This window comes from Achromobacter sp. MYb9, assembly GCF_002975275.1.
GTDB lineage: Bacteria > Pseudomonadota > Gammaproteobacteria > Burkholderiales > Burkholderiaceae_B > Achromobacter.
In genome coordinates, this window is sequence record NZ_PCOQ01000001.1 from 680,771 (window position 1) to 738,063 (window position 57,293).

Annotated in this window: 52 protein-coding genes and 1 riboswitch (2 of these 53 running past the window's edge); of the genes, 28 read left to right on the top strand and 24 right to left on the bottom strand. The window is 65.8% G+C overall.

All coding sequences use genetic code 11. The annotated features are described in order from the left end of the window. From CQ050_RS03115 to CQ050_RS03130, 4 genes are all read left to right on the top strand, one after another. Positions 1-360, top strand: partial view of a branched-chain amino acid transaminase gene (locus CQ050_RS03115; RefSeq protein WP_105555340.1) — the 3' end only. It extends 561 nt beyond the left edge of the window; 360 of the gene's 921 nt are visible here — the last part of the coding sequence; its start codon lies off the left edge, out of view; the stop codon is at positions 358-360. A 77-nt stretch (positions 361-437) separates the two neighbouring features. Beyond that, a complete protein-coding gene (locus tag CQ050_RS03120) occupies positions 438-656 on the top strand; it encodes a zinc-finger domain-containing protein (protein WP_105555341.1) in 219 nt (72 codons plus the stop codon). A 34-nt stretch (positions 657-690) separates the two neighbouring features. Next, positions 691-1,113, top strand: coding sequence for a nuclear transport factor 2 family protein (locus CQ050_RS03125; RefSeq protein ID WP_105555342.1), 423 nt, complete (start codon positions 691-693; stop codon positions 1,111-1,113). A gap of 17 nt (positions 1,114-1,130) precedes the next feature. After that, entirely contained in the window at positions 1,131-2,231 is a 1,101-nt protein-coding gene (locus tag CQ050_RS03130) for a YheT family hydrolase (RefSeq protein WP_105555343.1), read from the top strand. A gap of 43 nt (positions 2,232-2,274) precedes the next feature. Here CQ050_RS03130 and CQ050_RS03135 read toward each other — a convergent pair whose 3' ends face one another. Further along, entirely contained in the window at positions 2,275-3,798 is a 1,524-nt protein-coding gene (locus CQ050_RS03135) for a M48 family metalloprotease (protein WP_199196718.1), read from the bottom strand. A gap of 57 nt (positions 3,799-3,855) precedes the next feature. On the opposite strand from CQ050_RS03135, the gene galU reads away from it, so the two are divergent. Further along, positions 3,856-4,707, top strand: a complete 852-nt coding sequence (gene galU / locus CQ050_RS03140) for a UTP--glucose-1-phosphate uridylyltransferase GalU (RefSeq protein ID WP_105555344.1) — start codon at positions 3,856-3,858, stop codon at positions 4,705-4,707. 18 nt (positions 4,708-4,725) lie between these two features. Here galU and CQ050_RS03145 read toward each other — a convergent pair whose 3' ends face one another. From CQ050_RS03145 to CQ050_RS03165, 5 genes are all read right to left on the bottom strand, one after another. Beyond that, positions 4,726-5,598: a cytochrome c oxidase assembly protein gene (locus tag CQ050_RS03145; protein ID WP_105555345.1), complete on the bottom strand. Its 873-nt coding sequence runs from the start codon at positions 5,596-5,598 to the stop codon at positions 4,726-4,728. Positions 5,599-5,691: 93 nt separating this feature from the next. Continuing rightward, on the bottom strand, positions 5,692-6,795 hold the full coding sequence (locus CQ050_RS03150; RefSeq protein WP_105555346.1) for a porin: 1,104 nt from the start codon (positions 6,793-6,795) through the stop codon (positions 5,692-5,694). 48 nt (positions 6,796-6,843) lie between these two features. Further along, the gene (gene mgtA, locus CQ050_RS03155; protein ID WP_105555347.1) at positions 6,844-9,651 is read right to left on the bottom strand and encodes a magnesium-translocating P-type ATPase; all 2,808 of its coding nucleotides are present in this window, start codon (positions 9,649-9,651) and stop codon (positions 6,844-6,846) included. 414 nt (positions 9,652-10,065) lie between these two features. Continuing rightward, positions 10,066-10,401, bottom strand: a complete 336-nt coding sequence (locus CQ050_RS03160) for a hypothetical protein (protein WP_105555348.1) — start codon at positions 10,399-10,401, stop codon at positions 10,066-10,068. A gap of 461 nt (positions 10,402-10,862) precedes the next feature. Next, positions 10,863-11,867 (bottom strand): sodium:calcium antiporter, encoded by a 1,005-nt coding sequence (locus CQ050_RS03165; protein ID WP_105555349.1) that lies wholly within the window; start codon positions 11,865-11,867, stop codon positions 10,863-10,865. 79 nt (positions 11,868-11,946) lie between these two features. Beyond that, positions 11,947-12,103: riboswitch (yybP-ykoY riboswitch) on the bottom strand. Between the two features lie 142 nt (positions 12,104-12,245). Here CQ050_RS03165 and CQ050_RS03170 point away from each other — a divergent pair. After that, positions 12,246-13,589, top strand: coding sequence for an aminopeptidase P N-terminal domain-containing protein (locus tag CQ050_RS03170; RefSeq protein ID WP_105555350.1), 1,344 nt, complete (start codon positions 12,246-12,248; stop codon positions 13,587-13,589). Between the two features lie 6 nt (positions 13,590-13,595). Here CQ050_RS03170 and CQ050_RS03175 read toward each other — a convergent pair whose 3' ends face one another. After that, complete coding sequence (locus CQ050_RS03175) at positions 13,596-14,060, bottom strand: hypothetical protein (RefSeq protein WP_105555580.1); 465 nt, start codon at positions 14,058-14,060, stop codon at positions 13,596-13,598. Between the two features lie 79 nt (positions 14,061-14,139). On the opposite strand from CQ050_RS03175, the gene CQ050_RS03180 reads away from it, so the two are divergent. The 6 genes from CQ050_RS03180 (at position 14,140) to ruvA (ending at position 19,627) form a co-directional block, all read left to right on the top strand. Continuing rightward, a complete protein-coding gene (locus CQ050_RS03180) occupies positions 14,140-15,309 on the top strand; it encodes a UbiH/UbiF/VisC/COQ6 family ubiquinone biosynthesis hydroxylase (RefSeq protein WP_105555351.1) in 1,170 nt (389 codons plus the stop codon). Positions 15,310-15,425: 116 nt separating this feature from the next. Then, positions 15,426-16,451, top strand: a complete 1,026-nt coding sequence (gene dusB, locus CQ050_RS03185; protein WP_199196730.1) for a tRNA dihydrouridine synthase DusB — start codon at positions 15,426-15,428, stop codon at positions 16,449-16,451. Between the two features lie 36 nt (positions 16,452-16,487). Further along, positions 16,488-16,727 carry a helix-turn-helix domain-containing protein gene (locus tag CQ050_RS03190; RefSeq protein WP_006217670.1) on the top strand — a complete coding sequence of 80 codons (240 nt, stop codon included), beginning with the start codon at positions 16,488-16,490 and terminating at the stop codon, positions 16,725-16,727. Positions 16,728-16,830: 103 nt separating this feature from the next. Continuing rightward, on the top strand, positions 16,831-18,420 hold the full coding sequence (gene purH / locus CQ050_RS03195) for a bifunctional phosphoribosylaminoimidazolecarboxamide formyltransferase/IMP cyclohydrolase (RefSeq protein WP_105555353.1): 1,590 nt from the start codon (positions 16,831-16,833) through the stop codon (positions 18,418-18,420). Then, complete coding sequence (gene ruvC, locus CQ050_RS03200) at positions 18,420-18,968, top strand: crossover junction endodeoxyribonuclease RuvC (RefSeq protein WP_105555354.1); 549 nt, start codon at positions 18,420-18,422, stop codon at positions 18,966-18,968. The genes purH and ruvC overlap by 1 nt, the downstream gene beginning before the upstream one ends. A gap of 86 nt (positions 18,969-19,054) precedes the next feature. Further along, a complete protein-coding gene (ruvA, locus tag CQ050_RS03205) occupies positions 19,055-19,627 on the top strand; it encodes a Holliday junction branch migration protein RuvA (protein ID WP_105555355.1) in 573 nt (190 codons plus the stop codon). On the opposite strand, the gene CQ050_RS03210 is transcribed toward ruvA, so the two are convergent. The 5 genes from CQ050_RS03210 to CQ050_RS03230 all read right to left on the bottom strand — a co-directional run bounded on the left by CQ050_RS03210 (position 19,628) and on the right by CQ050_RS03230 (position 25,107). Then, complete coding sequence (locus tag CQ050_RS03210; RefSeq protein ID WP_105555356.1) at positions 19,628-20,536, bottom strand: complex I NDUFA9 subunit family protein; 909 nt, start codon at positions 20,534-20,536, stop codon at positions 19,628-19,630. A 103-nt stretch (positions 20,537-20,639) separates the two neighbouring features. Next, a complete protein-coding gene (locus CQ050_RS03215) occupies positions 20,640-21,605 on the bottom strand; it encodes a threo-3-hydroxy-L-aspartate ammonia-lyase (protein WP_105555357.1) in 966 nt (321 codons plus the stop codon). Between the two features lie 78 nt (positions 21,606-21,683). Beyond that, positions 21,684-22,754: a Holliday junction branch migration DNA helicase RuvB gene (gene ruvB, locus CQ050_RS03220; protein ID WP_105555358.1), complete on the bottom strand. Its 1,071-nt coding sequence runs from the start codon at positions 22,752-22,754 to the stop codon at positions 21,684-21,686. 71 nt (positions 22,755-22,825) lie between these two features. Further along, entirely contained in the window at positions 22,826-24,406 is a 1,581-nt protein-coding gene (locus CQ050_RS03225; protein WP_105555359.1) for an ATP-binding protein, read from the bottom strand. Then, entirely contained in the window at positions 24,406-25,107 is a 702-nt protein-coding gene (locus CQ050_RS03230) for a response regulator (protein WP_006226445.1), read from the bottom strand. Before CQ050_RS03230 ends, CQ050_RS03225 begins: the two co-directional genes overlap by 1 nt. A gap of 252 nt (positions 25,108-25,359) precedes the next feature. Between CQ050_RS03230 and CQ050_RS03235 the strand changes: the two genes are divergently transcribed. Beyond that, complete coding sequence (locus tag CQ050_RS03235) at positions 25,360-26,652, top strand: fimbrial protein (RefSeq protein WP_105555360.1); 1,293 nt, start codon at positions 25,360-25,362, stop codon at positions 26,650-26,652. Between the two features lie 93 nt (positions 26,653-26,745). After that, complete coding sequence (gene recQ / locus CQ050_RS03240) at positions 26,746-28,575, top strand: DNA helicase RecQ (RefSeq protein ID WP_105555361.1); 1,830 nt, start codon at positions 26,746-26,748, stop codon at positions 28,573-28,575. Positions 28,576-28,596: 21 nt separating this feature from the next. On the opposite strand, the gene CQ050_RS03245 is transcribed toward recQ, so the two are convergent. Both CQ050_RS03245 and CQ050_RS03250 read right to left on the bottom strand, forming a co-directional pair. Then, positions 28,597-29,652: a cytochrome d ubiquinol oxidase subunit II gene (locus tag CQ050_RS03245; RefSeq protein WP_105555362.1), complete on the bottom strand. Its 1,056-nt coding sequence runs from the start codon at positions 29,650-29,652 to the stop codon at positions 28,597-28,599. After that, on the bottom strand, positions 29,649-30,992 hold the full coding sequence (locus CQ050_RS03250) for a cytochrome ubiquinol oxidase subunit I (RefSeq protein ID WP_105555363.1): 1,344 nt from the start codon (positions 30,990-30,992) through the stop codon (positions 29,649-29,651). Before CQ050_RS03250 ends, CQ050_RS03245 begins: the two co-directional genes overlap by 4 nt. Positions 30,993-31,128: 136 nt before the next feature. On the opposite strand from CQ050_RS03250, the gene CQ050_RS03255 reads away from it, so the two are divergent. From CQ050_RS03255 to minE, 4 genes are all read left to right on the top strand, one after another. After that, positions 31,129-32,898 carry a glutamine--tRNA ligase/YqeY domain fusion protein gene (locus CQ050_RS03255; protein ID WP_105555364.1) on the top strand — a complete coding sequence of 590 codons (1,770 nt, stop codon included), beginning with the start codon at positions 31,129-31,131 and terminating at the stop codon, positions 32,896-32,898. Positions 32,899-33,058: 160 nt separating this feature from the next. After that, complete coding sequence (gene minC / locus CQ050_RS03260; protein WP_105555365.1) at positions 33,059-33,955, top strand: septum site-determining protein MinC; 897 nt, start codon at positions 33,059-33,061, stop codon at positions 33,953-33,955. Positions 33,956-34,065: 110 nt separating this feature from the next. Beyond that, positions 34,066-34,881, top strand: coding sequence for a septum site-determining protein MinD (gene minD / locus CQ050_RS03265; RefSeq protein ID WP_105555581.1), 816 nt, complete (start codon positions 34,066-34,068; stop codon positions 34,879-34,881). Between the two features lie 3 nt (positions 34,882-34,884). Then, complete coding sequence (gene minE / locus CQ050_RS03270; protein WP_006226437.1) at positions 34,885-35,145, top strand: cell division topological specificity factor MinE; 261 nt, start codon at positions 34,885-34,887, stop codon at positions 35,143-35,145. A gap of 92 nt (positions 35,146-35,237) precedes the next feature. Here minE and CQ050_RS03275 read toward each other — a convergent pair whose 3' ends face one another. The 4 genes from CQ050_RS03275 to CQ050_RS03290 form a co-directional block, all read right to left on the bottom strand. Next, positions 35,238-35,462: a glycine zipper 2TM domain-containing protein gene (locus tag CQ050_RS03275; RefSeq protein ID WP_006226436.1), complete on the bottom strand. Its 225-nt coding sequence runs from the start codon at positions 35,460-35,462 to the stop codon at positions 35,238-35,240. 190 nt (positions 35,463-35,652) lie between these two features. Further along, entirely contained in the window at positions 35,653-36,186 is a 534-nt protein-coding gene (locus CQ050_RS03280; protein WP_105555366.1) for an isochorismatase family protein, read from the bottom strand. Positions 36,187-36,502: 316 nt separating this feature from the next. Next, positions 36,503-38,176, bottom strand: coding sequence for an energy-dependent translational throttle protein EttA (gene ettA, locus CQ050_RS03285; protein ID WP_105555367.1), 1,674 nt, complete (start codon positions 38,174-38,176; stop codon positions 36,503-36,505). Between the two features lie 85 nt (positions 38,177-38,261). Further along, positions 38,262-39,185 carry a DMT family transporter gene (locus CQ050_RS03290; RefSeq protein WP_105555368.1) on the bottom strand — a complete coding sequence of 308 codons (924 nt, stop codon included), beginning with the start codon at positions 39,183-39,185 and terminating at the stop codon, positions 38,262-38,264. A gap of 98 nt (positions 39,186-39,283) precedes the next feature. On the opposite strand from CQ050_RS03290, the gene CQ050_RS03295 reads away from it, so the two are divergent. Next, positions 39,284-40,075 carry a helix-turn-helix transcriptional regulator gene (locus tag CQ050_RS03295; RefSeq protein ID WP_105555369.1) on the top strand — a complete coding sequence of 264 codons (792 nt, stop codon included), beginning with the start codon at positions 39,284-39,286 and terminating at the stop codon, positions 40,073-40,075. 124 nt (positions 40,076-40,199) lie between these two features. Then, positions 40,200-40,712: a hypothetical protein gene (locus tag CQ050_RS30645; protein ID WP_146120996.1), complete on the top strand. Its 513-nt coding sequence runs from the start codon at positions 40,200-40,202 to the stop codon at positions 40,710-40,712. Between the two features lie 37 nt (positions 40,713-40,749). Here CQ050_RS30645 and CQ050_RS03310 read toward each other — a convergent pair whose 3' ends face one another. The 6 genes from CQ050_RS03310 to CQ050_RS03335 all read right to left on the bottom strand — a co-directional run bounded on the left by CQ050_RS03310 (position 40,750) and on the right by CQ050_RS03335 (position 46,964). Beyond that, entirely contained in the window at positions 40,750-41,745 is a 996-nt protein-coding gene (locus CQ050_RS03310) for an ABC transporter ATP-binding protein (RefSeq protein WP_105555372.1), read from the bottom strand. Then, positions 41,742-42,722 (bottom strand): ABC transporter ATP-binding protein, encoded by a 981-nt coding sequence (locus CQ050_RS03315; protein WP_105555373.1) that lies wholly within the window; start codon positions 42,720-42,722, stop codon positions 41,742-41,744. Before CQ050_RS03315 ends, CQ050_RS03310 begins: the two co-directional genes overlap by 4 nt. Positions 42,723-42,729: 7 nt before the next feature. Next, positions 42,730-43,644 (bottom strand): ABC transporter permease, encoded by a 915-nt coding sequence (locus CQ050_RS03320; protein ID WP_105555374.1) that lies wholly within the window; start codon positions 43,642-43,644, stop codon positions 42,730-42,732. Continuing rightward, positions 43,644-44,633 (bottom strand): ABC transporter permease, encoded by a 990-nt coding sequence (locus tag CQ050_RS03325; RefSeq protein ID WP_105555375.1) that lies wholly within the window; start codon positions 44,631-44,633, stop codon positions 43,644-43,646. Before CQ050_RS03325 ends, CQ050_RS03320 begins: the two co-directional genes overlap by 1 nt. Positions 44,634-44,701: 68 nt before the next feature. Beyond that, positions 44,702-46,273 carry an ABC transporter substrate-binding protein gene (locus CQ050_RS03330; RefSeq protein ID WP_105555376.1) on the bottom strand — a complete coding sequence of 524 codons (1,572 nt, stop codon included), beginning with the start codon at positions 46,271-46,273 and terminating at the stop codon, positions 44,702-44,704. 184 nt (positions 46,274-46,457) lie between these two features. Then, positions 46,458-46,964 carry a MarR family winged helix-turn-helix transcriptional regulator gene (locus CQ050_RS03335; RefSeq protein ID WP_105555377.1) on the bottom strand — a complete coding sequence of 169 codons (507 nt, stop codon included), beginning with the start codon at positions 46,962-46,964 and terminating at the stop codon, positions 46,458-46,460. 368 nt (positions 46,965-47,332) lie between these two features. On the opposite strand from CQ050_RS03335, the gene CQ050_RS03340 reads away from it, so the two are divergent. The 8 genes in view from CQ050_RS03340 to CQ050_RS03375 are tightly spaced (at most 34 nt apart) and all read left to right on the top strand, a layout consistent with a single transcriptional unit that may run on beyond the window. Then, positions 47,333-49,555 carry an indolepyruvate ferredoxin oxidoreductase subunit alpha gene (locus CQ050_RS03340; protein ID WP_105555378.1) on the top strand — a complete coding sequence of 741 codons (2,223 nt, stop codon included), beginning with the start codon at positions 47,333-47,335 and terminating at the stop codon, positions 49,553-49,555. A 13-nt stretch (positions 49,556-49,568) separates the two neighbouring features. Further along, on the top strand, positions 49,569-51,113 hold the full coding sequence (locus CQ050_RS03345) for an indolepyruvate oxidoreductase subunit beta family protein (protein ID WP_105555379.1): 1,545 nt from the start codon (positions 49,569-49,571) through the stop codon (positions 51,111-51,113). Between the two features lie 34 nt (positions 51,114-51,147). After that, positions 51,148-52,125, top strand: coding sequence for a PDR/VanB family oxidoreductase (locus CQ050_RS03350; RefSeq protein WP_105555380.1), 978 nt, complete (start codon positions 51,148-51,150; stop codon positions 52,123-52,125). Positions 52,126-52,155: 30 nt separating this feature from the next. Next, on the top strand, positions 52,156-53,475 hold the full coding sequence (locus tag CQ050_RS03355; protein ID WP_105555381.1) for an aromatic ring-hydroxylating dioxygenase subunit alpha: 1,320 nt from the start codon (positions 52,156-52,158) through the stop codon (positions 53,473-53,475). After that, positions 53,472-53,963: an aromatic-ring-hydroxylating dioxygenase subunit beta gene (locus CQ050_RS03360; RefSeq protein ID WP_105555382.1), complete on the top strand. Its 492-nt coding sequence runs from the start codon at positions 53,472-53,474 to the stop codon at positions 53,961-53,963. Before CQ050_RS03355 ends, CQ050_RS03360 begins: the two co-directional genes overlap by 4 nt. A gap of 9 nt (positions 53,964-53,972) precedes the next feature. After that, positions 53,973-55,607 carry an AMP-binding protein gene (locus tag CQ050_RS03365; protein WP_105555383.1) on the top strand — a complete coding sequence of 545 codons (1,635 nt, stop codon included), beginning with the start codon at positions 53,973-53,975 and terminating at the stop codon, positions 55,605-55,607. Further along, the gene (locus tag CQ050_RS03370) at positions 55,604-56,773 is read left to right on the top strand and encodes a thiolase family protein (protein WP_105555384.1); all 1,170 of its coding nucleotides are present in this window, start codon (positions 55,604-55,606) and stop codon (positions 56,771-56,773) included. Before CQ050_RS03365 ends, CQ050_RS03370 begins: the two co-directional genes overlap by 4 nt. After that, positions 56,770-57,293, top strand: partial view of an SDR family NAD(P)-dependent oxidoreductase gene (locus CQ050_RS03375; protein WP_105555385.1) — the beginning only. The gene runs 718 nt beyond the window's last position; the window shows 524 of its 1,242 coding nt (coding positions 1-524); it begins with the start codon at positions 56,770-56,772; the stop codon falls past the right edge of the window. Before CQ050_RS03370 ends, CQ050_RS03375 begins: the two co-directional genes overlap by 4 nt.

Sequence of the window (57,293 nt, forward strand, 5' to 3'; positions counted from 1 at the left end):
ACCGAGGGTTTCGTGGCCGAGGGTTCCGGCGAGAACCTGTTCATCGTCAAGGACGGCGTGCTTTGCGAACCGGAAATCGCGTCCGCCCTGACCGGCATCACGCGGTCGACGATCCATGCGCTGGCCGCCGACTTCGGCTTGCGCGTGGTCACCAAGCGCCTGACGCGGGACGACGTCTACATCGCCGACGAGGCTTTCTTCACCGGCACCGCGGCGGAAGTCACCCCGATCCGCGAGGTCGACAACCGCCAGATCGGCGGCGGCAGCCGCGGCCCGGTTACCGAGAAGTTGCAGAAAGCATTTTTTGACATGGTGAATGGCCGCATCCCGAAGTACCATCACTGGCTGAGTAAAGTCTGATTCACGCGGCCGAGTCTCCGACTTGGCCGCATCATTGCCCCAACCTGCCGTTTATCGGTTTTTTTTCAGGAAGATCCATGACCGCTGCTGCCCCGGCCGCCGTCCCCCACGCTCACGAAGTCATTGAGGTCGGCGCCGAAGACCTGCCCGTGTTCTGTCCCGGCCCGAAAGCGCCGCTCTGGAGCATGCACCCCCGCGTGTTCCTGGACGTGGGCCGTTCCGGCTCCGCCAAGTGCGCCTACTGCGGCGCCGAGTACCGTCTGAAAGCCGGTACCGTGCTGCACGGCCACCACTAAGCCCGTCGCACAACGCCACCCGTCACACGCAGCCATGTTTGCCACACCTGAAGAAGCCGAACACGCGTTCTACGAAGCCCTGGAACAGGGGGACGCCGTCCGCCTGATGCAGGTGTGGGCCGACGACGAGGAAGTCGTCTGCATCCACCCGGGCGGGCTGCGCATCGTCGGCCACTCGGCGGTGCACGAGTCCTGGCAGCAGGTGCTGGCCAACGGCCCCCTCCACGTCCGCCCGCTGCGCCCGCTGGTCATGCTGAGCATGATGTGCGCGGTGCACGTGCTGGTGGAACAGGTGGCGGTGCGCACGCGGGAAGGCACGCAGTTCGCAAACTGCTACGCCACGAACATCTACCACAAGGGTCCCACCGGCTGGCGCATGGTCATGCACCATTCGTCGTCGGCGCCCACGGAAGCCGGGGTGCTCGATTTGCACGACGTACCCGACATGCTGCATTGAATCGGGTGGATTTTTAGTTGGCCGCTGCTCGTCTAGATACGTCCCCCTGCCCCGTTCCCTCCTGGTTGCCCGGAGGCGATGCCCAGACGGTTTACGCGTCGGTATTCGCGCAATACCACCGGATCGCGTTCGTGCGCGACCGGGTGGAGACGCCGGACACCGATTTCGTGGACTTCGACTGGACCGGCCCGGGCCTGTTCCCGCACAAGGCCGCCGACGGCGCGCCCGTCAGCGGACAAGGCCCGGTTGCCAATGGCAAGACCGCCGCGGCGCGGTGGATGACGGACGCCGATTGGAAATCGCTGCCGCAAACGCCCGACACGCCGGCGCTGATCCTCTTCCACGGGCTGGAAGGCGGCAGCAACAGCCGCTACGCCCAATCCGTCGCGCACTATTTCCGCGCGCGTGGCTGGATCGTCGTGATTGCGCACTTCCGCGGTTGCTCGGGCGTACCGAACCGCCTGGCGCGCGCCTATTATTCGGGCGATTCCGCTGAAGTGGGCTTCCTGCTGGAAACGGTGCGCAGCCGCATCCCGCATGCGCGCTGGCATGCCGTGGGCGTATCGCTGGGCGGCAACGCCCTGCTCAAGTATCTGGGCGAACACCAGGAAGACACCGGCTGGCTGACGGCCGCAGCGGGCGTTTCCGTGCCGTTGGATCTGGTCGCCTGCGGCAAGACGCTATCCACCGGCGTGTTCAACCGACGCGTCTACTCGGCCCATTTCCTGAAAACGCTCAAGCATAAAGTGCTGGAGAAGGCGCACCGCTTTCCCGGCGCCATCGACGTGATGCGCATTGCGCACGCGCACGACCTGCGAGAGTTCGACGACACCTATACCGCGCCGATGCATGGCTTTCGCAATGCCCTGGATTATTGGACGCGCGCGTCCAGCAAGCCCTGGCTGCCGAAGATCTCGGTACCGACGCTGGTGCTCAACGCGCGCAACGACCCGTTCATCCCGGCGTCGTCGCTGCCCAAGCCGGAAGATTGCGCGCCCGTCATCTTGCTGCACCAGCCCAGCGACGGCGGGCATGCCGGCTTTCCCACCGGCACTTTCCCGGCGCACCTGAACTGGCTGCCGCAGCGCCTGGGCCGGTTTTTCGAAACCGGTCTGTAGGACGTCCCCGGGGAACCCGCCCCGAGGCGCCGCGTCTGCCGCGTCAGCCCGACTTGAAGCGTTCCAGCAACTGCCGCTCTTCGGCAAGCTTGTCCTTCACCTCCTTGATTTGCACGTCGATCTGCGACTGCTCGTAGAAGTCGGTGGACAGGCCTCGCGCCTGCTGCAACTGCGATTCCGCCGCCGCGAAGGCGCCGGTCATGAGGTAGAAGCGCGCCAGGTCGCGCCGCGCCTGCACCGGTTTGCCGTTGCGTTCCTCGCTTTGCGCCAGCATCTGATAGAGGCCGGGCTCGTCGCTACCCCACTGCTTGATCTTGGCGCGCAGATAATCCTGCGCGTCGGCATGGCGGCCGTTACTTTGCAGCGCCTGCGCATAGGCGATGCCCAGCGCCCGCTGGTCAGGCCAGCGTTTGGTGCCCGCCTGCGCCAGTTCAAGCGCGCGCGGATATTCCTTGCGGGCCAGGGCGATATCCACGCTTAGCTTGGCCAGCTGCGCGGAATTGCGCCCCCCCGCCGTGGCCAGATTCCACAAGCGGTCGGCTTCGGTCAGGTTATTGCGCTGAAAAGCCTGCAAGGCCAGCCCGTAATACGCGGCGGACTGGCGCACACCGGACAGGGCCTGGGCCTCGTCCTGCAATTGCTGGCCAGCCGAGCGCAGGCTGACGGCGTCGCGCCCCTGCACCACGCGCATCTTGGCGCGCACGTACCAGAAGTCATCAGAGTCCACATGACGCGACGGTGGCGTCGAGCGCACGCGGTTCTGCACATCGGACATGCGCTCGATGGACAACGGGTGGGTGCTGGCCCATGACCCGCCGCCCGCCCCTTCGTTCAGGCGCGAGGCGTTCATCAGGCGCGAGAACATTTGCGACATGCCTTCGGCGTCGTAGCCGGCCTTGGTCAGCATCTGGAAGCCGGCACGGTCGGCTTCGCGTTCCGCGTCGCGGGAAAAACCCAGCTGGCGATTGATCGCCGCGGCCTGGCCGAAAGCCGCCACGCCCATCGCCAGGTTGCCGCCGCCGCCCGCCAGGGCCGCCAACAGCGCGCCGGCCAGGCTGGCCAGCATCAGCATGCCGTTCTGGCTTTGTTGCGTCATGCCGCGCGCGATGTGGCGCTGCACGACGTGGCCGATTTCGTGCGCCACCACCGCGGCCAGTTCGGACTCGCTGCCCGACGAGACGATCAGGCCGGTATTGATGCCAATAAAGCCGCCGGGCATGGCGAACGCATTGATTTCAGGGTCGCGCACGCCGAACATTTCCACTTCCGGCACCGCGCCGGGCGCAAAGGCCGCCAGCTTGCGGCCCATGGTGGTCAGGTACTGGCTGAGTTCAGGGTCGTCGACATACGTCGGATCGCGCCGGCCTTGCGACATGATGGCTTCGCCCAGGCTGCGTTCCAGCATGGGCGAAAGATCGGCCGCCGACGCGGCGCCCATCGTGGGCAGGCCTACCGGCTGCGCCCAGGCGGCGACGGGGATGGAGGGGGCGAGCAAGGCGGCGCATAGTCCGGCAATCGCGCCCCGTTTCGCAATAGAGCAAATGGATGGCATTTTCCTGCGGTTCATAAGCCTATGATAGCGATGAGCTTAAAATGTTTCACCGATACCCCAAACGAGGTCTCAATGCGTCCCGTCCGTAAAGCCGTTTTCCCTGTCGCCGGCATGGGCACCCGCTTCCTGCCCGCCACCAAGGCGATGCCCAAGGAAATGCTGCCCGTGGTCGATAAGCCGTTGATTCAATATGCCGTTGAAGAGGCCGTGGCCGCCGGCATCACCGACCTTATTTTTGTGACCGGCCGCAACAAGCGCGCCATCGAAGACCACTTCGACTCCGCGCCGGAGCTTGAATCCGACCTTGAAAGCAAAGGCAAGCACGAGCTGCTGGCAATGGTGCGGGGCATTCTACCCGCGCACGTGAATTGCCTCTACATCCGGCAATCGGCTCCGCTGGGCCTGGGCCACGCCGTGCTGTCGGCCGCGCCAGCCGTGGGCGACGAGCCCTTCGCCGTGCTGCTGGCCGATGATCTGATCGACGCCGACACGCCCGCCATGAAGCAGTTGGTGGACATCGCCATCGCGCAGAACGCCAGCGTGCTGGGCGTGCAAGATGTGCCGCGCGCCGACACCCGCAAGTACGGCATCGTGGCCACGCGCGAGGGCGACACGCGGCTGGACGCCCGCACCGAGCGCGTCACGCATATTGTTGAAAAGCCCGAACCCGACGCCGCGCCGTCCACCCTGGCCGTGGTGGGCCGTTACGTGCTGGAAGCCGCCATCTTCGATCACCTGCGTTCCACCAAGATGGGCGCCGGCAACGAAATCCAGCTGACCGACGGCATTGCCTCGATGATGCGCGAGCGCGCCGTGTTCGCGCACCGCTTCGACGGCGTGCGCTACGACTGCGGCAACAAGGCAGGCATGTTCCAGGCCACCGTGGCGCTGGGCAAGAAGTACCACGGTTTGCTGCCGGAATAACCCTGCGGCGGGTCCGCGCTAGGCGGACGCCGCCTCGCGGGCCTTGGCACGTGCGCGGGCGTCTCGGTCGGCTTTGCGCAAGCGCCCCCTGGCGGACAAGCGCATCAAGGTTCCCAGCGCCACCATCAGGCCGATCACCTCGACCAGCGCCGCCGGTATCCACATGGTCAGGCCGCCGATGGTCTGGTCGGTCTGGGCGGACATCGCGATGGCGCGACCACACAGCTCGAACAAGGGATAGATATCGCTTTCAGTGAAAGCGATGACGGCGCCCGCCACCATTTGCGGCAACATCGTCAGCACGGGTGAGATGACCCGGCCGCCCGGCGTCATGGCCGCGGGCGGCGCGGGGCGGCGGTCAAGGATCAGGTTCCAGTACATGAAGCCGCTGATCACGACCGACCAGTTCATCAGCCGATACAGGCGCCAATCCAGCATGGAATAGAACTGCACCGACGGGATCAGCCAGACCAGCACCAGGAAGACGAACAACGCCGGCACGAAGATCTTGTTGGTCAGCACCGCGACCGTGGCCCGGCCCGTGCCCGTGCGCAGGAAATCCCGCAGGCGGACGCGCCAGGTCATCGGCAGCCCGGCCCGCATGACCTGCCCCGGGAAAGCCGCCATCACCAGCAGCGGCCCCAGGTGATGCAGCACCAGATGCTGGATGCGGTGGATGAAGAACATGCGCTCGGCGTAATAGTCCACCCGCGTATGCATCGACAGGTACAGCAGCACCAGGCCCGCCCAGAAGAAGACGCGCCGCGCGCCCGTCACATGGTGGACCCGCTGGCCGCGCACGAACAGCACGATCGCCACCACGAAGGAGGCGACCAGCGTGGGAGAGAACTCCCAGGGTATGAGCCATTCAAGACTATCCATGCGGGCCATCCGGAAGACATCGGGGAAGACGGGCCGGCGCCATGCGCCATCCCGCCGATTGTAGTAGACCGCGCCAGCCCTTGCTCCGATGCCCCGGCGGGATCAGAAATGGTGCGAGACGCCCGCTCCGACACGCGTGGTGTGGGAATTGGCCGGGTCGAACTGGTTGTCCAGCGTGTAGTTCGACGCGTAGCCGGCGAAGCCGTATAGCGTCGTGCGCGCGGACAACCCATAGGTATAACCCAACGTCACCAGCTGCGCCTTGCGCGCCGTCATGCCGTTATCCCAATGCCAGTCCGGCCGCGCCAGCGACCATTGCACCAGGACCGCGCCCGGGCCGGCGGGCACGCTGACGCCCGCGAGCCACGCGTCAACCGTGCCGCCCCGCACAAAAGGCGCGGGCCCCAGGCCCAGCCCCAGGCTGTCGGGATCGCCCCCGTCCAACCCCGCATAGCCGTTTTTCTGGCGTGACCACGCCAACGACACCTTGACCGCCTCGAAATCGTAAGAGGCCCCCAACTGCACCGCCCGGGGCCGGCCGGCGCTGCCGTCGGGCGCATGGGCCAGCCGCAGTTGGTCCCACGTGGCCACGGCCAGCAAGGGGCCATTTTCGGCTTTCACGCCCAGACTGAGCGCGCGCGGGTTCTGGCCGGTGCGGAATGCGCCCTGGTCACCGGTATCGAATGAATACCCGACGCCCGCCTGCAGGCCGTTCCAGACAGCCGAAGTGACGTTGACCATATCGCTCAATTGGAAGTTGTCGGACGCCTTGAAGGTGGCGCCCATGCCCATGTCCTTCCACGAGGCGATTTCCAATGCGCTGCCGTAGGCCTGGCCGATCGTGTGCTGGCGCCCCAGCCGCAATTCACCCACGCTGTCGTGGCCAATGGCGACCCACGCCGCATAGTTGAACAGGCGGCCATCATCCGCGGCGTTGCCGTTGGAAGGGTCAAACCCGCTTTCCAGCTGGAAGCGGCTGCGCCAGCCCGCCCCAAGGTTCTCGCCGCCCTGCAGTCCCCATAGGGAATCCGTCAGGCCGCCATTGAGCGCGCCGCTTTGGCTGCCTTGGCCCGACACGCTTGTCACGGCCACGCCGGCATCCACGATGCCGTACATGTCCACGCCAACGCCCGCTTCGGCGGCCGGCGCCGTCAGCGGCGCGCCCAAGCCGCCCGCCACCGCCGCGGCACAGAATGCGAATCTCATTGCGATCTCCCGATGGCGGCGGGCATTTCGCCCGCCGCGTCTCCCGACTTACTGCCAGCCGTAACGGCGGACCCAGATGCCCTTGAGCAATTGCGTCAACACGCAGTAGCCCAACAAGATGCCGACCAACCACGGGAAGTAGCTCCAAGGCAGGGCCTGCAACTGGAAGTACTCGGCCAACGGCGAAAACGGCAAGACCAGGCCCATGGCCACCACCATCATCGTCATCGCCATCAGCGGCCACGCCGCCCGGCTTTGCAGGAACGGAATCCGGCGCGTGCGGATCATGTGCACGATCAGCGTCTGCGACAACAGGCCTTCGACGAACCACCCGGACTGGAACAGCGTCTGGTGCTCGGGTGCGTTGGCCTGGAACACGTACCACATGAGCGCATAAGTGGCGATGTCGAAGAGCGAGCTGATCGGACCGAAGAACACCATGAAGCGGCCCAGGCCATCGGGGTCCCATTGCTGCGGCTGCTTCAGGAGTTCCTCATCGACATTGTCGAAAGGGATCGCCGTCTGGGAAATGTCGTACATCAAATTCTGCAGCAAGAGATGAATGGGCAGCATCGGCAGGAAAGGCAGGAAGGCACTGGCCACCAATACCGAAAACACATTGCCGAAATTCGAGCTGGCCGTCATCTTCAGGTACTTGAGCATGTTGCAGAAGGTCTTGCGGCCTTCGATCACCCCATCCTCCAGCACCATCAGGCTTTTTTCCAGCAGGATGATGTCGGCAGCCTCCTTCGAGATATCCACCGCCGAATCCACCGAAATGCCCACGTCGGCGGCACGCAAGGCAGGCGCATCGTTGATGCCGTCCCCCATGAATCCCACCGTGTTGCCCTGCGCGCGCAGGCTGCGCACGATGCGCTCCTTGTGCGCAGGCGTCAGCCGCGCGAATACATTGGCCTCGCGCACCGCGGTCGCCAGTTGGAGGTCGTCCATCGCCTCGATCTCGGCGCCAAGGTAGACACGGCGCACCTCGAAATCCACTTCACGGCAGACCTTCTGCGTCACCAGTTCGACGTCGCCCGTCAGCACTTTCACTTCGATGCCCGAGGCTTTCAGCGCCGCCAGCGCGGGACCGGTCGATTCCTTGGGAGGATCCAGGAAGGCGATATAGCCCACCAGCACGAGGTCGGATTCATCGGCCACGCCATACACCTGCTGCGTGGGTGGCATTTCCTTGACGCCCACCGCGATCACCCGCAGGCCGTCGCGGTTCAGTTCCGCCGTCACCCGGCGGATGTCCGCGCGGCGCGATTCGGTCAGCAGGTGCACCTCGCTGCCCACCCGCAGCCGCGTGCAAACGGACAGCATTTCCTCCAGCGCGCCCTTGCAGATCAGTTCATGGTGGTCGCGGCCGTTCTCGGTCTCGTTGACCACCACGGACATCCGGCGGCGCGAGAAGTCGAAGGGGATCTCGTCGACCTTGCGGTAGCGCGACGCCAAGTTCAGCCGGCGCTGCACTTCGGCATGCTGCAACACGGCCACGTCCAGCAGGTTCTTCAAACCAGTCTGGTAGTAGCTGTTCAGATAGGCATAGGCCAGCACGTCGTCGCTGCTGGTGCCGTAGACGTCGGTGTGGCGCTCCAACACGATGCGGTCCTGCGTCAGCGTGCCGGTCTTGTCGGTGCACAACACGTTCATCGCGCCCAGGTTCTGGATGGCGTCCAGCCGTTTCACGACCACTTTGCGGCGCGACATGCGCAAGGCGCCCTTGGCCAGCGTGGCGGTGACGATCATCGGCAGCATTTCGGGGGTCAGCCCCACCGCGATGGCCAATGCGAATAGCAGCGCCTCGAGCCAGTCGCCCTTGGTGAAGCCGTTGATCAGCATGACGATCGGCGCCATCACCAACATGAACCGGATCAGCACCCAACTGACCCGATTGATGCCTTGCTGGAATTGCGTGGGCGCGCGGGTGGCTTGCGTGACGCGCCCGGCCAGCTGGCCGAAATAGGTGTTGCTGCCCGTGGCGACGACCATCGCGCTGCCCGAGCCGCTGACCACATTCGTCCCCATGAAGGCCATGTTTTCGAGTTCCAGCGAATTGCCGGTTTCGACGCGCTGGACAGCGTGCTTTTCGACCGGCAGCGATTCGCCGGTCAGCGCGGCCTGCGCGATGAAGAGGTCCTTGGCGTTCAGAATGCGGCAATCGGCGGGAATCATGTCGCCCGCGGACAGCAGCACCACGTCGCCCGGCACCAGTTCCGCCAGGGGCACTTCCCTCTGGCGCGAGCCGGATTCATGCAAGGGCGCTCCGTATGGGCGGCGCTGGCCGTCGTCCGCGGCAGGCGCTGCCGCGCCGCTGCGCAGCACCGTGGCGGTGTTCTGCACCATGGCCTTCAACGCCTCTGCCGCCCGGTTCGAACGGAGTTCCTGCGCAAAGCGCAGCAGCGTCGAAATGACGACCATGGATCCGATGATCACGACCGCCGTCCACGACTGCTCGTCCGGTTCAGCCATCCACACATCGGTCAGCCCCGACAGGGCCGCCAGCGCGGTCAGCAGCAGATTGAACGGATTGCGGTACGACAGCCACAAATGCGCGGGCCAGGACAAGGGCTTTTCATGGTCCACCTCATTGGCGCCGTGGCGCTCGCGCGCCGTCTGCGCCTGGGCTTCAGACAGACCGCCGCGGCCGCTGCCCAGCAGCAGGAACAGGGCGTCCATGCCCATGCGGGACATATCAAGCATGCGGCGGTTGGCGCGTCGCGACGAGTCGGAAGCCGCCGATGCCGCCACGGCATCAACGCCTTGCTCCAGCATGGGAGAGCGACGGAAGTGGCGGCCGACGCGCCGCCGGCCCGCAGCGGACGAAAAAAAAGATTTCAGGAAGGTAAACATCGGAGTGCTCCGGTTTTTGGTGTTGTTGTCGGAGACACGGGCGAACCTGCCCTTTGGGCTGCGCGCGGGCAGCAGCGGGCCGCGGCCTTCGCGGGAAGGCCGTCAATCCGCCGCGTACAGGCGTGCGCAGGCACCGGGGCAATGTTGCCGGTGTCCGGATCGCGTCGAAGTCGCGCCGGGTGCGGAAAACGGAAAGAGGCTAGCTAGGGAATCGAGGCCGGCGCCATTGGCGTTTGAAGGCCAGGCCGGGGATTCTTTGCTGCGGAGTCCGTGGGAACCGGAATGACTGTCCGGCCGGTCGGCTCGCAGTGAGGAGACAGGTCAGACAGGCATGCCGGCGCCATGCACATGGCGCGATCGAGGGTCGGGGTCTAAGGCACTAGGCATGATCTCTCCTGGGATGGGGCGCTGGCGTCAGGCCATCGACGCGGCTTGCGCGCCGAAATGCACGTGACGCACGGCGGGGTTGGCGCTCAGGCGGCGGGCTTGCGACATCAATTCCGCCCGCAGTTCCGGGGGGCAATTCACCGTGATGCAAGCCGACGCCATGCTCGGGTCGTGACCCTGGTCGACCTGCACTTGCGACACATCCAGGCCGGCGGCGCTGAAGTCAAGGCAGATCTGCTTGCGCAAGGCGCCCAGTTCGTCGCGCGGACAGATGACCGTCAAGCGCGAGGTGCCGCGGCGGCGGCCCAGGGCGGTGGCGCGGTCCACGCCGGCGCGGCGTAGGAACAAGTCGAAGAAACGCATAACGACCTCCATTGCAAGAATGGGGAGCGTGATCGCGAGTACGCGTGCACACCCGCGCGGCGCATGACGGGCGGGCACAAGACGTGCACGAACGCAGGCGCTGCGACAAGCGGCGGTTCTGGCGGTTTACGTTGGGGAGATTCCCGGCAAGCCGAAGGCCTGCGCTATTGCCTGGGTAGAGACCCAAGGCTTGGGATACGCCGCAACCTGCATGACAGGATGCGGCAGATGGAGTTCTGCGTGTTTCCTGTCAGACAGCGAGGTCGATGCAAGATCGACTACTTTCGCCGGAATCGGTATTCACGAAGACTGCTCCTGGGATGGATAACAGCGGAAGTTTACGCGGGTTTCCACTGATGGACAAGGTTTATGCGGCGAAAAGGCGCGGATAACGGGCAAAAAAATGCAAAAGCGGCGCAAGCTTCGCAAAGCCTGCGCCGAGAGCGCCATCCCGCCCGGGATCAGGCGTAGAAATGCCACCCCAGATACGCCGCGAACAGGGCATAGAAGCCGCCCACCGCCGACAGCGCCGGCACGCTCATCTCCGACCGGCGAAAGCGCAGCCACAGCAGCCCGATCGACAGCATCGTGAACAGCCCCGCGGCCAGCAAAGGGGCGTCCAGCAGCCACGGCGTCATGAAGATGCCCAACGCGCTGGGGATGGTGGCCTGGATCATCATCGCGCCCGAAATGTTGGCCAGCGCCAGGCGTTCCTTGCCCTGGCGCACCCAGATCAGCGCGTTCATGATTTCAGGCAGTTCGGTGGCCACCGGGGCCAGCAGCAAGGCGGCCACATGGGGCGACGCGCCCATGAATATGCCCAGCGCTTCGATCTGGTTCACGAACACGTGCGAAGCGCCCGCGATGACCACCAGGGCCAGGATCGTCTGCGACGCCGCCCAGAACATGGTGGGGTCTTCGTCACGGGGGCGCAGCTTCAGCGGTTCCAGATCTTCGCTGTCGGTGCGTTCCTCGTCGTGGCTCAGTTCGCGCTTGATGTACAGGCCGTAAGTGGCCAGGAACAGGATGCCCAGCCAGGGCTTCCATGCGAAGGCCAGCAGGCCCAAGCCCACCTTGAAGAGGAAGATGCCCATGAACCAGGCCTGGTCGCGGGCCAGCCGGCGCTGGTCCGCGTTGATACAGTTGGCTTGCGCGGGCTGGCCCCGGCGCGCGCGCCACAGGGCAATGCCCACGACGGCGTACGCCAGCGTCGCCAGCACCAGCGGACCGCCCATGGCGGCGCCGACGCCGATGTCTTTCTGTTCCGGGGTGTCGCCAAACACCACCGCCATGAACGTGACCGCGCTTTCCGGCAGCGCCGTGCCGAACGCGGCCAGCACGGTGCCGGTCGCGGTCGCGCCCAAATGGAAGCGATGTCCGACCCATTCGACGCCGTTGACGAAGAACTCGCAGGCGAAGTAGATCACTGCCGCGGACAGGAAAAACAGAAACAGGGTGAGCAACATATGAACGCAGCCGGACGAGCAGAAACCAATGGCGCGACGCAGCGGCTCGCCCGGCTAGGGTGAACGCAACGCGGCCAAAGGTCTCGCCTGGCTGATCCATGCGGCGGGCGGGCCGCTTGCATGGAAACCGTTAGCGCCATGGGGTTCCAGCAACCGCTACGCGGCCCTGAACCACCAAGTCTGTTGACGCTAACTCCTTTGGGGGCAAAGGATGGCTACTCCCCAATGACAGAGCGGCGATTGTAGCAGCGTGCTCCTGACGGTCCAGCGAATCCCGCGCGGGCGCCGCGGGAACCGCATGCGCTGTTGTTTGCACGCGATAGCGGGGTAAAGTAAGCCGCATTCCCACCTTTCGCGGGGTTCGCGCCCCTGCCTGCCATGAGCCTGCCTCCCGCCGACATCGCCCCCTTCGCCGCTCGGCGCCAACGCCTGATGGAGCAGATGCGCGCCGACGGCGGCGGCATCGCCATCCTGGCGACCGCGCCCGAAGCGATCCGCAACCGGGACGCCGAATACCCCTATCGCCACGACAGCGATTTCTTCTACCTCACCGGGTTCACCGAACCCGGGGCGTGGCTGGTACTGATCGCGGGGGCCACCGACCGCGCCGTGCTGTTTTGCCGCCCGCGACATGTCGAACACGAGATCTGGGAAGGCAAGCGCTTCGGCCCCGAAGCCGCCGCGGCCTATTTCGGCTTCGATGACGCCCACGAACTCGACGCACTGGACGAGCTGGTACCCAAGCTGATGCTGGACCATCCCACCCTTTACGCGCCGCTGGCCGGCGACAAGCGCGGTGACGGGCGCCTGCACCGCTGGCTGGCCGCGGCCCGCGAGGCCAGCCGCGCCGGCCATGCGCCGCCTTCGCGCCAGCAGGACATCCGCCCGCTGCTCGCCGACATGCGGTTGATCAAGGACCCGGCCGAAATCGCCGCGATGCGGCGCGCGGCCAAGATCTCGGCCGGCGCCCATGCGCGCGCCATGCGGGCCGCGCGCGCCGGCATGCGCGAGTACGAACTGGAAGCCGAACTGCTGTATGAATTCCGCCGCCACGGCGCCCAGGCCGTCGCCTACAACAGCATCGTCGCCGCCGGCGCCAACGCCTGCGTGCTGCATTACCCGGCGGGTGAAGCCGTATTGCGCGACGGCGACCTGGTGCTGATCGACGCGGGCTGCGAGGTCGACAGCTACGCCAGCGACATCACCCGCACCTTTCCGGTAAACGGCCGCTATAGCGGCCCGCAGCGCGCGCTGTACGACCTGACCGTGGCGGCGCAGGAAGCCGCGGCCCAGGCCACTGCCCCCGGCCGTACCTTCAACGACGGCCATGACGCCGCGTTGCGTGTGCTGGCGCAGGGCATGCTGGACCTGAAGCTATTGAAGGGTTCGCTGGATGGCGTGCTGGAATCCGGCGACTACAGCCGTTTCTACATGCACCGCACCGGCCACTGGCTGGGCCTGGACGTCCATGACGTGGGCGACTACCGCCAACCCGGCCCGGCCCAGGGCGCTGACCGGCCCTGGCGCAAACTCGAGCGCGGCATGATGCTGACCATCGAGCCGGGCATCTACGTGCGGCCGGCCGACGACGTGCCGGAAAGTTACTGGAATATCGGCATCCGCACGGAGGACGATGCGCTGGTCACGGACGAAGGCTGCGAACTGATCACGCGCGGCGTACCGGTACAGGCCAGCGAGATCGAAGCGTTGATGCGCGAATAGCCGGCCCTACAGGACCAGCCCGTCCAGCCAGCCCATCGCCACCCAGACGTAGACCACCACCATGGCGATGGCGAACATCGAGACGATGGCGCCCACCAGACACGCCAGGATGGCGACCAGCACGGGCCCCCATCCGGTTGACGAGAGGCGGCCCAGCCCCGGGTTATAGAGACGGTCGAATTTTTCGTCCGGCATCAGCGAGAACACCGCGCTTTCAATAAACCCGTCAATCATCGGGATGAAGACCAGGAAGAACGCGGGGTTGTCGTACCAGACGGGATAGAAGCGGAACGCGCAGAACAGGCAGACCAGCGACAGCGTGGTGACCAGCCAGGCGTGGCGCCGGCCCAGATACCACCAATGGGCGCCAAACGCCCCGAACAGGCAGGCCAGCAGCCCCACGGCGACTTTGCCGCGCGGGCGGCGCGAGGATACGGCGGACAGCGGAGGGGAAACCTGAACCTGCGTCATATCGATCAACCGGGAAGGTGGGCCGCGCGACCCGCCGCGTCGGCTGTCCCGGATTGTAGTGGACGGTTAAAATCGGGACATGACTGCATCTGCCTTCGACATAGCGATTCTTGGCGCCGGCCCCGTGGGCCGCGTGCTGGCCCTGATGCTCGCGCGCGTGGCGCCGGACCCGGCCCGCATCGCCCTGCTTGCGGGCGCGGCGCCCGCGCCGGCCATGCCCGCCGCGGCCGTGCCCGCCGCCGACCCCCGCGTGCTGGCCATGAACCATGGCAGCCGCGTGCTGCTGGAATCGCTGCATGCGTGGCCCGAGCGGTCGGCCGACATCCGCAACATCCATGTCTCGCAGCGCGGGCGGCTAGGCCGCACCGTGATCCAGAACACCGACTTCGGCGTGCCGCAGCTGGGCAGCGTGGTCGCCTATTCCGGGCTGCATGCCAAGCTGGACGAGTGCGTGGCCGCCAGCGGCGTCACCGTCCTGACCGGCCCCGCCGCGCAGGTGGGCAGCCAGGACGCGGACGGGGTGCGCATCATGCAAGGCGGCGAGACGCTGCGATGCCAGGTGGCCGTGCAGTCCGATGGCGCGGGCGCGACCGACCTGCGCCGCGACTACGGCCAACACGCCGTGCTGACGACCGCGCACGCCACCTTGCCGCGTCGCGGCTGGGCCTGGGAACGCTTCACCGCCGAAGGGCCGTTGGCGCTGCTGCCTCACCCGCAGACGCCGGACGCGTACTCCGTCGTGTGGTGCAGCGCCCCGGACCGCGCCGCCGAACTGGCCGCGCTGGACAATGCGGCGTTCTCGAAAGCGCTGTCGGCGGCTTTTGGCGATCGCCTGGGCCGGCTGTCCAGCCAGGCCCCGCGCCATGTCTTTCCCCTGGCGCTGGCTGCCCGGCGGGCGCAAGTGCAAGGCCGCGTGGCCGCCATCGGCAATGCCGCGCAGACGCTGCACCCCGTCGCGGGTCAGGGCCTGAACCTGGGGCTGCGCGACGCCGCCCGGCTGGCCCAGGCGCTGGCCGGGTGGCTCGCTCGCCCCGAGGCCAGCCCCACCGCCCTGCTGGCCGAATTCGCGCAGGCACGCCAGGTCGACCGCGTCATCACCGCCGGCCTGACCGACCTGATGCCCCGGGTGTTCGCCACCGGCCTGGCGCCGGTCGAACACGCCTGCGGCCTGGCCTTGCTGGGGATGGACCTTGCTTCGCCGCTGCGCGCGCCGCTGGCCCAACACCTGCTGCAGGGTTTCCGCGCCTGATTCCGCGGCGTTCCGTCCCCACCGTGGGGACGGAATCGCGGGCTTTCGCCTTCGTTTGTTACCAAGCTGTTGCCAGCCGAAAACGGGGGTTCGATCGAGCCGGTTAAAATGTGACCATGCGCATAGGCCAATGGACCCTTCCCAACAATGTTCTTGTCGCGCCCATGGCGGGCGTGACGGACCGCCCTTTCCGGCAACTTTGCAAGAAGTTGGGCGCGGGCTATGCCGTGTCGGAAATGGCTGCCAGCAACCCCAAGCTGTGGGATAGCGTCAAAACGTCCCGCCGTCTGAACCACGACGGCGAGATCGCCCCCATTTCCGTGCAGATCGCCGGCGCCGACCCGGCCATGATGGCCGAAGCGGCGGTGTTCAACGCCGGCAAGGGCGCCCGGATCATCGACATCAACATGGGATGCCCGGTGAAAAAGGTCTGCAACGTGGCCTCGGGATCCGCGCTGCTGCGCCATGAAGACCTGATCGCCCGCATCCTGGACGCCGTCGTGTCCGCCTGCGCGCCACTGGGCGTGCCGGTCACGCTGAAGACCCGCACCGGCTGGGACCGCGATAGCCGCAACGCCTTGCGCGTGGCCAAACTGGCTGAAAATGCCGGCATCTCGGCCTTGACCCTGCACGGCCGCACGCGCGCCGACCTCTATACGGGCGAGGCGGAATATGACACTATCCGCGCCGTCAAGGCCGAGCTGACCATTCCCGTGATCGCAAACGGGGATATCGACTCACCTGAAAAAGCCAGGCGCGTCCTGGATTACACTGGCGCCGACGCGGTCATGATTGGTCGGGCGGCACAAGGCCGTCCCTGGATCTTCCGCGAAATCGATCACTATTTGCGCACGGGCGAAACACTGGCCCCTCCCTCCTATGGGGAAATGCGCGAGCTGCTGCTCGAACATCTCGACGACCATTACCGGTTCTATGGCGAGCACACCGGCGTACGCACGGCGCGCAAGCATATCGGCTGGTATCTGGACGGCCTGCCGGGCGCGGATTCGTTCTGTGCCCGCATGAACCTGATCGACAACACCCGCGACCAGTGGCGGGCGGTGTCTGATTGGTTCGACATCATCTCGCGCGACGGCGAGCCCCACCCGGCGCCGGTCGCAGAAGCCCTGCTGGCGGCATGACCGCCTCAACACCAACATAAAAATATCTGTACTCAAATGAGCAAGAAAGATGTCCTGGAAGAATGCGTGCGCGCCAGCCTTGAGCGCTATTTCGAAGACTTGGGTGAATCCGAGCCCCACGATATGTGGGACATGGTGATGCGCTGCGTCGAGCGCCCGGTGCTTGAAGTGGCGCTGGAGCGTTCGGGCGGCAACCAGTCGCGGGCATCCGAAATGCTGGGCATCACCCGCAACACCTTGCGCAAGAAGTTGCTGGCGCACAATATCCAGGTATAGCTTTTCCGCGTGGGCGGCCCCTGTCGGGCGCCGTCCTCCCCTTCGCAGATTTCCCATCCCGACCTGAACGAGAAAGGCGCCCCGCCCGACTCCCGTCCCCACCATGAAAATCGAAACCGCCCTGCTTTCGGTGTCCGACAAGACCGGCATCGTTGAATTTGCCCGCGCCCTGGCCGCGCGTGGCGTGCGCCTGTTGTCGACCGGCGGCACCGCCAAGTTGCTGGCAGACGCCGGCCTGACCGTCACTGAAGTGGCGGCCCACACCGGATCGCCGGAAATCCTGGATGGCCGCGTCAAGACGCTGCACCCCAAGATCCACGGCGGCCTGCTGGCCCGCCGCGACAGCGCCGAACACATGGACACCATCAAGGCGGCAGGCATCGATCGCATCGACATGCTGGTGGTCAATCTGTATCCGTTCCGTGAAACCGTCGCCAAGCCGGACTGCACGTTCGCCGACGCGGTCGAGAACATCGACATCGGCGGCCCGGCCATGCTGCGCGCCGCCGCCAAGAACCACGGCACGGAAGCCGGCGGCGTGACGGTCGTGATCGATCCCGTCGACTATTCGCGCGTGTTGTCCGAAATGGACAAGAACGGCAGCACCTCCTACGGCCTGCGCCTGGCGCTGGCCTCGAAGGTCTACGCCCACACCGCCGCCTACGACGGCGCCATCGCCGCCTACCTGACCAGCCTGACCGAAGCCGAACCGGCCCAGGAAGCGGTTCCGGCTCGCAGCGAATGGCCCGGCACGCTGACCTTGCAGGTCAAGCAGGAGCAAGCGCTGCGTTACGGCGAGAACCCGCACCAGACCGCCGCCTTCTATGTGGATGCGCAGCGTCCGGCCGGCCTGCTGGGCAACTACCGCCAGCTGCAGGGCAAGGAACTGTCCTACAACAACATCGCCGACGCCGACGCCGCGTGGGAATGCGCGCGCAGCTTCGACGTGCCCGCCTGCGTCATCGTCAAGCATGCCAACCCCTGCGGCGTCGCCGTGGCGGCCGACACCCTGGGCGCGTACCAGCAGGCATTCAAGACCGACCCGACCTCCGCTTTCGGCGGCATCATCGCCTTCAACCGCCCGGTGGACGCCGCCACGGCCGAAGCCGTCAGCGGCCAGTTCCTGGAAGTGCTGCTGGCCCCGGCCTATGACGGCGCCGCACTGGCCATCCTGGCCGCCAAGAAGAACGTGCGCGTGCTGGAAGTGCCGATGGGCGTGGGCCAGAACGCCATGGACATCAAGCGCGTGGGCGGCGGCTGGCTCGTGCAGAGCCCGGACGCCTACAACGTGCCGCGCGATGCGCTCAAGGTGGTCAGCAAGCGCCAGCCGACCGAACAGGAAATGAACGACCTGGCCTTCGCCTGGAAGGTCGCCAAGTACGTCAAGTCCAACGCCATCGTGTTCGTGGGCGGCGGCATGACCCTCGGCGTGGGCGCCGGCCAGATGAGCCGCATCGACTCGGCCCGTATCGCGTCGATCAAGGCGGAAAACGCCGGCCTGACCCTGAAGGGCTCGGCCGTGGCGTCGGACGCGTTCTTCCCGTTCCGCGACGGCCTGGACGTGGTGGTGGCGGCGGGCGCGACCTGCGTGATCCAGCCCGGCGGCAGCATGCGCGACGACGAAGTCATCGCCGCGGCCGACGAACATGGCATCGCCATGGTGCTGACTGGCACCCGTCACTTCCGCCACTGATGCGCGTCCTCGGCATCGATCCCGGCTTGCGCCGCACCGGTTTCGGTGTGATCGATGCCGAAGGCTCGCGGCTGCGTTACGTGGCCAGCGGGACCATCGTGGTCCCGCCGGCGCTGACGCTGTCCGAACGCCTGAAAGTCATCCTGGACAATCTGCGCCAGGTGGCGCGCGACACGCAACCCGACGTGGCCGCGCTTGAAATCGTCTTCATGAATACCAATCCGGCGTCCACCCTGCTGCTGGGCCAGGCCCGGGGCGCCGCGCTGTGCGCGCTGGCCGACAGTTCGCTGGCCGTGCACGAGTACACCGCGCTGCAGATCAAGAAAGCCGTGGTGGGCACCGGGCGCGCCGCCAAGGAGCAGGTGCAGATGATGGTGCAGCACCTGCTGGCACTGGACGGCACGCCCGCGCCCGACTCCGCCGACGCGCTGGCCTGCGCCATTTGCCACGCCCACGTCGGCCCGTTGCAGGACAAGCTGGAACGCCTGGGCACGTCGCTGCGCATGAGCGGCAAGACACGCATCCGCAACGGCCGGCTGATCGGCTGAACGTGCCTTGGCGCGTATAGAATGCCCGCATTCGCCGCGCATTCCGCGCGCCTCTTCTGCCCTTCCCTTACCAGGCCATCATCACCATGATCGGACGCATCACCGGAACCCTGATCGAAAAACTGCCCCCGACCATCTGCGTGGACGTGGGCGGACTGGGCTATGACATCGACGTATCCATGAGCACGCTGTACGCGTTGCCGGAGACCGGCGCGCGCGTCACGCTGTACACGCACCTGACGGTGCGCGAGGATGCGCACATCCTGTATGGCTTTGGCACGGCCAGCGAGCGCAGCGCTTTTCGCGAACTGATCAAGGTCAGCGGCATTGGCGCGCGCACCGCGCTGTCGGTGCTGTCGGGCATGTCGGTGGCGGATCTGGCCCAGGCGATCACCTTGCAGGAATCGGGCCGCCTGACGCGTGTGCCCGGCATCGGCAAGAAGACGGCTGAACGCCTGTTGCTGGAAATGCGCGGCAAGCTGGGCGCGGACATCGGCGCGACTTCGCATGCCACGCCCGACAACCAATCGGACATCCTCAACGCGCTGCTGGCGCTGGGATATTCGGAAAAGGAATCGCTGTCGGCGTTGAAGACGTTGCCGGAGGGGGTCGGCGTGTCGGATGGGATCAAGCAGGCGCTGAAGGCCCTGGCCCGCTGATCACAGGTAGCGGGGCGCGACGGCCTCCAGGCCGGTCGGCACGACGTGCAGTTCCGGCGCGATGGGGCCCGTACAGATGTTGTCGCGGCGCAGGGAATCCAGGTTGTCGCGCGACATCAGGGGCTTGCCCGACAGGCATTCGAACAACCGGGCCTGCAGGCGGCCCAGCCCCATCGGCACGCTGATCACCGGCCGCGGATGGCCGCTCCAGGCGGCGCACAACCGCGCGATTTCGCCCAACGTATAGATTTGCGGCCCGCCTAATTCATACGTCTTGCCGCAGGTGTGCGTATCGCCCAAGGCGGACACCATCGCTTCGACCACATCGCCCACATACACCGGTTGCATGCGCACATGCGCACCCGCCAGCGGCAGCACGGGCAGCCAGCGCGCCAGCTGGGCGAACATATTGGTGAACTGGTCGTCCGGGCCGAATAGGACCGACGGACGGAAGATGGTCCAGCCGCCTTCCGACGCGGCCTGGAACTCGTGCTTGATGGCGGCTTCGCCGTCGCCCTTGGAGCGCTGATACATGCTGTCGCCCTGGGAATCGGCGCCCAGCGCGCTGACGTGCAGCAGGCGATGGACGCCCTGGCGCCGGCAAGCCTGCGCAATACGCTGCGGCAACAGGACGTGAGCCCGCGCGAAATCAGACCCGTACGGCTGGCCGGAATTGCCGTGCAGGATGCCCACCAGGTTCACGACGGCATCGCATCCGCGCACCAGGCCATCCAGCGAGGCGTCATCGTGTATGTCGGTCTGGACGAGCGTGACGGTGGGAAAGACTTGCAGTTCGCTGCCCCGCGCCAGCAAACGCGTGGGCACAATCATCTGATGCAGGCTGCCGGACAGCCTGGCAATCAGGTGACGGCCGATGAAACCGGTGCCGCCGATGACAAGGATACGCATGCCGCAGCCTCCTGTTCGTCAGGATCGAGTCCCGATTCTGCCCTGCGCAGGCTGCAACCGCAAGCACGCATCGGCGGTCCGGCGCCCGGACCGCCCGCGAAGATCAGGCAGCCAGCAACCTGGCGTAGGCCGGAAGGTCGACGTTGCCGCCGCTGATGATGACGCCAACCCGCGCGCCGCGCACCGGCACGACGTTCTGCATGACCGCGGCCGCGCCCAGGCAGCCGGTGGGTTCCACCACCATCTTCATGCGTTCGGCGAAGAACTTCATGGTGGTGACCAGCTGCGCATCCGTCACCGTGACGATGTCGCGCACATGCTTCTGGATGAGCGGGAATGTCAGGTTGCCCAGGTGGGTCGTGGCGGCGCCGTCAGCCAGGGTCTTGGGGGCGGGAATGCGGACGATTTCACCCTTGCGCAAGGACTGCTGGCCATCGTTGCCGGCTTCCGGCTCGACGCCATAGACCAGGCAGCCCGGGCTTAGCGCGAACGCGGACAGGGCAGATCCCGACAGCAGGCCGCCGCCGCCCAGGCAGACAAACAGGTAGTCCAGTTCGCCGACTTCCTCGAACAGTTCCTTGGCCGCGGTGCCCTGCCCCGTGATCACGTCTTCGTGGTCGTAGGGCGGAATCAGCGTGGCGCCGGTTTCCGCCTGGATGCGCAGAGCGATTTGTTCGCGGTCTTCGGTGTAGCGGTCATAGGTGACGATCTTGCCGCCGTAGCCTTCGGTGGCCGCGCGCTTGGCCGCGGGGGCGTCCAGCGGCATGATGATCGTGGCGGACACGCCCTGCAATTTGGACGCCAGCGCGATGGCCTGCGCATGATTGCCCGACGAGAAGGTCACCACCCCGGCGGCCCGCTGTTCCGGCGTCAGGCGTGCGATGGCGTTGTAGCCGCCGCGGAACTTGAACGCGCCCATGCGCTGGAAGTTCTCGCACTTGAAGAAGACCGATGCGCCGCTGATGGCGTCGGCGGTTGCCGAGGTCAAGACGGGCGTGCGGTGTGCGTTGCCGGCCAGGCGCTCGCTGGCGCGCACGACATCATCATAGGTAGGCAATTCGGGCAGCATGGGAATCCGGTCCTTTGATCGCAGGAATGTCGAAACCCCAGGATCATAAACCCGTCGCGCGGTTTGCGCGCCCCGCGCCTACTTGCCGAACAGATCGCCGCCCGTGGCGACGCCGGTGGGCGGGGTCAAGCCCAAGTGGCGCCAGGTGGTCAGCGTGGCAGTGCGCCCCCGCGGTGTGCGTTGCAGGTAGCCGTGCTGGATCAGGTAGGGCTCGATCACGTCTTCGATGGTGTCGCGCTCTTCGCCGATGGCGGCCGCCAGGCTGTCCACGCCCACGGGCCCGCCGTCGAACTTGTGGATGATGGCTTCCAGCAGCTTGCGGTCCATCAGGTCCAGGCCCTGGGGGTCCACTTCCAGCATGGCCAGCGCGCGGCCGGCGACGTCGGCGTCGATGGTGCCGCTGGCCTTGACTTCGGCGTAGTCGCGCACGCGGCGCAGCAGCCGGTTGGCGATCCGGGGCGTGCCGCGGGCGCGCCGCGCCACTTCCGCCGCGCCGTCCGGCGTGATGGCGGCGTTGAGCAGGCCGGCGCTGCGCGTCACGATGTGGCCCAGGTCGGCCGCGTTATAGAACTCCAGCCGCGAGACGATGCCGAAGCGGTCGCGCAGCGGGTTGGTCAACATGCCCGCCCGCGTGGTGGCGCCCACCAGCGTGAACGGTTGCAGGTCCAGCTTGACGCTGCGCGCAGCGGGGCCTTCGCCGATCAGGATGTCGATCTGGAAATCTTCCAGCGCCGGATAGAGGATTTCCTCGACCACGGGCGACAAGCGGTGGATTTCGTCGATGAACAGCACATCGTTCTTTTCCAGGTTGGTCAGCAGCGCGGCCAGATCGCCGGGGCGCTCCAGCACGGGGCCCGACGTCTGGCGCAGCTGCACGCCCATTTCGTGCGCGATGATGTGGGCCAGCGTGGTCTTGCCCAGGCCGGGCGGGCCGAACAGCAGGACGTGGTCCAGCGCCTCGCCGCGCTTGCGGGCGGCAGCGATGAAGATCTCGAGCTGCTCTCGGGCGCGCTGCTGGCCGACGTATTCCTGCAACGCCTTGGGCCGCAAGGCGCGTTCGATCGATTCCTCGTTGGGCGACACCGGCTGCGGCGCCACGATACGGGGGGCGTCGGGACGGGAAGAAAGGGAATCGGACTGAATGGCCATGGTGCGGATACGACAAGGGACGAAGCAGGATGCATCGTACCGTATGCGGGGCCCCGGAGGGCCCCGCCGCCCTATGCGGTTTCGGACAGCGGCAGCTTCACCCGCACGCACAGTCCGCCGGATTCCGCCTGGCGCAATTCCAGCGAGCCGCCGTGGGCGCGGGCAATGGCCTCGGCCAGCGCCAAGCCCAGGCCCACGCTGCCGGTACGCGTGCGTGCGTCGTCCAGCCGGCTGAAGGGGCGCAGCGCCTCCTGGCGGCGTTCGGGCACGATACCGGTGCCATGGTCGGCCACATCCAGCACCGCATGACGCTCTTCCCGGCTCAGATTCACCTCAACCGGCGGCGCGCCATGGTTCAACGCATTGCCGATCAGATTGTCCAGCAGCCGGCCCAACGCCACGGCGTCCGCCTGCACCACCAGCGGCGCGTCGTCGTCGTCGGCCTTCAGGTGGATGTCCGTGCCCGCGCCATGCCAGGCGCCAACGCGTTCGGTCAGCCAGTCTGACAGCACGATGGGCGCATAGCGGTACGCGGCGGGATCGGTGCCGCGCACGAAACCGATGAACTGGTCGACCATGTGCTGCATGTCTTGCAGATCGGTGCGCAAGCCTTCCTTCAGCTTGGAATCGTCGGCCATTTCGATCCGCAGCCACATCCGCGACAGAGGTCCTTTCAGGTCGTGCGGCAAGCCGGACAACAGCGTCCGGCGCACCGAATCGGATTCGGCCAGCGCATCCAGCATGGCGTTGAAGCGCACGCCCAGCGCCCGGGTTTCATGCGGCCCCGAGGGCTCCACGCGTTGCGGCTGCCCCGCAGCCAGCCGGTCGGCGGCATCGGCCAGCCGGGTGATGGGCCGCGTGATGTGCCACGAGAAGCCCACCGCCAGCAGCAGCAACAGGCCCAGGCCGCCAAGCCAGGCCGCGATGAAGGGCGTGGCTACCGGCGGGTCCAGGCGGTCCAGCGGGATGACCAGCCATTCACGCAAGCGCGGCGCGTCTTCGCTGGCGGAGTTGGGCGCCAGCGAAATGAAGATTTCCGGCGCCGGCCCATGCGATAACGCCACGCGAGTGCCATCGTTCAGGCGTTCGTTCAGCAATTGCACCAGCACGCGCAGATCGCGGCGGATATCGTCCGGCTCGGGCTTGTAACGGCGCATGTGCTCTTCGCGGGCACGCTCGTGCTCGGCGGCGTCGCGCGGTTCCGCCCGGCGCCCGTCGCCACGGTTGCCACTGGCATCACGGTCGTCGCCACCGACGTCGGGCGGCGGCGGCGGGGCGTCCCCGGGCTGGGCGGCAGGTGGCGGCGGCGGAGGGGGAGGACGTGGCGCCACGCGAGGCGGCGGGCGGCGGCCGTTGAACCGTTGCAGCTTGGCCTCGGCCGGCAGCACGCGCGACCATAGCCGCCATTGGTTCTGCGACGCCGTGCGCACGAATTCGGCGCGGTCTTCGGCGGGAACCTCGGACACGGCGGCGCGCAGGGTACGGATCGTGGTGACGATGTAGCCTATCGCCACGTCTTCCATGAACTTGTGCCGGAAGTACGACACCGTCACCAGCGTGGCCGCCTGCGTCAGCAGCACGGAACCCAGGATCAGCAGGATCAGGCGCGCCCGCAGCGAACGCGGCACCAGGAAACCGAGGGAAAAGCGCATCAGGGCGAAAACCGGTAGCCAATGCCCCAGACGGTCTGGATCCAGCGCGGCTGCTTGGGATCGTCTTCGATGACGCGGCGCAGACGCAGGATGGCGATGTCGATGGCGCGGTCGTTGCGTTCGCCGGCGTCGTCGTCGCGGGCCAGCGCCAGAAGGCGCTCGCGCGACAGCGGCTTGCCGGCGTTGCGCACCAGGGCTTCAAGCAGGTTGATTTCGCCCCCGGTCAACTTCACCACGGTGCCTTCGCGCGACAACTGGCGCGAGGACGGATCGAACAGGAAGGGGCCGAACGTGACCGGCGCGTCCTTGGTCAGCGCCGATGGGCCGCGCTTGCGGCGCAGCACGGCCTCGATGCGGGCCAGCAGTTCGCGCGGATCGAACGGTTTGCCGACATAGTCGTCGGCGCCGGCTTCCAGGCCGATGATGCGGTCCACGGCTTCGTCGCGGGCGGTCAGGAGAATGACGGGGATGTCCTCGCCTTGTTCGCGCAAGCGGCGGCAAGCGTCGGCGCCGTCGCCGCCGGGCAACATGCGGTCCAGCACGAGCAGATCGGGCGCGTAGCGGGTGATGCGGGACGACAGATCGGTCGCGTCCGGCGCCAGCAATGTGTCGTAGCCGTGGCGATTCAGGTAGTCGGCCAGCAGTTGCCGTAACGCCGGATCGTCGTCGACGACCAGCAGCTTGGTGTGAGGATTGTCCATGGATGCCATAGTGAGGCGCGCCGCGTCTGGCCGCAAGAGGGAAGAAATCAACTGAAATACACCTGTTGCACGATGTACGCCGTGTTTGCCGGCGCGTTGTCGGAAACACGCGAGGCGTCATGGAGTGGCCCTAAAATAGGCGCACTGGCCTTGCCGCTCGTCCGGTTTCCTAAAAATCGTTTACAGCTACGGCGGCATCCCCTCTCTACACTGGTCCGTATGGTTGCCCCTTCCCTCTGGCGCAGACGGCTGTTGCACGCGGCGCTGGCCGCAGGTTTATCCTGCCCGTTGGCTTCCGCGTTTGGCGACACTCCCATTGCGTCCCCTGATTTTGCATCGCCGCCCTCGCAGAGGGCGCCGGTACGCATGGCGCGCGGCATCGGGGTTCTGTCCCCGGTTCAGCCCATCCCCGTGCGGCCTGCGCCTTCGATGGAAGCCCGCGCGGTGCCGCTGGATCCGTCCCCGTGCGACCTGCAAGTGGCGGAGCCGGCCATGGACACCAGCGTGCAGGGTGGAGGCGACAACGATGACGAACTGATTCCCGGGATCGGCGCCTCGCTGTCGGGCGCGGTCGACGCGTCGCCCCTGGGCTGCGAACAGGCCGCCGCCCCGGCCGAGGAAACCACGCCCGACTACGCCTTCGGGCTGGAAGACGGGGATCTGCCCCGTGTGCCGGTCGTGGTGATCTCGGGCGTTTCACGTCCCAGCCGTCCGTGGTTCGCCTCGGTCAGCGGCCAGGACGGCCTGCGTTACGGCGGCGACCGCAATTGGGTGTACCGCAACACCGCCGGGCCGTCCGTCACCGTGGGCAATATCAACGCCAATGCCCCCGCCTGGGGCAGCAGCGCGCCGGTGGGCGGCTTGCAAATCGCAAACTGGGCCGGCGCTTCCGCGACCGTGCCCGAGGGCAGCTTCGGCTATTCCTCGTCGCTGGGAAAACTGAACCGCATGGACCCCACCGCCAGTTCGGGCGCCGTGGACTATGGCGCGTCGGTTGGCAGCGGCAGTGTGCGCTATGGGCTGACGCCCGCCCTGACGCTGGAAGGCCAGATGCAAAGCGCGCCGTCGCTGACGACCCGCGGCATGGGCACCACCTACGCCGCAGGCGAATACGGCACCTTCCAGGCCGGCGCCACGCAAAGCTCGTTCGACGCTGCCAACGCCTGGCGCTACCGCTTCGGCTATAGCGTGGACGTGGCCGATGCCGTCAACCTGGGCTACACGAACGAACAGACCGGGGCCGGATTCGGCGACCTGTCCAACTATTCCGGCGGCGTGGCGTCGTCCCCGCAGTCGCGCAATACCTTCACGGCGGGCGTGCCCATCACGGGCTGGGGCACGCTCAGCGGCACGTATTCCGGGCTGCATGAAGGGTCGACGCTGGCCGAGCAGCGCGTGGGGCTGACGCACAGCATGTTCGTCGCCCCTAAAGTGAAGCTGGCAGTGGGGGCCGACCGCGACATCATTTCAGGCAACTACGAATGGCGCGCGAACCTGAGCATGCCGGTGGACACCTTCATGCGTGGCACCTGGTTCAGTTGGTAGCCGGCCCGCCGGACGGACGGAAATATCCCCTTAAAGGGGGCGGTCCGAAATTGCGGCTTAAAATCCCTGCCATGATGCTCCCGGCCTACCCCCATGTCTGACGCGCGCGCCCTCGGCGTATTGCAGCGCGTTTTCGGTTACGAATCCTTCCGCGGCGACCAGCAAGCCATTGTCGAACAAGTGATCGACGGCGGCGACGCGCTGGTCCTGATGCCCACCGGCGGCGGGAAATCGCTCTGTTACCAGATTCCCTCGCTGGTCCGTGAAGGCACCGGCATCGTCGTGTCGCCCCTGATCGCGCTGATGCAGGATCAGGTCGACGCCCTGACCGAACTGGGCGTGCGCGCGGCCTTCCTGAACTCCACGCAGGAATGGCGCGTGGCCCGCGACGTCGAACAGGCGTTCCTGGCCGGCGAACTGGACTTGCTGTATGTCGCCCCTGAACGGCTTCTGACCGACCGCTGCCTGCAACTGCTGGAACGCGGCCGCATCGCGCTGTTCGCCATCGACGAGGCGCATTGCGTGTCCCAATGGGGGCACGACTTCCGGCCGGAATACCTGGGCCTGTCGATGCTGCACGAACGTTGGCCTGACGTGCCGCGCATCGCGCTGACGGCTACGGCCACCGCCGACACGCGCACCGAAATCGCCCAGCGCCTGTCGCTGGACGACGCCCGCCATTTCGTTTCCAGCTTCGACCGCCCCAACATCCGCTACCGCATCGTCGAAAAGAACGAGGTGCGCAAGCAGTTGCTGGACATGATCCGCACGGAACACGACGGCGAGTCCGGCGTGGTGTATGGCCTGTCGCGGGCGCGCGTGGAGGAAACCGCCGAATTCCTGTGCAACCAGGGCATCGACGCCATGCCGTACCACGCCGGGCTCAGCCCGCAGGTGCGCGCCGCCAACCAGTCCCGTTTCTTGCGGGAAGACGGCGTGGTCATGGTGGCCACCATCGCCTTCGGCATGGGCATCGACAAACCTGATGTGCGCTTCGTGGCTCACATCGACCTGCCCAAATCCGTTGAAGGCTACTACCAGGAAACCGGCCGCGCCGGCCGCGATGGCCTGCCCGCCACCGCCTGGCTGGCCTATGGCCTGCAAGACGTGGTGCAACAGCGCCGCATGATCGACGAATCGCCCGGCGACGAATCCTACCGCCGCCGTCTTGGGCAGCAGCTGGACGCCATGCTGGGGCTATGCGAAACCGTGGAATGCCGCCGCGTGCGGTTGCTGGCGTATTTCGGCCAGCAGATCACGGCCTGCGGCAATTGCGACGTGTGCCTGGAACCGCCGCAAGCCTGGGACGGCACGGTCGCAGCGCAGAAAGTGCTGTCGGCCGTGTATCGCCTGTGGAAAGAACGGGGCCAGCGTTACGGCGCGGGCCACATCATCGACATCCTGCGCGGCAAGGTCACCGACCGCACCAAGCAGCATGGCCACGAAACGCTAAGCGTGTTCGGCGTGGGCGAAGACCTGAGCGATACGGCGTGGCGCGGCGTGCTGCGCCAGCTGCTGGCGCAGGGTCTGCTGACGGTGGACAACGAAGGGTTCGGCACGCTGGCCCTGACCGAAGGCAGCCGGGCGGTGCTCAAGGGCGAACGCCAGTTGATGCTGCGGCGCGAATCCGAAAAGAAGACCCGGTCGGGCAAAACCAGCAGCGGCCGTCCCAAGGCCGCCACGATCGACCTGCCGGCCGAACTGCAACCCGTTTTCGAGGCGCTGCGCGCCTGGCGCGGCGAAGTGGCAAAAAGCCACGGCGTGCCGGCCTATGTCATCTTCCATGACGCCACGCTGCGAGAAATCGCCCTGGCGCAACCCGACTCCATGGATGCGCTCAGCCACATCAGCGGCGTGGGCGCGCGCAAGCTCGAAGCCTACGGCGAAGAGATCCTGCAGCGCGTGGCCAAGCCGGTGCTGTAGTGCCGCGGCCCGTTGCCGCCGTCAATACGACGGCGGCGGCAAGAGCGGCACCGGCGCGCGCTCTTTTCCAAAGACCGACCGGTACGCCAGGATGTTGAACACCAGCACCACCGGGATCCCCACGACCGCGCCGGCCATGACCAGGCGCATCGAACCCAGCGCGCCCGCGCCGTCCCACAAGGTCATGTCGTCCAGGATGAGGTAGGGGAACAGGCTGTACGCCAAGCCGCTCAGCATCAGCAGGAACAACGCGACGCAGAGCACAAACGGCAACCAGCTGAAACGGTCGGCACGGCCGGGCAAGCGAGCCAGCAGCATCTCGGCCGCCACATACGCCGCCAGCATCAGTACCCATACCGTGGCGGCCAGGCTCAGGTGCGCAATGTTGCTCCATTTATAGAAGATGCCCGCGTTGGCCAGCCCCAGCGTCACCGCGATGGCGACCATGCCCACGGCCGTCCAGCGGATGGCGTGGCGCGCCCACGCGGCGGCGCGGCGCTGCAGATCGCCATCCACCCGCATGACCAGCCAGGAGGCGCCCAGCAGCACGTAAGCCGCCACGGCGCACAGGCCCACGAACATCGCGAACCAGCCGTAGCCGGCGTCGGACTGATAGCCCGTGGCGATCCGGCCCAGTAGCATGCCCTGGCCGAAGGCCGTGATGATCGAGCCCGCCCAGAAGCCGAATATCCAGCGCGGCTTCATCTCGTTGCGCGCACGGATGCGGAATTCGAACGACACGCTGCGCAGCATCACCCCCAGCACCATGCAGGTAAGCGGGCCATAGAGTTTGCCCAGCACCGCCCCCCATGCGAACGGGAACGCCGACGCGAACAAGCCCATGCCCAACAGCAGCCAGAATTCGTTGGCGTCGCGCCAGGGGCTCAAGAGCGACATCATGCGGCCGCGCTCATGTTCGGGCGCCAATTGCAGCAGGATGCCCACGCCCAGATCGAAGCCGTCCAGAACCATGCCCGCGGCAATCACCACGAACAGCAGCCCCATGAAGGCAAGCGGCATCCAGAAGGAGGGGTCTTCAGGGCTGAGGCCCTGCGAAGCGGCCAGCATGGCGATCATGGCGAGCCTCCGCCCAGTTTGCGCACGGGCACGACGCCGTAGCGTGCCGCGTGGAACAGCATGGCGGCGAACGCGGCCAGCAGCAAGGCATAGAGCAGGCCATAGCCCACCAGCCCGTAGAGGACGGTGCTGGAGGCCGTCTGGCCCAACACTTCAGATTGCGTGATGGTGCCATTGACGGCAAAGGGCTGCATGCCAATGATGGACACCCACCAGCCGGCCACCACCGCGATGCCGCCCGAGAACATCATGCCGCACAGCACGCGCTGCCACCAGACCGGCAACGTGGACGGGTCCAGCCCGCGGCGGAACGTCCACAGGAACGTCACGCAGGCCACGGCGAGCATCAGCAAGCCCAGGCCCACCGCCACCCGCAGCGACCAGAAGGTCAGCGCGACCGGCGGCAACATGCCGGAATACTTGTCCAGGCCTTGATAGGTGCCGTCCGCATTGCGGTGCAGCCACATGCCGCCAGCGTTGCGGAGGGTCACGTCCGACAGGTTGGCATGCGTGCGCGCGTCCGGCCATCCGAAAATCACCAGTTGGGGCTCGGCGCCGCTTTCCCAGAAGCCGGCGGCGGCAGCCGCCTTGGCGGGCTGCAGCTTGGCCACCATCTGGCCGGCGCCCGTGGCCACCGGCACCTGCAGGAAGGCCGCGACCACTGCGATCACCAGCCCGGTCTTGAACGTGTTGCGTTCACCATCGCCCAGCGGCCGGCGCAGCGCCTGCAAAGCGGAGACACCCATCATCAGGAACGAGGCGGCCAACGCCGCGCCCACGACCACGACGGCCATGCGCCAGCCGACCGAGGGATTCAGCACCACGGCCGCCCAGTCGTAGACCTGGTAGCGGCCATCGACCAGGATGGCGCCGTCTGGCGTCTGCATCCAGGACTGCAAGGCCAGCACCCAGAACACCGCCACCAGCTGGCCCACGGCCACCATCAGCACCGCCAGCGTATGCGCGCCATCGGACACCCGGCGCTGGCCGAACAACATGACGCCCAGGAAGCACGACTTCAGTATGAAGACGGACAGGATGCCGTAGCCCAACAAGGGGCCGGCGACATTGCCGATCTTGTCCATCAGGCCGGCCCACAGGCCGCCGATCTGGATCAGCACGGGCACGCTGGCGGCAAGCGTCAGCACGAAGGCCAGCGCGAATATGCGTACCCAGAAGCGGTAAGCGGCGGTCCAGCCGCCCCGGCCAGACCAGCGGGCGCGCACTTTGAAAAACAGCAGGACCCAGGCAAGCGCCAGCGAAACCGCCAGGAATAGCGCCAGAAAGCTCAGGCTGGCCACGAACTGCGCACGGGCCAGGGAAAGGGTGGATATATCCATGATGGCCCGTAGTGTAGAGCCAGTTACATGACTGTGGGGACAGTTTGAAACCGGTTGCACAGGGTTCAAAAAGGCCCCTCGCGCGGAACGTGGCAAAATTGACGCTTTGTCGCCGCTTTTTCCTATTCTTTCAAGAATGACCTCCGCCACGACGCCGACCCCAGCTGCATCCAATTTCCTGCTCAACATCGTCCAGGACGACCTCGAAGCCAATCGCTTCCAGGGCAAACGTTGGGCGGGCAAGCCTGGCCCGGCCGCCGTGCAGCAACAGGGGGCCCCGGATCCGGCCCGCATCCGCACGCGCTTCCCGCCGGAGCCGAATGGCTACCTGCACATCGGCCACGCCAAGAGCATCTGCGTGAACTTCGGCCTGGCGCGCGATTTCGGCGGCGTCTGCCACCTGCGCTTCGACGACACCAATCCCGAAAAGGAAGACCAGGAATACGTCGACGCCATCATCGAGGCCGTTCGCTGGCTGGGCTTTGACTGGAAGGCCGACAACGGCCAGGAAAACCTGTACTTCGCCAGTGACTACTTCGGCTACATGTACGAATTCGCCGAGGCGCTGGTCGAAGCCGGCCACGCCTACGTCGACGAGCAAAGCCCCGAAGCCATCCGCGCCAACCGCGGCACGCTGACCGAACCCGGCATCGACTCGCCCTGGCGCAACCGCCCGGCCGCCGAGTCCGTCACGCTGCTGCGCGAAATGCGCGACGGCAAGCATCCCGACGGCAGCCTGGTGCTGCGCGCCAAGATCAACATGGCGTCGCCCAACATCAACCTGCGCGACCCGGTGATGTATCGCGTGCGCCATGCCACCCACCACCGCACGGGCAACCAATGGTGCATCTACCCGATGTACAGCTGGGCCCACCCGGTGGAAGACGCGCTGGAAGGCATCACGCACAGTGTCTGCACGCTGGAATTCGAAGACCAGCGCCCGTTCTACGACTGGATCCTGGCGCGCCTGGCCGAACTGGGCAAGCTGGCCCAGCCGTTGCCGCACCAATATGAATTCGCCCGCCTGAACCTGAGCTACGTCGTCACCAGCAAGCGCAAGCTGCTGCAACTGGTGCGCGAAGGCCACGTGGACGGCTGGGACGACCCCCGCATGCCGACCCTCTTCGGCCTGCGCCGCCGCGGCTACACGCCGGCCTCGATCCGCCTGTTCTGCGATCGCACGGCGGTATCCAAGTCCGATTCGCGCATCGACTACAGCCTGCTTGAGCAAGCCGTGCGCGACGACCTCGACCCCATCGCCGCGCGCTCGGTGGCCGTGCTGGACCCGATCAAGCTGGTCATCACGAACTACCCGGAAGGCCAGACCGAAATCTGCACCGCGCCCCGCAACCCGCACGATCCGGAAGCCGGCTTGCGCGAGTTCCCGCTGTCGCGCGAGCTCTGGATCGAACGCGACGACTTCCGCGAAGAAGCGCCGAAGAAGTACTTCCGCCTGTTCCCCGGCAACACCGTGCGCCTGAAGTACGGCTACGTCGTGCGTTGCACCGGCTTCACCAAGAACGAAGCCGGCGACGTCGTTGAAGTGCAGGCCGAGTACCTGCCGGAGACCCGTAGCGGCACGCCGGGCGCCGACAGCGTCAAGGTCAAGGGCAACATCACCTGGGTCAGCGCGGCCCATGCGGTGTCCGCGCAGATCCACCTGTACGACCGCCTGTTCGCCGACGCCCGCCCCGATGGCGGCGACAAGGACTTCCTGGCCTGCCTGAACCCGAACTCCAAGCAGACCGTCACGGCCTGGCTGGAACCCGGCACCGTTGCCACGCCGGGCGCCACCTGGCAGTTCGAACGCCTGGGCTACTTCACGGCCGACCTGAAGGAATCCTCCGAAGCCGCGCCGGTGCTCAACCGCATCGTGACGCTGCGCGATTCGTGGGCGCAAGGCTGACCCGCCCGCGCGCATATCACGGGAAAAGGCGCCTTCGGGCGCCTTTTTCTTTCGTCTTCTCAACTGCGCACCCCGCCGCCCGGCGGGTTATCATCCCCGACATCCCGCAGCCGGTCGTGCGCGCCGTTTCCTGGCGCCCGGACCGCCAGCCACCATCAAGATGAATACTGAATCCCTAGCCCTGGACTTCAAAAGCGCCACCCTGTATGCCATCCGGGTGGTTCTGCACAGCGCAGACCCCGAACGCCTCGTTGCCGCGCTGGCCAAGCGCATGGCCGACGCCGGCAGCTTCTTCGAGAACGAACCCGTCGTCATCGACGCCAGCCGCGTCGACGAGAAGATCGATTGGAAGGCCCTGGTGGCCGCGCTGCGCAGCCATAACCTGCCCCCGATCGGCGTCGTGGCCGAAGGCGCCAACCTGAAAGCCGCGCGCGAGGCCGGCCTGACGCCGGTGGAACTGTCCACCCCTGCCGCCCGTCCCGCCCCCATGGTGGACACCGCGCCGCCTAACGACGTGTCCACGCCCGTGCCCTCGGTGCCGGCCGCCGCCGTCGAGACCGCGCCCGCGCCGACGGACACGTCCGCCACCGATGCGCCCGCTGCGGAAGCGGCCGACGCCACGGACAAACCCGCCGCGGCCACCTCCGGCGACCCCATGCCGGCGCGCGAAGCCAGCAGCACCACATCGGCGCCCGCCCCCACGCAAGCCGCGCCGCATTCGTCGTCGGCCCTGGTCATTACCAAGCCGCTGCGCTCGGGCCAACGCGTCTATGCGCGGCACACGGACCTGGTCGTGATCGGCATGGTCAGCCAGGGCGCGGAAGTCATCGCCGATGGCAACGTGCACGTCTACGGCCCCTTGCGCGGCAAAGCCATGGCCGGCGCACGCGGCGACACGTCGGCGCGCATCTTCACGACGCATCTGGATGCGGAGCTGCTTGCCGTGGCCGGCGTGTACCGCGTGGTGGAAGACAAGCTGGACCGGACGCTGCAAAACCAACCGGCGTTGATCCGCCTGGACGGCGATACGTTACGCATCGAAGCGCTGAAAGCCTGAATGGTTTTTGCGCCGCGAAGCGAACGTCTCAACACATTCTGTAAGAAGCCTTACATGGGCTTTTTGCTTTACGATAACGCGATTTATTCGAACATAAGGGTTTGATCGTCATGACACGCATTGTTGTGGTGACTTCCGGCAAAGGCGGCGTGGGTAAAACCACGACGAGCGCCAGTTTTTCCGCGGGCCTCGCGATGCGGGGCCACAAGACCGCTGTCATCGACTTCGATGTCGGCCTGCGCAATCTCGACCTCATCATGGGCTGCGAGCGTCGCGTGGTGTACGACTTCGTCAATGTGATCCAGGGCGAAGCCACCCTCAACCAGGCGCTGATCAAGGACAAGCAGCTTGAAAACCTGTTCATCCTGCCCGCCTCGCAAACGCGCGACAAAGACGCGCTGACGCAGGAAGGCGTGGAGAAGGTCATCAATGACCTGAAGGAAATGGGCTTCGAGTACATCGTCTGCGATTCGCCCGCCGGCATCGAGACGGGCGCGCTGATGGCCGCCTACTTCGCCGACGACGCGCTGGTCGTGACCAACCCGGAAGTCTCGTCGGTGCGCGACTCCGACCGCATCCTGGGCATCCTGGCAGCCAAGTCCAAGCGCGCAGTGGACGGCGGCGAGCCGGTCAAGGAATTCCTGCTGCTCACGCGCTACAACCCGAAGCGCGTCGTCGACGGCGAAATGCTGTCGCTGGGCGACATCGAAGACATCCTGCGCATCAAGCTGATCGGCGTCATCCCCGAATCGGAAGCGGTGCTGCAAGCGTCGAACCAGGGCCTGCCGGCCATTCACCTGAAAGAAACCGACGTCTCCGAGGCCTACAAGGACGTCGTGGCCCGTTATCTTGGCGAAGACAAGGCCCTGCGCTTTACCGACTACGAAAAGCCCGGTCTTCTGAAACGTCTGTTCGGAGGCAAGTAAGCAATGTCCTTCCTGTCGTTTCTGCTTGGTCAAAAGAAATCTTCCGCCTCCGTCGCCAAGGAAAGGTTGCAGATCATCCTGGCCCACGAGCGGGGCCGCGGCGACTCGCCCGATTACCTGCCGCAGCTGCAGCAGGAGCTTATCGCCGTGATTTCAAAATACGTGAAGATCAATCCTGAAGACATCAAGGTGCACCTGGAACGCCAGGACACGCTGGAGGTGTTGGAAGTGAAGATCGAGATGCCGCAAAACGAAGCGCCCTGATGCGGCAATGCGCGCCTGACCATCCGGCGCGCATGCTTCGCAGTAAAAAAAACGCCTGGCGATGCCAGGCGTTTTGCTTTGGGCGCAGGGGCTTAGTGTTTGCCGACCTGATCGCCGATCACGCCACCGATCGCCGCTCCGCCCACCGTCCCGAGGACGCCGCCATTGGTGATCACGGCGCCTGCGACACCGCCCAATGCGGCGCCGCCAACCGTGCTCTTCTGACGATGGCTCATGCCGTCCCACGACGAACAGCCCGCCATGGTGGCAGTCATTGCCAGTGCGACACAGATTTTGGAAAGAGATGCGATTTTCATGATGAGACTCCTATTCTTGTACCCCGGGGCCGCACCATGGACCTGACGCGAGCGCGCGGTCCCCTTATGGGTTTAGAAGTTTCAGGATCTCAAAATAACGGCCCGGGCGGTGTGAGGTTTGCCCAGGAATTGTGTCAAACGGCGAGTGAATCTTTGCACGCCCCAGGGGCAGTGTTGCAGCCCGCTCCGGCTATTTGACCAGACGTAACACGTCGCGGAAGCGCGGATGCTCGCACGTCTCCATCCACTCAAAAATCGCCATTTCTGACGTGACGATATCGGCGCCATGCGCGCGTGCGCGGCGCAGCGCCGCGTGATGGTCGGCAGGCTTGCGCGACCCTGCCGCGTCCGACACCAGCACGGCCCTATAGCCCATGTCAGCCAGACCGATCACGGTTTGCAGCACGCAGATATGCGCCTCGCAGCCCGCCACCAGGATCGTCTTGCGCGCCGCCGGCAGCCACGCTTCGAAACCTTGCTCGCGCGCCGAAGAGAAGTGCATCTTCTGAAACGTGGCCTGCACGATCTCGCGCAGCGGGTCCACCGTGACGCCCAGCATCTTGCTGTGATGCTCGGTGGCGATCACCGGCACGTCCAGCAGGCGCGCGGCCTGCGCAAGCTTGTGCGCCGAGTGCAGCACGGCGTCGCCGTCGTGGATGACTGGCATCAGCCGGCCCTGCATGTCGACGATAAGCAAGGTGGAATCGGAAGCTTGCAGCAGCATGGTCGTGGGCTCCAGTTGAGTGCTTAGGATACCCCGTTCGAAGGTTCTCGATGTTGGGAGAGGGGGCGTAGGATGGGTGGAGCGCGAGGCCCTTCACATCGATGAACAAATGCCGAATGCGCGCAACCCACCAAGCGGCACAGGAGAGCTAATCGGCTTCGGCTATAACGCAGCCGCTGCTTGATGGGTTGCGCGCGCTTGGCGATTGCGTTGTTGTGAGGTCGTTCTCGCGCTTCACCCATCCTACGATCGCTGCCCAAAAAAATCCCGACGCATCGGCCGGGATTTTTTCTCAGGCTGCTTGGCGGACCAAGGCTTACTTCAACGCCTTGTAGCGCAGGCGCTTGGGCTTGGCGCCCTCTTCACCCAGGCGACGCTTCTTGTCGGCTTCGTACTCTTGGTAGTTGCCGTCAAAGAACACGGCTTGCGAATCGCCTTCGAATGCCAGGATGTGGGTTGCGATGCGATCCAGGAACCAGCGATCGTGGCTGATGACCATGACGCTGCCGGGGAACTCCAGCAGGGCATCTTCCAGCGCGCGCAGGGTTTCCACGTCGAGGTCGTTGGACGGTTCGTCAAGCAGCAGCACGTTGCCGCCGGCGATCAGCGTCTTGGCCATGTGCAGGCGGCCGCGTTCGCCGCCGGACAACTGGCCCACGACCTTGTTCTGATCGCCACCCTTGAAGTTGAAGCGGCCCAGATAGGCACGCGACGACATTTCGAACTTGCCCACCGTGAGGATGTCGGCGCCGTCGGCCACCGCATCGAACACCGTCTTCTTGTCTTCCAGCGCATCGCGCGACTGGTCGACGTAGGCCAGCTTCACGGTCTGGCCGATGTTGACTTCGCCCGAATCCGGTTGCTCGCGGCCCGCGATCATGCGGAACAGCGTCGACTTACCGGCGCCGTTGGGGCCGATGATGCCGACGATGGCGCCCGGCGGCACCTTGAAGCTGAGGTTATCGATCAGCAGGCGATCGCCGTAGGCCTTGCTGACATTGTTGAACTCAATGGCCTCGTTGCCCAGGCGCTCACCCACGGGAATGAAGATTTCCTGGGTTTCGTTGCGCTTCTGGTATTCGTAGGACGACAGCTCTTCGAAGCGGGCCAGACGCGCCTTGGCCTTGGCCTGGCGGCCCTTCGGGTTCTGGCGCACCCACTCCAGTTCCTTCTTGATGGTCTTCTGGCGGGCGGATTCCGAGGACTCTTCCTGCTTCAGGCGGTCTTCCTTTTGTTCCAGCCACGAGCTGTAGTTGCCCTTCCAGGGAATGCCATAGCCGCGGTCCAGTTCCAGGATCCATTCGGCGGCGTTGTCCAGGAAGTAGCGATCGTGGGTCACGGCGACGACGGTGCCGGGGAACTTGTGCAGGAATTGCTCAAGCCACTCCACGCTTTCGGCGTCCAAGTGGTTGGTGGGCTCGTCCAGCAGCAGCATGTCGGGCTTGGACAGCAGCAGGCGGCACAGGGCCACGCGACGCTTTTCACCGCCGGACAAGTTGCCGACGATGGCGTCCCAGGGCGGCAGGCGCAGCGCGTCGGCGGCGATTTCCATCTGGTGTTCGATATCGTCCGAACCGCTGGAGGCAGCGGCGGCGATGACGGCTTCAAGTTCGGCCTGCTCGGCCGCCAGCGCATCGAAGTCGGCGTCCGGTTCGGCGTACGCGGCGTAGACCTCGTCCAGGCGCTTCTTGGCGGTGACGACGGCGCCCAGGCCTTCTTCAACCGACTGGCGCACCGTGTGCTCGGGATTCAGTTGCGGTTCCTGCGGCAGGTAGCCGATATTCAGGCCCGGCATGGGAATGGCTTCGCCTTCGATCTCTTTATCGACGCCCGCCATGATCTTCAGCAGCGTCGACTTGCCCGAGCCGTTCAGGCCCAGCACGCCGATCTTGGCGCCAGGAAAAAACGAAAGCGAGATGTCACGCAGGATCTGCCGCTTGGGCGGCACGATCTTGCCGACGCGGTTCATGGTGTAGACGTATTGGGCCATGGGCTCGTATAGGGAAAGAAAGCTGATGAACCATCGATTGTAGGCCGGAACCCTGACAGGCGTGCGTCAGGCGGCCACGCAACCCTCAACCCGCCGCTTTGCCCGGGCGCAGCCCCAGGCGCGGGGTCCGCATTTGCGCCAGCATCACGCCGGCCAACGCCATCGCGCCGCCCACGATATGAAAGACGTGAGGCTGTTCGTCCAGGAATACGGAGGCGATCGCCACGGTGCCCACCGGCATCAGGTTCAGGAAGATACTGGCGCGGTTGGGGCCCAGGTGTTTCACGCCCTGCATCCACAGGAAAGGCGCAAACAGGGACGGGAAGATCGCGGCATACAGCACCAGCGGCACGTTATCGGCATTCAGCGGCGACGGCGCGGCCATCAGGAAGGCCGGCAACTGGAACAGCACGCCGAACGCCACCTGCACATAGAGCGACTGCCACGGCCCCACCGGCAGGCCCCAACGGCGCAACAGGACGCCGTACAGCGCATAGGCCAGCGCAGCCAGTCCCATCAGCAGGTCGCCCGGATTCGCGCCCACCGAGAGCAGGCGGGCCGGGTCGCCTTCGCCAATCAGCAGCGCCAGCCCCGCCAGCGACACCAGGCCGCCCACCATCGCCATCAACGTGGGGCGCTGACGCAGCACCACTGTCCCCACCGCGATGGTCAGCAGCGGAATCATGGCCGTGATGATGCCCATGTTGGTCGCCGTGGTGCTGGACGCCGCCACATAGGCCAGCCCCTGGTACAGCGCCATTCCGAGTCCGCCCAGCACCGCGAACTTGGGCAGGTACGGCACGATCAGGCGGCGCTGCGCCCACACTCCCGGCAAGGCAAAAGGCGTCAGCACCGCGCCGGCGATCGCCCAGCGGTAGAAGCCGATGACGGCCGGCGAAATCACGCCAGCGGCCATCTTGGTCACGATCATGTTGACCGACCAGATCAAGGCCGCCAGCAACGGGAACAGCAGATAGCGGGCGGGAATGTGGGGGGTGTCGCGCGTCATGGACGAGTCTTGCAAGCTAAGAAACAGGCGGCCAGTGTAGGCCCTGTCCGATACGACGTATATAATGAATATCAGACAAATCCGCACGAACTTCCGACATGGAACTTGCCGATACCGCGCCCATCCTGGCCGGCCACTTGCCGTATCCGCTGGCATGCCGCATCTTGCACTTCACGCCGCATTCCAGCATGCAGCGCCATCGATCACCGTGGGCCGAAATGAATTTCGCGCTGTCGGGCATCATGGAAATCGGGATCAACGGCGTCACCTACCTGTCGCCCCCGCAGTACGCCATCTGGATACCGCCGCAGGTAGAGCACTGCTGCCAGAACGAAGGCGAAGTGCATTACGCCTGCATCGACATCCCCGCCGAAGCCTGCGCCGGCCTGCCCGATACGCCCTGCACACTGGAAATCAGCGCCGTCACGCGCGCCATCCTGGCCGACTTCGAACGGCGCGACATCCGCTATCCGGCGACGCCGGAAGACCGGCGCCTGGCGCAGGTGGTCATCGACCAGCTCCGCCAGGCGCGCGCCTACGCCAGCTACCTGCCCTCAAGCACCAATCCGGTGCTTGCACCCATTCTGTCCGCCCTGCAGCGCAGTCCGGGCGACAAGCGTGGCGCCTCGCACTGGGCCGCCAGCGCCGGCATCACCGAGCGCACGCTGCTACGCCATTGCCAGCAGCACCTGGGCATGTCTTTCAACGAATGGCGCCAGCGTCTGCGCGTGGTCTCGGCGCTGGGCATGCTGGGCGCAGGCCGCCCGGTGCAAGCCGTGGCGCGCGACCTGGGATACAGCACGCCGTCCGCCTTCATCGCGATGTTCCAGCGCCTGACCGGCGAATCCCCGGACAGCGCCCGCAAACGGAGCGCCCCGCCCCCCGTCTAACCGGGCAGCCACCGTCGTCATCCAAGCGTCCGATGCACGGCAACGCCGATCGCGCGACAATAACGCCTGACCTTATGTATCTTGCCGTGCCGTCGCGGCTTCATCGCGCCCAGGAATCTCCTTCATGTCCGCCTCTGCTACCCCTCCCCCCTCCGTGACCCACTTCAGCGCATCCGAGCTGGACATGCTGGCCAAGACCGCCGACGCGCTCAGCGCCTATCTGGGCAAGGCCGTGCTGGCCGAAGTGATCCTGGGCGATGAAGGCACCGAATGGGTCACCTACGGTGTCCCGATGGACGAGAACGCCAAAGTCGAAGAAGACCAGACCCACGTGCAGCTCGGCGGCCCCGGCGCCCGCATCCTGGGCAACCGCGGCGGCCTGCCCCATGCCGACGACGACACCTACGATTGCCTGTATCTCTGGGCCGTCCAGATTTCCATGAATGAGGGCGAACGCTTCATCAAGCTGGACCACGACGGCGAAGAATCCGCCTGGTCCGACAACCTGGAAGACGTCCTGCCCTTCGCCCTGACGGAAGAACCGCAACCGGACCCGGTCGAGGACGAAGAGGAAGACGACGAAGATGACGAAGACGACGACACGCCGTACGAGCGCGTGGAAGAGCCGCGTCATTGATTTGAATACCGCCCCTGACGCCTAAAGTACCGACGGATCAACCCGAGATCCGCCCCTCCTCCACCGCATGGCAAGCCACCACGGCCCCCCCCGTCAACCGGGCCAACGGCGCCTCGGCCCGGCACCGCTCATTCGCATGCGGGCAACGGGGATGGAACGTGCACCCTGATGGCGGATTCAATGGATTCGGCACTTCCCCGGCGACCGCGGTGCGCGGCTTGCCCGCCCCGTTGATATCCGGAATTGCCTCCAGCAGCATCCGCGTATAAGGATGCCGCGGCCGCGCGAACAACTCGTCCCGCGGCGCCACTTCCACCATGCGCCCCAGATACATCACCCCCACCCGGTCGGCCACGTGATGCACCACCGCCAGATTGTGGGAAATGAACAAATACGTCAGCCCAAGCTTGCGCTGCAGATCCTTCATCAGGTTCAGCACCTGCGCCTGCACCGACACGTCCAACGCCGACGTCGGCTCATCGCAAACCAGGAATTCCGGATTCACCGCCAACGCCCTTGCGATCGAAATGCGTTGACGCTGGCCGCCCGAAAACTGATGCGGATAGCGCCCCTGATCCGCCGGATCCAGGCCCACCTGCTTGAGCAATTCGCTGACCCGCGCCACGCGCTCGTCCGGCGTCATCTGCGTATGCGTCAGCATCGGCTCGGCAATGATGCGGCCCACGCGCCAGCGCGGATTCAAGCTGGCATAAGGATCCTGGAAGATCATCTGCAAGCGCTTGCGCAAGTTGCGCCCGCCTTTCTCAGACATCCGCGACAGCGGCTGGCCATCGAAACGGATATCGCCGCGCGTCAGCCCGTACAGGCCTACCAGCATGCGCGCGACTGTGGATTTTCCACAGCCCGATTCGCCCACCAGCGCCAGCGTTTCGCCGCGCGCGATGTCAAACGACACGCCGTCCACCGCGCGCAGCATCACGCGCGGCTTGCCGGCCAGCTTGCGTTCCAGCCAGGGCGGCGACACATCGAACCAGCGCGCCGCGTCTTTAACTTCCACCAAGGGCGTGCTCATGCGGCCACCATCGTTTTATCGTCATGCAACCAACAGGCCGCGCGGGACGTGCCCGCCGGCATCAGTTCGGGGCGCTCGGTCGCGCAGCGCGGCAAGCGCTGGCCGCAACGCGGGTTGAACGCACAGCCCGGCGGAATGGCATTTAGCCGAGGCATGCTGCCGTCGATCTGCACCAGCCGTTCGGTATGCCCGTCCAGCGACGGAATCGACCCCATCAGCCCGGACGTGTAGGGATGGCGCGGCTTGTGGATCACGTCCGCCACCGGACCGATCTCGGCCACGCGACCCGCGTACATCACCGCCACGCGGTCGGCGGTTTCGGCAATCACGCCCATATCGTGCGTGATCAGCATCACCGCCGTGCCGTGCTCGCGGCACAGGCGTTTAAGCAGTTCGATGATCTGCGCCTGGATGGACACGTCCAGCGCGGTGGTCGGCTCATCGGCCACCACCAGTTTAGGCTCGGCCGCCAGCGCCAGCGCGATCACCACGCGCTGCCGCATGCCACCCGAGAACTGGTGCGGATAGTGGTCGATACGCTCGCGCGCCGCCGGAATGCCCGTGGACGCCAGCAGCTCGACGGCGCGGTTGCGCGCCTGCGACCACGTCATGTCCAGATGGGTGACGATGGTTTCGGCCAACTGCCGCCCCACCGTGTACAGCGGATTCAAGGAGGTCAGCGGGTCCTGGAACACCGCGCCGATCTCGCGGCCGCGCACACGGCGCATCTGCTCGTCGGGCAGGTTGTCGATGCGGCGGCCGGCCAGCAGGATCTCGCCCGCGGCAATGCGCCCGGGCGGTTCCAGCAAGCCGATGATGGATGCGCCGGTCAGCGATTTACCGGCGCCCGATTCCCCCACCACGCCCAGGACTTCGCCCGCCTGGATGGAAAAGGACACATCGTCCAGGGCGCGTAGCGTGCCGCGGCGCGTGGGAAACTCCACGCGCAGATTGCGGACTTCTAGAAGTGCGCTCATGGTTGCCTCAATTCAGCCGCGGGTTGAGCGCATCGCGCAGCCAGTCACCCAGAAGGTTGACCGACAGCACCAGCAGCACCAGCGCCGCGCCCGGGAAAATGGTGATCCACCATTCGCCGGAAAACAGGAAATCGTTGCCGATACGGATCAGCGTGCCCAGCGACGGCGCCGTCGGCGGCACCCCCACACCCAGGAACGACAGCGTCGCCTCGGTAATGATCGCGGTGGCCAAATGCACCGTGGCCAACACCAGCACCGGCCCCAACACGTTGGGCAGCACATGGCGGAACATGATCACGGGAGACGCCACGCCGATCACGCGGGCGGCCTGCACGTACTCGCGGTTCTTCTCCACCAGCGTCGACCCGCGCACCGTGCGCGCATACTGCGGCCAGCCGGCCAGCGCGATGGCGCCGATCAGCACCGGGAACGCGATCAGCTCGTGCATCTCGCGCGGGACCGCGGCGCGCGCCACGCCGTCGATCAGCAACGCGATCAGGATGGCGGGAAACGACAGCTGCACATCCGCGACCCGCATGATGAACGCATCGATGCGCCCGCCCGCGTAACCGGAAATCAGCCCCAGCACGATGCCGATCAACATGGACAGCACCACCGACGCCAGACCGATCAGCAGCGACACGCGGGTGCCGTACAGGATGGCCGAATACAAGTCCCGGCCCTGGCTGTCGGTGCCCAGCAGATAGGTCTGTTGCCCGTTGGCCTCCCAGGCGGGCGGCAGCAAGGCGTCCAGCAATTCCACCGTCGTCAGGTCGAACGGGTTGTGCGGCGCGACCCAGCCGGCCCCGAACGAGCCGATCAGCAGCGTCGCCAGCATCACGGTCGCCACGATGGCCACGGGCGCCCGGCGCCAGGCCCAGGCAAGGTCGCTATCCCACCAGCGTTTGAGTATGGCGCGCATCAGTGAGCCCCCACGCCGCGGGTCAGTCCCGAACGCAAGCGCGGGTCCACGACGAAATACAGAAGATCGACCACCAGGTTGATCACCACGAACACCAGCGCGATCAGGCACAGGTACGCGGCCATCACCGGCACGTCGGCGAATTGGACCGCCTGGATGAACAGCAGGCCCATGCCCGGCCACTGGAACACGGTCTCGGTGACGATGGCGAAGGCAATGATGCCGCCCAGCTGCAAACCGGTGATCGTGATGACCGGCACCATCGTGTTCTTCAGCGCATGGCCAAAGTGGATGGCGCGGCGCTTCAGGCCGCGCGCACGCGCGAACTTGATGTAGTCCGAGCGCAGCACTTCCAGCATTTCGGATCGCACCAGACGCAGCACCAGCGTCATCTGGAAGAGCGACAAGGTGATGGACGGCAGGATCAGGTGCTTCCAGCCCGTGGCGGTGAACAGGCCGGACGTCCACCAACCTACGCTGACGGTATCGCCGCGCCCGTAACTGGGCAGCCAGCCCAGCTGCACCGAAAACACCAGGATCAACAGGATGCCGATCAGGAACGTGGGCAGCGACACGCCCAGCAAGGAGCCCGCCAGCAACATCTGTGACACCAGGCTATTGCGCTTGAGCGCCGTATACACGCCCAGCGGCACGCCGACGACCAACGCCAGCAAGGCCGCCACCATGGAAAGCTCCAGCGTGGCCGGCAGGCGGGACTTCAGCAAGGTCGAGACGGGTTCGCTTTGGCGCAGGGAAATGCCGAAATTGCCCTGCGCGGCGTTGGCCACGAAATGGCCGAATTGAACAATGGCGGGCTCGTTCAGGCCCAGCCGTTCACGCAATTCGATGCGCTCGGCATCGGTGGCGTCCTGCCCCAGCATGATGGTGACAGGGTCGCCGACGTATTGAAAAAGCACAAAGGCCAGTAGCGCGACGGTGAGCATCACCGCTACGGCCTGCAACAGGCGACGCAGTATGAAAGCAAACATAGGCGGGGAACAACCAAAAGCAAAACGGCGGGAGCCGGGTAGGCTCCACGCCGTCTGGTTAGCCGGGATCAGTCAACCTTGACCCAATCGGCAACAAGGCGATTGTCGGCACGGTGGATGACCGTGACGTTCTTGCGCATCGCCCAGGGGATGACCTGGTCATGCAGCGGGATATGCCCGAAGTCCTTGGCGTGCCCTTGCAGCACGGTGATGATGTCGGCGTCGCGCTTGGCGGGATCGGTCTCGGTCTTGATGCGATCGATGATGACGTCAAGTTCCTTGTTGCTGTAGCCGCCCAGGTTGTACATGCCGTCCGCGCCTTCGCCCTTGGTGCGGATCAGGTTCTGCAACGAGTACATGGCGTCGAACGTGGGCACGCCCCAGCCGAACAGGTAGGCGCTGGTGTCGAACGACTGCACCTTGGGGAAGTACGTGGAACGCGGCATCGCGTTCATCGTGGCCTTCACGCCCACCTTGGCCCACATGCCGACCACGGCCTGACAGATGGCTTCGTCGTTGATGTAGCGGTTGTTCGGGCAGTCCAGCGTGAAGTTCAGGGTGCCGTCGTAGCCGGCTTCCTTTAACAGCGCGCGCGACTTTTCGGGGTCATAGGGCACGCGCTTGTGCACCGATTCCGCCCAGCCATGCACCTGCGGCGCGATCATCGTGCCGGTGGGCGCTGACAGCCCGCGCATCACGGCGCGCTTGATGGCGTCCACATCGATGGCGCGGTACAGCGCTTCACGCACGCGGATGTCCTGGAACGGGTTCTTGCCCTTGATGTTCGAGTACTGCAATTCCGGACGCTTCTGGTCCAGGCCCAGGTAGATGGTGCGGTATTCGTTGCCTTCGACCACCTTCTGCGCCTGGCGCAGACGCTCCAGATCCTGCGCGGCGGGGTCCAGGACGAAGTCGATTTCGCCGGACAGCAACGCGGCGGTGCGCGTGGCGTTCTGCTTGATCGGCGTGAACACCACTTCGGTCACGTTGCCGACCTTGCCGGCCTTGTTCCACCAGTCCTTGTTTTCTTCAAAGACGGTGCGCACGTCCACTTCGCGCGTCTTCAGCTTGTAGGGGCCGGTGCCGTTGGTGTTGCGCGCGCCGTAGGTCTCTTCTTTGTTGACGTAGTCCTGCGGCTTGGCGATGTTGTTCTTTTCGGACCACGCCTTGTTCATGATGAACACGTTGGTCAGTTGGCGCAGCAGCACGGGGTTGGGCGCCGACGTTTCGATCTCGATCGTCAGGTCGTCGACCTTGCGCGCTTCCTTGATGCCCGTCGTGTAGGCCTTGTAATTCGACGTGGGCGCCATGGCGCGGTGGATCGAGAAGACCGCGTCGTCCGCCGTGAAGGCGGCGCCGTCATGGAATTTCACCCCCGGGCGCAGCTTGAAGCGGTACAGCGTGGGCGACAGTTGTTCCCATTCCGTCGCCAGGCGCGGCACCACCTTGAACGTCTTGTCGTAGTCCACCAGCGGTTCGTAGATATAGCTGTTGGCGGCGATCGTCATGCCTTCGTTCTGCGAATGCGGATCGAAAGTAAGGATGTCGCCCTGGGCGGCCCAACGGAAAGTCTTGGCCTGCCCGATCGAGGGCACGGCCACGGCGGCGGCGATCGCGATAGCAATCAAAGTGCGGCGCATAGGGGTTAACTCCTGACATTAGTCTGAATACCGGCGCCGAGTGTGCCTACGCGTATGACCCCAGTCAATTCAGGGTTTATGCGTACCGGAGACGGTTTTTATAGAGGAGGAACAATGAGGGACACATATGCTTGTAACAAAATAATTGAAGCGAACAGTGTTCGAGTGCGCGCGCGCAACGGACTTACTCGTCCACGTCGATCGGCAGTTCCAGCGGCACGTGTTCGGTCATCAGTACGCCCAGCATCTCGATCAGCGCCGCCGCCCGCTCTTCGCCGAAGGGCGCCAGCACCGCTTTCTGGTGCTGCAACGCCTGTACGCACAAGCCGGCGATCAGGTGCGTGCCTTTGGTCGTGATGCAGACCCGCGTCTGACGGCGATCCGCCCGCACGCCGGTGCGCGCCACCAGCCCTTCGGCCTCCATGCGCTGCACCACCTTGCTCAACGTTGGCTGCTTGGTGATGGCCAGCACCGCCAGCGTGCCGATGGTTTCGCCGGGGCTGCCTTCAAGGCTGGCCAGCACGCGCCATTCGGTCACCGACAGGCCGGCGGCCTTCACTTGCAAATGGAATTCGGCCGAAATGCGCTGGCTGGCCTGCGCCAGCAGATAAGCCAGGTAGCCATCGACGAAACGCGGCCCCGCCGCGCCCCGACCTGTCAGAAGCGTTTCCCGCTGCTTGTCCAACCGCATGTTGCTTTGCTCCCACGCACCGGAATTCATGTTTGGCCGACGGCCGAAAAGCGCATTGCACCACGACGGCGCAACGACGCGCCATGATGTGCCGCAATGCTGTTGCGCAGCACAGGGTATACCCGGAATCGCAACCCGTTTTTGCACCATGACGGCGCTGAAATGCCACCATGGAGCTAGAGAACAACCAGTATATACACCCTTGTTTTAGCGTGATATTTTTTGATTTCCATGAAATTTCATCTTTTTTGTTGACAGCTAAAACGTTGACTCCTAAAGTATTTTTCAGGCGACAATTTCGTGGCACGACGATGCTGCACGGCAGCAAGGCTTGAGGACCGGTCATCCGGCCCAACCAGGAGTTCGAGATGGCTGAAAGGTCTTTCAAGAAAGAAGTCCAGCAGTTGCGCATCGGCGCCGGCGAAGAGTTTCGCGGCGAGGGCATTCTTGCCGTCACCAAAGCGTTGCTGCAATCGGGCGTAGGCTACGTGGCGGGTTACCAGGGGTCGCCCATTTCGCATTTGATGGATGTGCTGGCCGATGCCAACGACATCCTCCAGGAACTGGGCGTGCATTTCGAGGCCAGCGCCTCGGAAGCCACCGCCGCCGCCACCTTGGCGGCATCCGTCATGTACCCGATACGCGGCGCGGTCACGTGGAAGTCCACGGTGGGCACCAACGTTGCTTCGGACGCGCTGGCCAACCTGGCCTCCGGCGGCGTGACGGGCGGCGCGCTGGTCATCGTGGGCGAAGACTACGGCGAAGGCTCGTCCATCATGCAGGAACGTTCGCACGCGTTCGCCATGAAGTCGCAGATCTGGCTGCTGGACCCGCGCCCCAACCTGGAAAGCATGGTCAAGGCCGTGGAAGACGGCTTTGAATTGTCGGAAGCCAGCAAGACGCCGGTGATGCTGCAACTGCGCATTCGCGGTTGCCACGTGCATGGCCGCTTCATCGCCAAGGAAAACAAGCGGCCCGCGTTCTCGCTGGCCCAGGCGCTGGAAAGCCCGGCGCGCGACACCAGCCGCATCGTGCTGCCGCCCGCGTCGTTCCTGCACGAGCAGGAGAAGATCAAGGACCGCTGGCCCGCCGCCATCCGCTACATCAAAGAACACAAGCTGAACGAGCACTTCGACGGCGACCAGAACGACATCGGCCTGATCCTGCAAGGCGGCCTGTACAACGGCGTGATCCGTTCACTGCAACTGTTGGGCCTGGCCGACAACTTCGGCAACAGCCGCATTCCGCTGTACGTCATGAACGTGACCTACCCCGTCATCGAAGACGAGGTCACCGAGTTCTGCCGTGGCAAGCGCGCGGTGCTGCTGCTGGAAGAAGGCCAGCCCGACTACATCGAACAGAACCTGCACGCCGTGCTGCGCAAAGCCGGCATCGACACGCATCTGTCCGGCAAGGACGTGCTGCCGATGGCGGGCGAATACACCACGCAGGTGATGCGTGACGGCGTGCGCGAATTCCTGAAGCGCCATCGCCCCGAATCGCTACAGACGCACCCCGCAGTGGCGGCAGACGCCGAAGCCGGCGCGCGCCAACTGGAAATCACCGAGGTCTCGCGCCCCAAGCCCGCCAAACCCGTCGAACAGCCCATCACCTTCCACAAGCAGGTAGAGGGCCTGGCGTCGGTGGTGCCCCCACGGCCCGCCGGCTTCTGTACGGGCTGCCCCGAACGTCCCATCTTTTCCGCGCTGACGCTGGCGCAGGAAAAACTGGGCCAGCACCATATCTCCTGTGATATCGGCTGCCACCTGTTTTCCATCCTGCCGCCCTTCAATCTTGGCGCCACGACCATGGGCTACGGGCTGGGCGCGTCCAGCGCGGCGGCCTTCAACGTGCCCGCCGCCAAGCGCCCCATTTCCATCATGGGCGACGGCGGCTTCTGGCATAACGGTTTGTCGTCCGGCATCGGCAACGCGGTATTCAACAAGTACGACGGCGTCATCGTCATCGTCGACAACTTCTATGCGTCGGCCACCGGCGGGCAGGACATTTTGTCGTCACGCGCCGACAACCCCGACCGGTCCACCAACAACCCCATCGATCACGCCGTGCGCGGCGTGGGCGTGAAGTGGGTGCGCACGCTGGACCGCACCTACGACGTGGCCAAGGTGCGCGCCACCATCGAAGAAGCGCTGACCACCGACATCAAGGGTCCGAAAGTCATCATCGCGCAGTCCGAATGCATGTTGAACAAGCAGCGCCGCATCAAGCCGCTGTTCAACAAGGCCGTCAAGGAAGGCCGCCGCGTGGTCAAGGAACGCTTTGGCGTGGACCCCGACGTGTGCACCGGCGACCACGCCTGTATCCGGCTGTCGGGCTGCCCGTCGCTGTCCATCAAGGACAGCGGCGACCCCTTGAAGGAAGACCCGGTGGCGCACGTGGAAAGCAGCTGCGTGGGCTGCGGCAACTGCGGCGAAGTGGCGCATGCCGCCGTGCTGTGCCCGTCTTTCTACCGCGCCGACATCGTGCACAACCCCACCGGCGCCGACCGCTTCCTGGCGCGCATGCGCGGTGCGGTCATCGGTTTCCTGCAACGCCGCCGCGCCGCGCGGCTGGCTCAATACGCCCTGTAAGGACAAGCCTTTCATGAACCCGCCGGCAATGCAGCAAGGCAACCCCATCAAGATCGCCATCCTGGCCATGGGCGGCCAGGGCGGCGGCGTCCTGGCCGACTGGATCGTCGACATGGCCGAGCACGCCGGCTGGTGGGCGCAGACCACGTCGGTGCCCGGCGTGGCGCAGCGCACCGGCGCCACCATCTACTACCTGGAACTGCTGCCCGAAGCAGACGTGGCGCGGGCCGGACGCCCGCCCGCGCTGGCGTTGATGCCCACCCCCGGCGACGTGGACCTGGTCGTGGCCGCCGAACTGATGGAAGGCGGCCGTGCCATCCAGCGTGGCCTGGTCACGCCCGAACGCACCGTGCTGTTGTCCTCGTCGCACCGCAGCTACGCCGTCAGCGAGAAATCCGCGCCCGGCAACGGCATTGCCGACCCCAACAAAGTGCTGGAAGCCGGCCGCGCCGCCGCCAAGCGCTTCCTGTGCTTTGACCTGCAAGACCTGGCCGACCGCGCCGGCAGCGTCATCAGCGCCAGCCTGTTCGGCGCGGTGGCCGGCAGCGGCGCCCTGCCCTTCACGCGCGAAGACTACGAGGCCACCGTGCGCCGCGCGGGCCTGGGCGTGGAGGCCAGCCTGCGCGCCTTTGCGCTGGGCTTTGACGCCGCCCATGCCGCGCCCGTCCAACCCGCCGCCATCGACCTGACGCGCCCCGTGGCCGACGTGCCCGAACGCGCCGCCAGCCCGCGCACGCAAGCGCTGCTGGACACCATCAAGCGCGACTTCCCCGCCTGTGCGCAGCCCATGCTGACGGCCGGCGTGCGCCGCCAGCTTGAATTCCAGGACGCCGCCTACGCCGCCGACTACCTGCGCCACATGAAAGCGCTCCGCGACCTGGATGCGCAGCACGGCGGCGACGCCCAAGGCTGGGCCCTGACCTGTGCCGCCGCGCGCTACGTAGCCACGGCCATGGCCTACGACGACGTGATCCGCGTGGCCGACCTGAAAACGCGCGGCACCCGCTTTGAACGCGTCCGCCGTGAAGTGGGCGCGCGCCCCGAACAGCTGGTCATGACGACCGACTACATGCACCCGCGCCTGGAAGAAATCTGCGGCACGATGCCCACGCGCATGGGCCGCTGGCTGGAAGGGTCCAAGGCCTTCGGCGGCTTTGTGGAACGCCGCCTGGGCAAAGGCCGCTTGATGCAAAGCGGCACGCTGGGCGGCTTCCTGATGCTGTATTCGCTGGCCGGCATGCGCCGCTTTCGCCGCCGTACGTTGCGGCATCAGATCGAATCGGAAGGCTTGCAGCAATGGCTGGACCTGATTGCCCGGCTGGTGCCGCAGGACTATGCGCTGGCCGTTGAAACCGTTAACTGCCGGCGCCTGGTCAAGGGCTATAGCGATACGCACGTGCGTGGCGGCGGCAAATACCGGCAGCTGATCGCGGCGGCGGCGCAGTTGGTCGGCCGGCCCGATGCGGCCGAGACGCTGCGTACGCTGCGCGAGACCGCGCTGGCCAATGAAAGCTGCGCCCCGATGGAACGCCAGATGGCTGAAAAGCTGGCGGCCTGATCCAGATACCCGAATACCGAAAGAGACAAACGCCGTGCAGACACTGAAACTGATCGTCCGGGAAGTCCGGCAAGAATCGCCGTTGATCCGTTCCTTTCGGCTGGCGCGCGAAGATGCCGGGCCGCTGCCCGCCTTCGGCCCGGGCGCGCACCTGAAGGTCACCGTGCCCGGCCTGCGCGAACCGCGCTGCTATTCGCTGGTGCAACTGACGCCCGACGCCGGCCAGTTCGCGCAGCCCATGGAATACCGGTTGGGCGTGCGGCTGGAGGAAACCAGCCAGGGCGGATCGCGGCACATGCATGCGCTGGCCGAAGGCGACACGCTTAGCGTCGAAGGCCCCAAGAACGATTTTCCGCTGCATGAATCTCCGGCGGGCGACGAACCCGTGGTGCTGATCGCGGGCGGCATCGGCATCACGCCGGTGGCCTCCATGGCTGCCGCATTGAAAGCCGCCGGCCGCGCCTTCCACCTGCACTACTGTGGCCGCAGCAAGGACCAACTGGCCTTCCTGGGCGAACTTGAAGCGCTGGCGGGCGGCAACCTGACCGTACACGCGGATGACGATCCGTCCTGCCGCTTTGACCTGCAAGCGCTGCTGGCCGCCTCGAACCCGCGCCAACATTTGTACGTGTGCGGCCCCAAGGGTCTGATCGATGCCGTCATCGCAGGCGCCAAGGCCCGCCACTGGCCGGATGCCCACATCCACTTCGAACTCTTCGTCACCGCCGCCGCGCAAGCCGGCGACCAGGCCTTTGAAGTCGAGCTGCGCCAGTCCGGCCGCACGCTGACCATTCCCGCCGACAAGACCATCGTCGACGTCATGGAAGAAGAAGGCTGCGACCCGATGTACGACTGCAAGCGCGGCGAATGCGGCGTGTGCCAGGCGACCGTGCTGGAAGGCGAGCCCGACCATCGCGACTACTACCTCTCGGACACCGAGAAGGCCAGCGGCAAGATCATCCAGATCTGTATCTCGCGCGCGAAATCCGCCCGCCTGGTGCTGGACCTGTAACGCCGCGGCCCCGAAGACAAGGAAGCGACCATGGCTAAATACCGCGACAATCCCGACGCCATCCGCGCCCTGGTGCGCGACACGGAAGTGCACAAGGACCTGTTCATCGACCAGGAACTGTTCGACCTGGAAATGGAACGCCTGTACGCCAACACCTGGGTCTACGTCGGCCACGACAGCCAGGTGCCGAACAATGGCGACTACATCACCACCACCGTCGGCAACCAGCCCGTGGTGATGGTGCGCCACAGCGACAAGACCGTGCGCGTGCTGCACAACCGCTGCCCGCACAAGGGCACGATGGTGGCCGGCGACGCCTGCGGCAACACCGGCAAGTTCTTTCGTTGCCCCTACCACGCCTGGACGTTCAAGACCGATGGCAGCCTGCTGTCTATCCCGCTGAAAAAAGGCTACGAGAACACCGGCCTGGAAAGCTGCGAAGCCAGCCAGGGCATGGCCGCCGTCAAGGACGTAAAGAACCACCGCGGCTTTGTCTTCTGCCGCCTGAATCCGGAAGGCCAGTCGTTCGAGGAGTTCTTCGGCGACTCGCTGTCCACGCTGGACAACATGGTGGACCGCTCGCCCGAGGGCCGGCTGGAAGTGGCCGGCGGCGTGCTGCGCTACATGCATCGCTGCAACTGGAAGATGCTGGTCGATAACCAGACCGACACCTGCCACCCGATGGTGGCGCACGAATCGTCGGCCGGCACGGCCGTGAAGGTGTGGGAGCAGGCGCCCGAAGGCACGCCCAAGCCGATGGCGGTGGAACTGTTCGCGCCCTTTATCTCGCCGTACGAGTTCTTCGAGAACATGGGCATTCGCGTCTGGGAAAACGGCCACGGCCATACCGGCGTGTCGGACTCGATTCACGCGTCGTACTCCGGCGTGCCGGGCTACTGGGAATCCATGGTGGCCGCCTACGGCGAGGAACGCGCCAAACAGATTCTGGGCGACGTGCGCCACAACACCGTGTACTTCCCCAACATCATGGTGAAGGGCCCGATCCAGACGCTGCGCATCTTCAAGCCCATTGCCGCCGACCGCACGCTGGTCGAGTCCTGGACGTTCCGCCTGGTCGGCGCGCCCGACCTGCTGCTGGAACGCACGCTGATGTACAACCGGCTGATCAACGCGCCCACGTCCGTTGTCGGCCATGACGACCTGGAAATGTACGAACGCGCGCAAGACGGCCTGAATTCCCGCGCGCGCGACTGGGTCAATGTGGGCCGGCTGTATACGCCCGACGAAGTTGCCCAGAAGAACGTCACCACCAACGGCACCAACGAATGGCAGATGCGCAACCAATATCGCGCATGGGGCCGCTACATGACCGGATCGGAGTCGGTATGAGCGCAAGCGACCGCGAGTTGATCGATTTTGTCTACGCCGAAGCGCGCCTGCTGGACGAGCTGCGTTTTGAAGACTGGCTGAACCTGTACGCCGAAGACGGCTATTACTGGATGCCGCTGGCGCATGGCCAGACAGACGCCAAGCTGCACGCGTCCCTGATGTACGAAGACAAGCTGCTGCTGCGCGTGCGCGTGGAACGGCTGGCGGGCCAACGCACGTTTTCGCAGCAGCCCAAGAGCCGCTGCCATCATCTGCTGCAAGCGCCCACCGTCGAACACGGCCACCCCGATGCCGCGCCCGAAGAAGGCCGCCATGTGGTGCGCACCGCCTTTCACTATGTTGAAACGCGCCAGGACATGCAGACGCTGTACGCCGGCTGGGCCACGCACCACCTGGTGGAACAGGACGGCGCACTGCGCATCCGTTTGAAGCGCGTTGACCTGGTCAACTGCGACGCCGCCTTCGGCAACATCCAATTGTTCATGTAGGAGCGGCTTGTGAGCACCACTGTCCACCAGGCATTTTGCGACACCGCGTCGCGCTACGGCGCCCAGCCCTTCCTGTGCATCCTGCCGGAAACGGCCGACGCCTATGCCATAGCCGCTGGCGAACTGTCGTATGCCCGCGCGGCCGACGCCATTGAAACGCTGCGCGCCGCCTATGCGGCAGCGGGCTACGGCCACGGCCATCGCGTCGGGCTGTTGCTGGAGAACCGCCCCGCCTTCTTCCTGCATTGGTTTGCGCTGAACGCGCTAGGCGTTTCCGTCGTGCCGATCAACCCGGACCTGCGCGCGGCCGAGCTGGAATACCTGACCGGCCATTCCGAAATCGCCCTGGCCGTCGCCCTGCCCAACCGTCACGCCGACCTGCTGGCCGCCGCCGAACGTGCGGGCCGACCCTTGCGCGTGATGGGGCCTGACGATGCACCGCCGCCCGCGCCCTTCGCCGCGCCGCTGGCTGATACCGCGCCCAACGCGCTGACCGAATGCGCCTTGCTGTACACGTCCGGCACCACGGGCCGGCCCAAGGGTTGCATCCTGCCCAACCGTTATTTCCTGCACGCGGGCGGCTGGTATGCGCGCATCGGCGGGCTGGCGGCCCTGCGCCCCGGCCAGGAACGCATGCTGACCCCGCTGCCGCTGGTGCACATGAACGCCATGGCGTATTCCGCCATGGCCATGGTGCTGACCGGCGGCTGCCTGATTCCGCTTGACCGCTTCCACCCCAAGACGTGGTGGGACAGCGTGCGCGACTCCGGCGCCACGGTGCTGCATTACCTGGGCGTGATGCCCGCCATTCTGATGAAGGCGCCGTCGTCCGACCGCGACCTGCAACCGGCCATCCGCTTCGGCTTCGGCGCGGGCGTGGACCGCAAGCTGCATGCGCCGTTTGAAGCGCGCTTCGGCTTCCCCTTGCTGGAAGCCTGGGCCATGACCGAAACCGGCGCGGGCGCCGTCATCATCGCCAACCAGGAACCGCGCCACGTCGGCACCAGCAGCTTTGGCCGCGAAGAAGACGACGTGCAGGTACGCATCGTGACCGACGCCGGCCAGCCCGCCGCCGTGGGCGAACACGGCGAATTGCTGGTGCGGCACGCCGGCGACGACCCGCGCTACGGCTTTTTTGCCGGCTACCTGAAAGACGAAGCCGCCACCGACGAGGCCTGGCAGGACGGCTGGTTCCATACGGGCGACATCGTGCGCCGCGAAGCCGACGGCGCGCTGCGCTTCGTGGACCGCAAGAAAAACGTGATCCGCCGCAGCGGCGAAAACATCTCGGCCGTGGAAGTGGAAAGCGTGCTGATGCAGCACCCGCTGGTCAAGGCCGTGGCCGTGGCCGCCGTGCCCGACCCGGTGCGCGGCGACGAAGTGCTGGCCTGCGTCGTGGCCGACACCCTGCCGGCCGATGACGCCGCCATGGCCGATGCCGCGCGCGATATCGTGCAGTGGTGCCTGCAACAGCTGGCCTATTACAAGGCGCCCGGCTATGTGGCCTTTGTGGACAGCCTGCCGCTGACCACCACCAACAAGATCCAGCGCGGCGAAATGAAAGCGCTGGCGCCGACCTTGCCCGGCACGACGCGCTGCATTGACACCAATGCCATGAAAAAGCGCCAGGAGCCTACCCGATGAGCCGCCTGGGGTATGACGGCATCGTGGCGGCCCTGCCCGTCACCATCCCGTACGAACGCTATTCCACGCACGCCGCCCACTGGTGGCTGGGCCGCGCGCTGGGCGCGCTGATCCGGCAGTCGGGCGTGGCCAAGCAGGATGTGGACGGCCTGTGCGTATCCAGTTTCACGCTGGCGCCGGACACCGCCGTCGGCCTGGTCCAGCACCTGGGCATGACCCCGCGCTGGCTCGACCACATTCCCATGGGTGGCGCCAGCGGCGTGGCCGCCCTGCGCCGCGCGGCCCGCGCCGTGCAGGCGGGCGACGCGAACATCGTGGCCTGCATCGCGGGCGACACCAACCACGTGGACTCGTTTCGCAACACGGTCAGCCAGTTCTCGCGCTTTGCGCAAGACGCCGTCTACCCCTACGGCGCGGGCGGCCCCAACGCCAGCTTCGCGCTGCTGACCGCGAACTATATGCGCGCCACAGGCGCCACGCGCGAGGATTTCGGCAAGCTGTGCGTGGCCCAGCGCGACAACGCGCTGCGCTATCCCCACGCGCTGATGAAAAAGCCGCTGAGCTTGCGGCAATACCTGGACGCGCGCGTCATTACCGACCCCATCCATCTGTTCGACTGCGTGATGCCCTGCGCCGGCGCCGATGCCTTCCTGGTCATGCGTGAAGACCAGGCCCGCGCCTTGAACCTGCCCTTTGCCCGCATCCTGTCCACCATCGAACGGCACAACGCCTGGATCGAAGACCCCATCCAGACGCGCGGCGGCTGGACCATGGATGTGGACGAACTCTATGGCCAGGCCGGCGCAGCGCCGGCTGACATGGACTTCCTGCAAGCCTATGACGACTATCCCGTCATCAACCTGATGCAGATCGAAGACCTGGGCTTTTGCGACAAGGGCGCCGCGCCGGAATTCGTACGCGGCAACACCTTCACCGTGGACGGCAGCTTCCCCTTCAACACCAACGGCGGACAGCTATCGGTGGGTCAGGCCGGCGCGGCCGGCGGCTATCTGGGCCTGATCGAAGCGCTGCGCCAATTGACCGGCACGGCGGGCGGCACGCAGGTGGCCGACGCGCGCATCGGCATGGTCAGCGGCTTCGGCATGATCAATTACGACCGCGGGCTTTGCACCGCCGCGGCCATCCTGGCAAGGAGCGATGCATGACCGAGCCGCTAGCCAAGCCGCCCCGGAAGAATCCGGTTGCGCGCACCCGCCAGCCCACGCTGCCGCCCGGCTGGCGCAGCCGCAGCGCGCTGGGGCTGACGGCCGCCGCTGCCGAGGGCCGCTTCGACCTGCAAACCTGCGCCGACTGCGGCGCGGTGCAGTACCCGCCTCGCGAGGTGTGCGGCCATTGCCTGTCCGAACACCTGCCATGGCGCCCGGCCGATCCCAACGGCGTGCTGCTGGTCAGCACCGTCCTGCACCACAGCAACGACCTGTACTTCCGCGAACGCCTGCCGTGGCGCGTCGGCACGGTACGCATGGACGCCGGCCCCTCCGTCGTGGCGCACGTGCACCAGGATTGCGCCGACGGCGAACGCGTGCGGCTGACCCTGAAACTGGACCGCGGCGGCCAGGCCGTGATGATCGCCCTGCCAGAAAGGAATACCCCGAACATGGAAGACGACAAGACCCTGCGCGAGACCTCGTGCGATCCGAAGTTCCGCCGCGCGCTGGTCACGGA

Coding starts and splice junctions, on each gene's coding strand:
- CQ050_RS03355 (WP_105555381.1), top strand. CDS start 52,156: ATGGCTAAATACCGCGACAATCCCGACGCCATCCGCGCCCTGGTGCGC.
- CQ050_RS03280 (WP_105555366.1), bottom strand. CDS start 36,186: ATGCTGCTGCAAGCTTCCGATTCCACCTTGCTTATCGTCGACATGCAG.
- minC (WP_105555365.1), top strand. CDS start 33,059: ATGAATACTGAATCCCTAGCCCTGGACTTCAAAAGCGCCACCCTGTAT.
- recQ (WP_105555361.1), top strand. CDS start 26,746: ATGTCTGACGCGCGCGCCCTCGGCGTATTGCAGCGCGTTTTCGGTTAC.
- purH (WP_105555353.1), top strand. CDS start 16,831: ATGAAAATCGAAACCGCCCTGCTTTCGGTGTCCGACAAGACCGGCATC.
- mgtA (WP_105555347.1), bottom strand. CDS start 9,651: ATGTTTACCTTCCTGAAATCTTTTTTTTCGTCCGCTGCGGGCCGGCGG.
- galU (WP_105555344.1), top strand. CDS start 3,856: ATGCGTCCCGTCCGTAAAGCCGTTTTCCCTGTCGCCGGCATGGGCACC.
- CQ050_RS03165 (WP_105555349.1), bottom strand. CDS start 11,867: ATGTTGCTCACCCTGTTTCTGTTTTTCCTGTCCGCGGCAGTGATCTAC.
- CQ050_RS03340 (WP_105555378.1), top strand. CDS start 47,333: ATGGCTGAAAGGTCTTTCAAGAAAGAAGTCCAGCAGTTGCGCATCGGC.
- CQ050_RS03210 (WP_105555356.1), bottom strand. CDS start 20,536: ATGCGTATCCTTGTCATCGGCGGCACCGGTTTCATCGGCCGTCACCTG.
- ruvC (WP_105555354.1), top strand. CDS start 18,420: ATGCGCGTCCTCGGCATCGATCCCGGCTTGCGCCGCACCGGTTTCGGT.
- CQ050_RS03250 (WP_105555363.1), bottom strand. CDS start 30,992: ATGGATATATCCACCCTTTCCCTGGCCCGTGCGCAGTTCGTGGCCAGC.
- ettA (WP_105555367.1), bottom strand. CDS start 38,176: ATGGCCCAATACGTCTACACCATGAACCGCGTCGGCAAGATCGTGCCG.
- CQ050_RS03160 (WP_105555348.1), bottom strand. CDS start 10,401: ATGCGTTTCTTCGACTTGTTCCTACGCCGCGCCGGCGTGGACCGCGCC.
- minE (WP_006226437.1), top strand. CDS start 34,885: ATGTCCTTCCTGTCGTTTCTGCTTGGTCAAAAGAAATCTTCCGCCTCC.
- CQ050_RS03230 (WP_006226445.1), bottom strand. CDS start 25,107: ATGGACAATCCTCACACCAAGCTGCTGGTCGTCGACGACGATCCGGCG.
- CQ050_RS03335 (WP_105555377.1), bottom strand. CDS start 46,964: ATGCGGTTGGACAAGCAGCGGGAAACGCTTCTGACAGGTCGGGGCGCG.
- dusB (WP_199196730.1), top strand. CDS start 15,426: ATGCGCATAGGCCAATGGACCCTTCCCAACAATGTTCTTGTCGCGCCC.
- CQ050_RS03275 (WP_006226436.1), bottom strand. CDS start 35,462: ATGAAAATCGCATCTCTTTCCAAAATCTGTGTCGCACTGGCAATGACT.
- CQ050_RS03290 (WP_105555368.1), bottom strand. CDS start 39,185: ATGACGCGCGACACCCCCCACATTCCCGCCCGCTATCTGCTGTTCCCG.
- CQ050_RS03170 (WP_105555350.1), top strand. CDS start 12,246: ATGAGCCTGCCTCCCGCCGACATCGCCCCCTTCGCCGCTCGGCGCCAA.
- ruvA (WP_105555355.1), top strand. CDS start 19,055: ATGATCGGACGCATCACCGGAACCCTGATCGAAAAACTGCCCCCGACC.
- CQ050_RS03345 (WP_105555379.1), top strand. CDS start 49,569: ATGAACCCGCCGGCAATGCAGCAAGGCAACCCCATCAAGATCGCCATC.
- CQ050_RS03120 (WP_105555341.1), top strand. CDS start 438: ATGACCGCTGCTGCCCCGGCCGCCGTCCCCCACGCTCACGAAGTCATT.
- CQ050_RS03190 (WP_006217670.1), top strand. CDS start 16,488: ATGAGCAAGAAAGATGTCCTGGAAGAATGCGTGCGCGCCAGCCTTGAG.
- CQ050_RS03145 (WP_105555345.1), bottom strand. CDS start 5,598: ATGGCCCGCATGGATAGTCTTGAATGGCTCATACCCTGGGAGTTCTCT.
- CQ050_RS03135 (WP_199196718.1), bottom strand. CDS start 3,798: ATGAACCGCAGGAAAATGCCATCCATTTGCTCTATTGCGAAACGGGGC.
- CQ050_RS03310 (WP_105555372.1), bottom strand. CDS start 41,745: ATGAGCACGCCCTTGGTGGAAGTTAAAGACGCGGCGCGCTGGTTCGAT.
- CQ050_RS03215 (WP_105555357.1), bottom strand. CDS start 21,605: ATGCTGCCCGAATTGCCTACCTATGATGATGTCGTGCGCGCCAGCGAG.
- CQ050_RS03225 (WP_105555359.1), bottom strand. CDS start 24,406: ATGCGCTTTTCCCTCGGTTTCCTGGTGCCGCGTTCGCTGCGGGCGCGC.
- CQ050_RS03180 (WP_105555351.1), top strand. CDS start 14,140: ATGACTGCATCTGCCTTCGACATAGCGATTCTTGGCGCCGGCCCCGTG.
- CQ050_RS03245 (WP_105555362.1), bottom strand. CDS start 29,652: ATGATCGCCATGCTGGCCGCTTCGCAGGGCCTCAGCCCTGAAGACCCC.
- CQ050_RS03325 (WP_105555375.1), bottom strand. CDS start 44,633: ATGTTTGCTTTCATACTGCGTCGCCTGTTGCAGGCCGTAGCGGTGATG.
- CQ050_RS03175 (WP_105555580.1), bottom strand. CDS start 14,060: ATGACGCAGGTTCAGGTTTCCCCTCCGCTGTCCGCCGTATCCTCGCGC.
- CQ050_RS03315 (WP_105555373.1), bottom strand. CDS start 42,722: ATGAGCGCACTTCTAGAAGTCCGCAATCTGCGCGTGGAGTTTCCCACG.
- CQ050_RS03150 (WP_105555346.1), bottom strand. CDS start 6,795: ATGAGATTCGCATTCTGTGCCGCGGCGGTGGCGGGCGGCTTGGGCGCG.
- CQ050_RS03320 (WP_105555374.1), bottom strand. CDS start 43,644: ATGCGCGCCATACTCAAACGCTGGTGGGATAGCGACCTTGCCTGGGCC.
- ruvB (WP_105555358.1), bottom strand. CDS start 22,754: ATGGCCATTCAGTCCGATTCCCTTTCTTCCCGTCCCGACGCCCCCCGT.
- CQ050_RS03330 (WP_105555376.1), bottom strand. CDS start 46,273: ATGCGCCGCACTTTGATTGCTATCGCGATCGCCGCCGCCGTGGCCGTG.
- CQ050_RS03370 (WP_105555384.1), top strand. CDS start 55,604: ATGAGCCGCCTGGGGTATGACGGCATCGTGGCGGCCCTGCCCGTCACC.
- CQ050_RS03295 (WP_105555369.1), top strand. CDS start 39,284: ATGGAACTTGCCGATACCGCGCCCATCCTGGCCGGCCACTTGCCGTAT.
- CQ050_RS30645 (WP_146120996.1), top strand. CDS start 40,200: ATGTCCGCCTCTGCTACCCCTCCCCCCTCCGTGACCCACTTCAGCGCA.
- CQ050_RS03125 (WP_105555342.1), top strand. CDS start 691: ATGTTTGCCACACCTGAAGAAGCCGAACACGCGTTCTACGAAGCCCTG.
- minD (WP_105555581.1), top strand. CDS start 34,066: ATGACACGCATTGTTGTGGTGACTTCCGGCAAAGGCGGCGTGGGTAAA.
- CQ050_RS03360 (WP_105555382.1), top strand. CDS start 53,472: ATGAGCGCAAGCGACCGCGAGTTGATCGATTTTGTCTACGCCGAAGCG.
- CQ050_RS03255 (WP_105555364.1), top strand. CDS start 31,129: ATGACCTCCGCCACGACGCCGACCCCAGCTGCATCCAATTTCCTGCTC.